This is a genomic window from Maricaulis virginensis (assembly GCF_027922185.1).
GTDB classification, from domain to species: domain Bacteria; phylum Pseudomonadota; class Alphaproteobacteria; order Caulobacterales; family Maricaulaceae; genus Maricaulis; species Maricaulis virginensis.
Genome location: NZ_BSFE01000011.1, coordinates 1 through 57,671 on the forward strand (window position 1 = coordinate 1; position 57,671 = coordinate 57,671).

The 57,671-nt window shown below is 58.2% G+C and carries 51 protein-coding genes and 1 pseudogene (1 of these 52 running past the window's edge); 12 read left to right on the top strand and 40 right to left on the bottom strand.

What is annotated here, in order from left to right; all coding sequences use genetic code 11:
- Positions 1–93: 93 nt before the first annotated feature.
- The 12 genes from PKE71_RS15000 to PKE71_RS17655 form a co-directional block, all read right to left on the bottom strand.
- Complete coding sequence (locus PKE71_RS15000) at positions 94–441, bottom strand: hypothetical protein (RefSeq protein ID WP_271187810.1); 348 nt, start codon at positions 439–441, stop codon at positions 94–96.
- A 40-nt stretch (positions 442–481) separates the two neighbouring features.
- On the bottom strand, positions 482–1,264 hold the full coding sequence (locus PKE71_RS15005; RefSeq protein ID WP_271187811.1) for a copper resistance protein B: 783 nt from the start codon (positions 1,262–1,264) through the stop codon (positions 482–484).
- Positions 1,261–3,165 (bottom strand): copper resistance system multicopper oxidase, encoded by a 1,905-nt coding sequence (locus PKE71_RS15010; protein ID WP_370372754.1) that lies wholly within the window; start codon positions 3,163–3,165, stop codon positions 1,261–1,263. The genes PKE71_RS15005 and PKE71_RS15010 overlap by 4 nt, the downstream gene beginning before the upstream one ends.
- Positions 3,166–3,334: 169 nt before the next feature.
- The gene (locus tag PKE71_RS15015) at positions 3,335–3,883 is read right to left on the bottom strand and encodes an RNA polymerase sigma factor (protein ID WP_271187813.1); all 549 of its coding nucleotides are present in this window, start codon (positions 3,881–3,883) and stop codon (positions 3,335–3,337) included.
- A 1-nt stretch (position 3,884) separates the two neighbouring features.
- Positions 3,885–4,319 carry a periplasmic heavy metal sensor gene (locus tag PKE71_RS15020; RefSeq protein WP_271187814.1) on the bottom strand — a complete coding sequence of 145 codons (435 nt, stop codon included), beginning with the start codon at positions 4,317–4,319 and terminating at the stop codon, positions 3,885–3,887.
- Positions 4,319–4,639, bottom strand: coding sequence for a hypothetical protein (locus PKE71_RS15025; protein WP_271187815.1), 321 nt, complete (start codon positions 4,637–4,639; stop codon positions 4,319–4,321). Before PKE71_RS15025 ends, PKE71_RS15020 begins: the two co-directional genes overlap by 1 nt.
- Before the next feature lie 20 nt (positions 4,640–4,659).
- On the bottom strand, positions 4,660–5,109 hold the full coding sequence (locus PKE71_RS15030; protein WP_271187816.1) for a nuclear transport factor 2 family protein: 450 nt from the start codon (positions 5,107–5,109) through the stop codon (positions 4,660–4,662).
- Entirely contained in the window at positions 5,106–6,221 is a 1,116-nt protein-coding gene (locus PKE71_RS15035) for an acyltransferase family protein (RefSeq protein ID WP_271187817.1), read from the bottom strand. The genes PKE71_RS15030 and PKE71_RS15035 overlap by 4 nt, the downstream gene beginning before the upstream one ends.
- A 3-nt stretch (positions 6,222–6,224) precedes the next feature.
- The gene (locus PKE71_RS15040; RefSeq protein WP_271187818.1) at positions 6,225–7,064 is read right to left on the bottom strand and encodes a DUF2231 domain-containing protein; all 840 of its coding nucleotides are present in this window, start codon (positions 7,062–7,064) and stop codon (positions 6,225–6,227) included.
- A gap of 62 nt (positions 7,065–7,126) precedes the next feature.
- Positions 7,127–7,834 carry a formyltransferase family protein gene (locus PKE71_RS15045; protein ID WP_271187819.1) on the bottom strand — a complete coding sequence of 236 codons (708 nt, stop codon included), beginning with the start codon at positions 7,832–7,834 and terminating at the stop codon, positions 7,127–7,129.
- Complete coding sequence (locus PKE71_RS15050; protein ID WP_271187820.1) at positions 7,831–8,475, bottom strand: methyltransferase family protein; 645 nt, start codon at positions 8,473–8,475, stop codon at positions 7,831–7,833. Before PKE71_RS15050 ends, PKE71_RS15045 begins: the two co-directional genes overlap by 4 nt.
- A gap of 16 nt (positions 8,476–8,491) precedes the next feature.
- Positions 8,492–8,680, bottom strand: a complete 189-nt coding sequence (locus PKE71_RS17655; RefSeq protein ID WP_370372758.1) for a DUF2933 domain-containing protein — start codon at positions 8,678–8,680, stop codon at positions 8,492–8,494.
- A gap of 150 nt (positions 8,681–8,830) precedes the next feature.
- On the opposite strand from PKE71_RS17655, the gene ftsH reads away from it, so the two are divergent.
- From ftsH to PKE71_RS15075, 5 genes are read left to right on the top strand one after another with little or no spacing between them, the layout of a single operon-like run.
- Complete coding sequence (gene ftsH / locus PKE71_RS15055) at positions 8,831–10,648, top strand: ATP-dependent zinc metalloprotease FtsH (protein ID WP_271187821.1); 1,818 nt, start codon at positions 8,831–8,833, stop codon at positions 10,646–10,648.
- Positions 10,645–12,006 (top strand): MBL fold metallo-hydrolase RNA specificity domain-containing protein, encoded by a 1,362-nt coding sequence (locus PKE71_RS15060; RefSeq protein ID WP_373878823.1) that lies wholly within the window; start codon positions 10,645–10,647, stop codon positions 12,004–12,006. The genes ftsH and PKE71_RS15060 overlap by 4 nt, the downstream gene beginning before the upstream one ends.
- A complete protein-coding gene (locus PKE71_RS15065; protein WP_271187823.1) occupies positions 12,003–13,556 on the top strand; it encodes a thymidine phosphorylase family protein in 1,554 nt (517 codons plus the stop codon). The genes PKE71_RS15060 and PKE71_RS15065 overlap by 4 nt, the downstream gene beginning before the upstream one ends.
- Positions 13,553–14,470, top strand: coding sequence for a ribose-phosphate pyrophosphokinase (locus PKE71_RS15070; RefSeq protein WP_271187824.1), 918 nt, complete (start codon positions 13,553–13,555; stop codon positions 14,468–14,470). Before PKE71_RS15065 ends, PKE71_RS15070 begins: the two co-directional genes overlap by 4 nt.
- Positions 14,470–15,651, top strand: coding sequence for an acetate/propionate family kinase (locus PKE71_RS15075; RefSeq protein WP_271187825.1), 1,182 nt, complete (start codon positions 14,470–14,472; stop codon positions 15,649–15,651). The genes PKE71_RS15070 and PKE71_RS15075 overlap by 1 nt, the downstream gene beginning before the upstream one ends.
- Before the next feature lie 39 nt (positions 15,652–15,690).
- Here the strand turns inward: PKE71_RS15075 and PKE71_RS15080 are convergent, their stop codons facing one another.
- The 15 genes from PKE71_RS15080 to PKE71_RS15150 all read right to left on the bottom strand — a co-directional run bounded on the left by PKE71_RS15080 (position 15,691) and on the right by PKE71_RS15150 (position 34,051).
- The gene (locus tag PKE71_RS15080; protein WP_271187826.1) at positions 15,691–16,890 is read right to left on the bottom strand and encodes an SAM-dependent methyltransferase; all 1,200 of its coding nucleotides are present in this window, start codon (positions 16,888–16,890) and stop codon (positions 15,691–15,693) included.
- Between the two features lie 124 nt (positions 16,891–17,014).
- Entirely contained in the window at positions 17,015–17,323 is a 309-nt protein-coding gene (locus tag PKE71_RS15085) for a P-II family nitrogen regulator (RefSeq protein WP_271187827.1), read from the bottom strand.
- Positions 17,324–17,371: 48 nt separating this feature from the next.
- Complete coding sequence (locus PKE71_RS15090; RefSeq protein WP_271187828.1) at positions 17,372–19,822, bottom strand: phosphoketolase family protein; 2,451 nt, start codon at positions 19,820–19,822, stop codon at positions 17,372–17,374.
- A gap of 24 nt (positions 19,823–19,846) precedes the next feature.
- Positions 19,847–20,617 carry a polyphosphate kinase 2 gene (ppk2, locus tag PKE71_RS15095; RefSeq protein WP_271187829.1) on the bottom strand — a complete coding sequence of 257 codons (771 nt, stop codon included), beginning with the start codon at positions 20,615–20,617 and terminating at the stop codon, positions 19,847–19,849.
- 3 nt (positions 20,618–20,620) lie between these two features.
- Positions 20,621–21,148, bottom strand: a complete 528-nt coding sequence (gene petA, locus PKE71_RS15100; RefSeq protein WP_271187830.1) for a ubiquinol-cytochrome c reductase iron-sulfur subunit — start codon at positions 21,146–21,148, stop codon at positions 20,621–20,623.
- A 93-nt stretch (positions 21,149–21,241) separates the two neighbouring features.
- A complete protein-coding gene (locus PKE71_RS15105; protein WP_271187831.1) occupies positions 21,242–21,904 on the bottom strand; it encodes a c-type cytochrome in 663 nt (220 codons plus the stop codon).
- 18 nt (positions 21,905–21,922) lie between these two features.
- A complete protein-coding gene (locus PKE71_RS15110; RefSeq protein WP_271187832.1) occupies positions 21,923–22,411 on the bottom strand; it encodes a porin in 489 nt (162 codons plus the stop codon).
- A 62-nt stretch (positions 22,412–22,473) separates the two neighbouring features.
- Positions 22,474–23,217, bottom strand: coding sequence for a hypothetical protein (locus tag PKE71_RS15115; RefSeq protein ID WP_271187833.1), 744 nt, complete (start codon positions 23,215–23,217; stop codon positions 22,474–22,476).
- A gap of 61 nt (positions 23,218–23,278) precedes the next feature.
- On the bottom strand, positions 23,279–23,731 hold the full coding sequence (locus PKE71_RS15120; RefSeq protein WP_271187834.1) for a pseudoazurin: 453 nt from the start codon (positions 23,729–23,731) through the stop codon (positions 23,279–23,281).
- Between the two features lie 147 nt (positions 23,732–23,878).
- Complete coding sequence (locus PKE71_RS15125) at positions 23,879–25,204, bottom strand: APC family permease (RefSeq protein WP_271187835.1); 1,326 nt, start codon at positions 25,202–25,204, stop codon at positions 23,879–23,881.
- Between the two features lie 17 nt (positions 25,205–25,221).
- Positions 25,222–27,630: a heavy metal translocating P-type ATPase gene (locus PKE71_RS15130; RefSeq protein ID WP_271187836.1), complete on the bottom strand. Its 2,409-nt coding sequence runs from the start codon at positions 27,628–27,630 to the stop codon at positions 25,222–25,224.
- 70 nt (positions 27,631–27,700) lie between these two features.
- Positions 27,701–28,111, bottom strand: a complete 411-nt coding sequence (cueR, locus tag PKE71_RS15135) for a Cu(I)-responsive transcriptional regulator (RefSeq protein WP_271187837.1) — start codon at positions 28,109–28,111, stop codon at positions 27,701–27,703.
- Positions 28,108–31,278: an efflux RND transporter permease subunit gene (locus PKE71_RS15140; RefSeq protein ID WP_271187838.1), complete on the bottom strand. Its 3,171-nt coding sequence runs from the start codon at positions 31,276–31,278 to the stop codon at positions 28,108–28,110. Before PKE71_RS15140 ends, cueR begins: the two co-directional genes overlap by 4 nt.
- Before the next feature lie 2 nt (positions 31,279–31,280).
- Positions 31,281–32,810, bottom strand: a complete 1,530-nt coding sequence (locus tag PKE71_RS15145) for an efflux RND transporter periplasmic adaptor subunit (RefSeq protein WP_271187839.1) — start codon at positions 32,808–32,810, stop codon at positions 31,281–31,283.
- On the bottom strand, positions 32,807–34,051 hold the full coding sequence (locus PKE71_RS15150; RefSeq protein WP_271187840.1) for a TolC family protein: 1,245 nt from the start codon (positions 34,049–34,051) through the stop codon (positions 32,807–32,809). The genes PKE71_RS15145 and PKE71_RS15150 overlap by 4 nt, the downstream gene beginning before the upstream one ends.
- 629 nt (positions 34,052–34,680) lie before the next feature.
- On the opposite strand from PKE71_RS15150, the gene PKE71_RS15155 reads away from it, so the two are divergent.
- Genes PKE71_RS15155 through PKE71_RS15175 form a run of 5 tightly spaced genes read left to right on the top strand, consistent with a single transcriptional unit; the run spans position 34,681 to position 40,269 of the window.
- A complete protein-coding gene (locus PKE71_RS15155) occupies positions 34,681–35,319 on the top strand; it encodes a TetR/AcrR family transcriptional regulator (RefSeq protein ID WP_271187841.1) in 639 nt (212 codons plus the stop codon).
- Entirely contained in the window at positions 35,309–36,304 is a 996-nt protein-coding gene (locus PKE71_RS15160) for an HlyD family efflux transporter periplasmic adaptor subunit (RefSeq protein WP_271187842.1), read from the top strand. Before PKE71_RS15155 ends, PKE71_RS15160 begins: the two co-directional genes overlap by 11 nt.
- Entirely contained in the window at positions 36,276–38,021 is a 1,746-nt protein-coding gene (locus PKE71_RS15165) for an ATP-binding cassette domain-containing protein (RefSeq protein WP_271187843.1), read from the top strand. Before PKE71_RS15160 ends, PKE71_RS15165 begins: the two co-directional genes overlap by 29 nt.
- Positions 38,018–39,160 (top strand): ABC transporter permease, encoded by a 1,143-nt coding sequence (locus PKE71_RS15170; protein WP_271187844.1) that lies wholly within the window; start codon positions 38,018–38,020, stop codon positions 39,158–39,160. Before PKE71_RS15165 ends, PKE71_RS15170 begins: the two co-directional genes overlap by 4 nt.
- 2 nt (positions 39,161–39,162) lie before the next feature.
- Positions 39,163–40,269 carry an ABC transporter permease gene (locus PKE71_RS15175; protein ID WP_271187845.1) on the top strand — a complete coding sequence of 369 codons (1,107 nt, stop codon included), beginning with the start codon at positions 39,163–39,165 and terminating at the stop codon, positions 40,267–40,269.
- Here the strand turns inward: PKE71_RS15175 and PKE71_RS15180 are convergent, their stop codons facing one another.
- From PKE71_RS15180 to PKE71_RS15195, 4 genes are read right to left on the bottom strand one after another with little or no spacing between them, the layout of a single operon-like run.
- A complete protein-coding gene (locus PKE71_RS15180; protein ID WP_271187846.1) occupies positions 40,270–40,791 on the bottom strand; it encodes a c-type cytochrome in 522 nt (173 codons plus the stop codon).
- Positions 40,775–41,662 carry a DMT family transporter gene (locus PKE71_RS15185; protein ID WP_271187847.1) on the bottom strand — a complete coding sequence of 296 codons (888 nt, stop codon included), beginning with the start codon at positions 41,660–41,662 and terminating at the stop codon, positions 40,775–40,777. The genes PKE71_RS15180 and PKE71_RS15185 overlap by 17 nt, the downstream gene beginning before the upstream one ends.
- Positions 41,659–42,858, bottom strand: a complete 1,200-nt coding sequence (nhaA, locus tag PKE71_RS15190) for a Na+/H+ antiporter NhaA (RefSeq protein WP_271187848.1) — start codon at positions 42,856–42,858, stop codon at positions 41,659–41,661. Before nhaA ends, PKE71_RS15185 begins: the two co-directional genes overlap by 4 nt.
- Positions 42,859–43,971 (bottom strand): cation diffusion facilitator family transporter, encoded by a 1,113-nt coding sequence (locus tag PKE71_RS15195; RefSeq protein WP_271187849.1) that lies wholly within the window; start codon positions 43,969–43,971, stop codon positions 42,859–42,861.
- On the opposite strand from PKE71_RS15195, the gene PKE71_RS15200 reads away from it, so the two are divergent.
- On the top strand, positions 43,958–44,401 hold the full coding sequence (locus PKE71_RS15200; RefSeq protein ID WP_271187850.1) for an ion channel: 444 nt from the start codon (positions 43,958–43,960) through the stop codon (positions 44,399–44,401). The genes PKE71_RS15195 and PKE71_RS15200 overlap by 14 nt on opposite strands.
- Before the next feature lie 213 nt (positions 44,402–44,614).
- On the opposite strand, the pseudogene PKE71_RS15205 reads toward PKE71_RS15200, so the two are convergent.
- The 7 genes and pseudogenes from PKE71_RS15205 to PKE71_RS15235 all read right to left on the bottom strand — a co-directional run.
- A pseudogene (locus tag PKE71_RS15205) lies at positions 44,615–45,021 on the bottom strand (IS3 family transposase); the annotation flags it as partial.
- A 380-nt stretch (positions 45,022–45,401) separates the two neighbouring features.
- On the bottom strand, positions 45,402–45,782 hold the full coding sequence (locus PKE71_RS15210) for an adenine nucleotide alpha hydrolase family protein (protein ID WP_271187851.1): 381 nt from the start codon (positions 45,780–45,782) through the stop codon (positions 45,402–45,404).
- Positions 45,783–45,880: 98 nt separating this feature from the next.
- On the bottom strand, positions 45,881–46,696 hold the full coding sequence (locus tag PKE71_RS15215) for a hypothetical protein (protein WP_271187852.1): 816 nt from the start codon (positions 46,694–46,696) through the stop codon (positions 45,881–45,883).
- Complete coding sequence (locus PKE71_RS15220) at positions 46,689–48,368, bottom strand: hypothetical protein (RefSeq protein ID WP_271187853.1); 1,680 nt, start codon at positions 48,366–48,368, stop codon at positions 46,689–46,691. Before PKE71_RS15220 ends, PKE71_RS15215 begins: the two co-directional genes overlap by 8 nt.
- Positions 48,365–51,319, bottom strand: coding sequence for a MobF family relaxase (gene mobF, locus PKE71_RS15225; RefSeq protein WP_271187854.1), 2,955 nt, complete (start codon positions 51,317–51,319; stop codon positions 48,365–48,367). The genes PKE71_RS15220 and mobF overlap by 4 nt, the downstream gene beginning before the upstream one ends.
- A gap of 4 nt (positions 51,320–51,323) precedes the next feature.
- Positions 51,324–53,537 (bottom strand): type IV secretion system DNA-binding domain-containing protein, encoded by a 2,214-nt coding sequence (locus tag PKE71_RS15230; RefSeq protein ID WP_271187855.1) that lies wholly within the window; start codon positions 53,535–53,537, stop codon positions 51,324–51,326.
- Entirely contained in the window at positions 53,534–53,920 is a 387-nt protein-coding gene (locus tag PKE71_RS15235) for a hypothetical protein (RefSeq protein WP_271187856.1), read from the bottom strand. Before PKE71_RS15235 ends, PKE71_RS15230 begins: the two co-directional genes overlap by 4 nt.
- A 708-nt stretch (positions 53,921–54,628) precedes the next feature.
- Here PKE71_RS15235 and PKE71_RS15240 point away from each other — a divergent pair.
- Positions 54,629–54,844 (top strand): hypothetical protein, encoded by a 216-nt coding sequence (locus tag PKE71_RS15240; protein WP_271187857.1) that lies wholly within the window; start codon positions 54,629–54,631, stop codon positions 54,842–54,844.
- Positions 54,845–55,290: 446 nt separating this feature from the next.
- On the opposite strand, the gene PKE71_RS15245 is transcribed toward PKE71_RS15240, so the two are convergent.
- Together PKE71_RS15245 and PKE71_RS15250 are read right to left on the bottom strand one after the other, a co-directional pair.
- Entirely contained in the window at positions 55,291–56,190 is a 900-nt protein-coding gene (locus tag PKE71_RS15245; RefSeq protein WP_271187858.1) for a DUF2493 domain-containing protein, read from the bottom strand.
- Between the two features lie 215 nt (positions 56,191–56,405).
- A protein-coding gene (locus PKE71_RS15250; protein ID WP_271187859.1) for a strawberry notch-like NTP hydrolase domain-containing protein crosses the window boundary here: on the bottom strand, positions 56,406–57,671 show its final stretch. The gene runs 2,913 nt beyond the window's last position; the window shows 1,266 of its 4,179 coding nt (coding positions 2,914–4,179); the start codon falls outside the window, past its right edge; its stop codon occupies positions 56,406–56,408.

The following is a 57,671-nucleotide window of genomic DNA, read 5'->3' on the forward strand; positions in this document are numbered from 1 at the left end:
CGCAACGCGCTACGAAAAACACGCCGATAACTACCTTGCCCTCGTCAAACTCGCCGCTATCCAGATATGGCTCAGAAATTATGAGTCTGTGTCCTAGTGGCGGTGTCCGCCGTTGTCGTTGTGATGGCCGTGTTCCTGCGCGGACGCGTCATCATGATGCCCGTCACCATGCATGGATTGCATCATGTCGTGGCATTGCTGCATGCGGGTGCGAGCCTGCTCGTCCATGTTTTCCATCATGGCCTGACGAGCGGCCGCATCGTGATGTTCAACGCCCTCGCTCATCATTTCCTCATGCATGGCCCGGCATTCCTCCATCGTGGGCGCCTCGGACGCTGCACCATGGTCGTGACCGGAATGGTTATGGTCCTGCGCGAATACCGGCCCTGCCGACATTACCAGGCCCGCTGCGCTCAAACCGGCAAGCATCATCTTCTTCATCTTACTCTCCCTGGGTCACCCGTTCTGTGGTGAGCCTCTATCAAAACCAGATGCGGATCCCGGCGACCACCGCCGTATCCTGAGTTCGGGCGCCGGCTGCGCGGGCGTAGTCTTCCGTGCCCCCGAAAGTCCGGGACCATTCTACCCCCACATAGGGCGCAAACTCGCGCAAAATCTCGTAGCGCAAGCGCAATCCGAGTGCTGTCGAAGTCAACCCGCTGCCCGTTTCAAGTTCTGGAATGTCTTCGGCGGACCAAGTCAGCTCGGCTCTTGGCTGCAGGATGAGGCGCTGAGTGAGCAGGAGCTCATACTCGGCTTCGAACTGCCCGGTCAGCTCCCCTTGGTCACTGAGGAAAAACGCTCCATCCACTTCGAACCAATAGGGGGCCAAGCCCTGAACTCCGATTACCGCATACGTCCGCATCGGATTCGGCTCGAAATCCTGTCGCACCCCCGCCTGCAGATCGAAATAGGGTGTTATCGCGCGGCTGTAGAGCAGTTGGAGGTTGGCTTCCTCGAACGCACCTGCTTCCAGCTCGAACTCCGCTTCGCTTTTCACCCAGAGGCGATTCACACGACCGCCATACCAGGCATTTACATCCCAAAGGGCCAGCTCCTCATCATCACGACGGGCCTGATATTCAAAACGATCCGCCTGGAAGAAAAAGAGCTTCTGGCCGCCAGCGCCTTCCCGCAGCGCCTCTCTCGCGGCCTCCATTTCTTCTGGTGGGTAGTATGCGTCTGCCTGATCTTGCGCCGATGCTGCTGTCGCTGCCGCGATCATGAGACCACCAGCGATCGCCACTGAGAAGAGATTTCTCATTGATGGTCTCCGTGTTGGCGATGCGCGCCATGCTGTTCGTGTCGTCCGCCCGCCTCTCGCGACCCGTCAGGTTGATTGTGGTCTTGATGACGATGCATCTGATGATGCGCCTCACCGGGCATGACCGACACGACTTGGAACATTCCGGCGTGCATGTGGTAGAGAAGGTGACAATGAAAGGCCCAATCACCCACATCTTCCGGTGTGACGTCCACTGAAAGCTTTTCGCCGGGCTTTACCGTGATTGTGTGCTTGCGGGGTTTGTGGTCGCTTTCGCCATTCACGACATCAAAGAACATGCCGTGCAGGTGAATGGGGTGAGGCATCATCGTGTCGTTGACCATAGTCAGCCGCACGCGCTCCCCCTGGCGGAACTGGATCGGATCAACGACCTCGCTCCAGCGACGCCCGTCAAAGGACCACATGTAGCGCTCCATGTTCGATGTGAGGTGCACCTCCACCTCTCGACCGGGCGGCCGAGTATCCGGGTTTCGATCGAGACTCTTGAGATCCGTGTAGACCAGAACCCGGTGGCCGACATCCGCCAGGCCGGCGCCGGGCTCGTGGAGGCGGGATGTCGGTTGCATCGCCATGTTTGCCACCCCGGGCCCACCCGGGTGATCGTGCCGTTGCGGACCGCCCGTTTCGGGCGAATTCATCATCGTGTGCCCTTCATTGCCCGCAGAATTGTGGCCACCATGCTCACCGTGAGCAGACGGGCTGGCTTGCGATGCCATCGGGGCATGACCCATGGCCGAATGATCCATGGATTGGGAGGTATGCCCCGCATGCCCCATCGCTCCATGGTCCATTCCCATGTCCTGCATGGTCAGGGTGGGACGAGGGCGCAGAGGCGGCACCGGTGCGGTCATTCCAATACGCGGTGACAAGGTTGCTCGGGCGAAGCCGCTGCGATCGATGGATTCGCACATCATCGTGTACGCGCGACCCTCTCGCGGCTGAACAATGACGTCATAGGTTTCGGCGACACCGATCTGGAACTCATCCGTCTCAACGGGTTGGACGTTCAGACCATCCGATTGAACAATCGTCATCGGCAAATCCGGAAACCGGACATTGAAGATCGTCATTGCCGAGGCATTGATAAACCGCAATCGCACCCGTTCTCCCGGTGAAAACAGGCCAGTCCAATTGTCCTGCGGACCGTGGCCGTTCACGAGATATTCCAAGGTCGCGGCGGTAACGTCGGAGATATCCGTCGGGCTCATCCGCATTTGACCCCACATCGATCGGTCACGCAAAGCGGCGAGCAGCCCGTTTTGCCGCGAGGCCTCGACAAAGTCTGACAGGGTTCTTTGCTGGAAATTATATGTATCGCTCACTTTCATGAGCTTCTCGAAGACCCTGTGCGGGCCCTCGAATGTGTAGTCGGAAAGCACCACGACGTATTCACGATCATAGGCGACCGGATCGGCCCCGGCCGGCTCGATGATGATCGGCCCGTAATGACCCATCTGCTCCTGCAGGCCAGAGTGGCTGTGGTACCAGTACGTACCCGCCTGCCGGATCGGAAAACGGTAGGTGAATGTCTCGCCAGGTCGAATTCCAGGAAAGGTCACGCCCGGCACGCCATCCATCTGGAACGGCAAAAGCAGTCCATGCCAGTGAATGGACGTATCCTCGTCCAGCGTGTTGTGAACACGCAGGGTGACCTCGTCGCCCTCGCGCCAGCGAAGCAGCGGCGCGGGTAGCTGATCGTTGATGGTAATCGCGCCACCCACTTGCCCATCAATCACGGCGGTCGACCTACCGATGGTCAGGTCGAAAACGTCCCCGGAAAGGGGGCGAATGCCGTTCAGATTTGTTGCGCCTGCGGACTGCGCCCAAGCTGGCAGAAGTCCGGCACTCGCCGCCCCACCAAGCGCGGCCGACGCCGCCATGAATGATCGCCTTGAAATCAAAGAACTACTCCTTGGCCGATTGATATGCGACCGGCGTTTGCGCCGAGGCAGAGTTGGGCTGAATCAGCCTGTGGCGGGGACAAGTCGCACGCTCTCCACGGCGCAAACCTCTGTGTCGATGTGATTACGCGATCGACGCAGACATCCCTCATTCCGAATACTGTTCTTTCAGAAATTTCCGCGCGCGATATATGCGAACCTCCACCGCTTTGGCGGAGAGCCCCATTATGTCACCGATTTGTACCAATGAGAGATCGTCAGTCACCGACAGCAGGAGCGGCGTTCTCAGGCCTTCCGGCAAGGCCTCTAGAAGACCCTGGGCACGTTCGAGATTGCTTGCGCTCGACGCAATCTCCTCCGGGTTGGGCGCGTCCGAGACAAAGTCGTCTCGTTCTCCGTCCAGACCCACCCACCTCAGGGCCTTGCGACGGCGATGATGATCGCGGGCCTTGTTCCGGGCGATCACAAAAACCCAGGCGAGGAGCGGTCGCTGCGGATCGTATCGGTCGAGATTTCTGAACACCGCCACAAAAGTATCCTGCGCGATATCATACGCCTGATCGATGTCCTGCACATGCCCGGAGAGATATCGCATAACCGCCGGATAGTGCTTGTCCATCAGCCTGTTGAATGCCGACTGACTACCATTGCGGGCGTCAATCGCGAGCAGCGAGTCTTCCTTCTCACTCTCGGACAATCTACTGGCTCGCGGCATCAAATTCCTGCGCCAACCTCAAATCGAACGCGCGCGCCTGTTCCGGGTCCAGTTCGGCACGCATTGCGAGAATGTGATTAAGCGTTTCAAGCTGCAGCCCTCCCATGGCGGCATGAAACTCCTGAGCCGCCGTCGAGACATCTGCAGATAGCTCATGATCTCTGAGGAGAGCCGTTCCGATGCGTTGCCGTGCCGCCTCCATATCGGCTTCATAGTCGGCGCGCACAGTGGCAAATTCGGATTCCAGCTGCGCTATCGCGTCTTCCTGTTCATCAGACAGACGAAGCTCATCATGGACAATCGAGTGGAGGTTGGTGGAAGAAGCATGCTCGCCCTCGAACACGAATATTCCGAGCCACACACCCAAAAACCCGCCGAGCACGCCGAGCACCGACGCGAAAATTCCGGGTCGAAGCATCAATGCGTCTCCTTCTCGGACGCCACAAGGCTCAACATCGCATACACGGATCCGACATCAAAAACCGCCAGGTCATCCTGCTCTGTCGACTGCGCCATCGCAGCTCCGGAAAGCCCGCCGATTACGAGTGACAGCGCCGCTGGTGCCGCGCGAAATGACAGAGCGGGCAAGAATGGTCGCAAGGCTTCGCGACAGCGATCCGGCCAGCTCTGCTGGCGTTCGATCTTTGCCCACACGGCATCCCGAAAATCCCGCGTGTCCTTCAGCGGACGCGACTTCAATACTGATGCAATCAGTGCATCCAGCTCTTTATCTTCCATCATATTTCTCCTTCACCCCCTTACGATGTGTGCAGGTGCCGAATTTTCCACCCGTTCTCCGTATGCACCAAAATCGCCGTACCGTGCGCGTCTCGCTCGCGCGCTTCGCCCCGCACTTCATACTCCATGCGAATGTCAAATGTTGCGAACGCAAGCCCTTGATCCACCTCGACGGTATAGTTGGACCAGTCATAGACGTGGAACGTCACATGCTCGGCTGCGAACTCGGGGGCAAGGTGATGGTCTCGATAATTCGCCCACCCGATATCCTTTCCCGATCCCTCGAATATCGTGAAATCATCGCCGTCCTGAAGCACGAAGGTCTCGGCGACGGATACGTTTTCCTCAGCTAATCCACCCGAATAACCCTCGAGCACGTCAGTAATCGAGGCTTCTTCGTTCGAAAAAGCCGGGCCTGTCAGAATCAAGCTCGTCGTAATTGCGAGACCGGCTGCAAAAGTGGGTTTCATCGATCAGTTTCCTTTACGCGGGTGTTTTGTAGGGATTGAAGAAGCCTGTCGCCCATTTTTCGAATGCCCGATCGGGACGGCTTCTCCAACATTTCGTAGGTCAGACAGGATGCTCCGATCATCAGAACGAGCAGGAGCAGAAACAATCCGGAGCTCATCGATTCGTCGATCACTCCGGCAACGTCCTGAAGGAAGTTGAAGGCGACCATGAAGAAGGGAACATGGATCATGTAGATCGCGTAGGAGACATCACCCAGGTAGACAAACAGGCCATTGTGCTCCCGCTTCGCGGAATGGCGATCGGTCTCAGCGAGCAAAAAGATAAGCGGTGCCCCCATAAGAGCGAGCAAGCGATCGTCGACCGCAAGGTGAGCAAACAGCAAGTAGGCCGCCAAAGTCGCGCCAAACGCGATCTGGGCAGCTCGCCTTGGCAGGCAATAGACTTGCCCCAATCGATACAGTGCTACGCCGATCAGGAATTCCGGGATAATGCGAAGCACACCAAAACGCTCGGTGGCCATCGGCAGGGTTTCCCCGAACAAGCGCGCATGGACGAGGTCCAGCGCGAAGAAAAGCGCCGTAGCGATAGCGAGCAATGCCAAAGGGCGATGCCTCAATGCAATCGCCGCCATCATGTACGCGGGAAAGGCGAGATAGGCGAACCATTCCGCGCTGATTGACCAGGAGGGCCCATTCCATCCGAAATTCGGCGCGAACCCCCATGCATGAATCATCAGGAGATGCGCAGGCAGATCCTGGAGCGGAAAACGATCGGGCTCGAACGGCACGCCCAGTTGCACAGCGCCAAAGCCGATCACGCCGAGGAGCGCGATGGTCGCTATGTGCAGTGGATAGATTCGGGCGAAGCGCGCGATGATGAACCGCCCGAATTGAAAACGCCCTTGCTCGCGCGCCGCAATGTAGACATGCGTGAGCACGAAGCCGGAAAGAATGAAAAACAGATCGACACCGAACCGTCCCATGGCGAGAAGCAGGGAGGCCGCATCAAAATCGACACTCCACGGCTCCCGCCAGTGGTAAAACACCACCCACAACGCCGCGAAGAACCGCAGGCGAGTCAAGCTGGGCAGGTTTTGAGGGTAGGCCTTCACTGCTTAGCCCCCGAACAAATGGCGCATCCCGCCATGGGCGAGGGAGCCGCCTAGAAACCCGTTCAGGGCGATGAGGGCAGCGGCACCAAACAGGCTGACATTGAGCGTTGTCGCGGATAGTGCGCCCGGGTTTCGGCGTCGCCACTCCTCGGCTGCAACCACCAGCCACAAGCCGAACGTCAAACCCGTACCTAGCCAGCGGTGAGTGAGCATGACCCCGGCCTCGGCGCTCGCCATCGGCCCGGCATGAGCCCAACCAAAGAATCCGGCCGCCACGCCGCCGAGAGCTCCGGTCCAGACCAGGAAACGCACGATATCCGCGTAGGCATCCTTGCCCCGGATAAGGTTCAATACCTGCGCCAGCGCCGCCGCGAGGATCAGCGCAATCGGAAAGTGAACCGCCACGGCATGAAAGACGCCAAGCGCCGCCAAGGCGCGTTCGAAAGCGTTCCTCGGGCCATGATCGCCCCAATGCGCATGGCCGCCGGACGCCCCCTCCGGGCCCGCGTGATGATCATCACCACCTCCGCACGGATCAACTGCACCGCCCTGGTGAGCGTGATCGTGAGCGGGAGATGTTTCGTCGGCCTGCGATGTCGGGCGCTCGCCCTCAACCGTCTGGTGGTGGTCGTGCCCCCCAGCGTCCGCACTGCTAGAAGGCAATGCGGAATCGTCATGATCATGCGGTAGCGCGCCAGGCTCATCATGATGGTCGCGCGCGGTACTCGTGGCCGTCGGCGATTCGGTGGATTGCGCTTCGGTTTCAGGCTCGTGTTCTTGAGGTGGGTGAGCCAGCCCCTCGGCACTGCCCAGGCCCATAATGACCAATACGGTCAATAACATAAAAGCGTTTCGAACTAGCACGCGACGAACTCCCGGCAAGATTTATGTGGAGGTTTTACGCGTCAAACCGCCGCACCCCTCAGAATAATGTATGGATTGGCCCGCGAAGGCCCAAGGTTCCGCTCACCGATGTCGCACAACGCTGGCGGTTCGTAGTCGGCTCCACAAGCCCGCTGAAGACACCGGTAATCTGCTGGCAATAACCCGGCAGGCGGCCGGCACAATCTCGAGAAGTCGGCTTTCGTTCGCTTGCTGCCCGTCCAGTCGATGTTCACCCTTGGCAGGTCCGCATCACTGCTCGCGCAATGCGCCCCGATGCGCGCAAACAAATTCACCGCGTGTTGATAGGTGAGATCTGCAAGCTCACTGCGCCGAGCCTCCTCCGGGATATCGAATCGATCAACATGAACGATCGGCCCCTCATCGACGCGGGTCGTCATCTCATGCGCGGTGACGCCATAGGTTCTCTCTCCATTCCAAAGAGCAAAACTCTCCGGGTGAGAGCCGGGATATCCGGGAGGGCCCGGGTGGATGTTGTAGGGGGTTTTCGCCAGCTTCCCGAGCAACCAACCGGGGACAATCAAGTCCGTCAGGAAGGCAAGAATTCTGACCGCCCCGTTCCGCCGAAGAACAGCCGCTTCCAATTGCTCCAGCGACTCGCAGAAAGTGACGATAATCTCTGGGTTTTGTCGTTTGAGGAAGAGATGAAAATGCGGCCGCTCGCGCTCGCCGGTGAGCACGACCAGGTATCGCCTGCCTTCCGGATTCATGTCCGAGTTGCCCTTCCTGCCATGAAGGGCAAGAACCGTGGCACTTGGGCCGAATAATCGTCGAACCGCGGCCCAAACATCTCGCGTGCCTCGCGCTCCTCAACCAGTGCGAGGCGGACGTACATCACAATCAGGATCGGATACATGACCAGAGTCAGCAAGGTTGGCCACTGGAAGAGGAACCCTGTCAGTATCAGGATGAAGCCGACGTATTGCGGATGACGAATTCTGGCATAAGGTCCGCTTACGGCGAGCTGACCGGATGATTGAGCCGCGTACAGGACACGCCAAGAGGCCGCCACCAGCCAGAACCCGCCACCGATCAAGAGTGCGCTGAGAATATGGAAGGGGCCGAAGTGTGGATTTCCCTGCCAGCCAAACAGCATCTCGAGCAGATGCCCCGAGTCGTGGCTGAACCAATCAATGTCCGGATAGCGGGTCTGCAGCCAGCCGGAAAGAAGGTAAAGTGTCAGCGGAAATCCGTACATCTCCGTGAACAGGGCAACCAGGAACGCACTGAACGCACCGAATGACCGCCAGTCTCTCCAGGAACGCGGGCGCGAGAAACTCGCGGCAAACAAGATGAACACGACCGAGTTCAATACGACCAGCGTCCAAAGACCATAATCGGCAGGCTGCATGACTGGGCTCCGCTCTTCAGTGTCGATGCTGGCCGTGCATGAGTCCGTGCCCGAACACACAAGCGAGGAGCAATCCGATCACGAACCAGTCCCCCGTGAGGTGGGCGCGATGCTCCAGCAAGAGCAAACCGCCCGCGATCACAGCGAACAAGCCGAAAACAGTCCAAAACAAGCGGTGAGATGCATCAGGGGGTCGAACGGTCATTCAGCAACCTCGAGACTCGATGGATTTGCCTTGATTACGCTCGGTGGCGTTCCATCCCTCACAGCCCCGTCGACCAAGTCCGGCTTTGCTCGCTGAACCGTCGCGAGGGATGGCGCAGGTTCGCGCGTAAGCAGATTGCAGGAGAGACGAATGGACCGACGCATATCCTTTCACACCTGGTATGTGGTGTTCGCTATTTTCACCGTCCTGATGCTCCAGACCTGGATCTCGCAGTCCAGTCATCAGCAGGCCGTCCCCTACAGCGAGTTCATCGCAGCGCTTGAGTCTGGAGAATTATCCGACGTCGAGATCAGCGGACAAACCATCCGGGGCACGCGTGCTGGCTCTTCGGGCGATGCCCCTCAACACATCGTGGCTACAGTTGTCGATCCGGCACTGGCGGAAACGCTTTCACAGTATGATGTCACCTATTCCGCCCGAGCGCAGAACGGTCTCGCCGCCGCCCTGCTCTCCTGGTTTTTGCCTATGATTCTGTTTCTGGCCGTATGGATGTTTTTCATCCGACGCATGGCCAATCAGGGTGGGATTGGCGGAAATGCCCTGTCGATCGGACAGTCCAATGCAAAAGTGTATGTCGAGACTGATACACGGGTTACGTTTGCGGATGTCGCGGGCGTTGAAGAAGCCAAGGCAGAACTAAAGGAAATCGTAGATTTCCTCAAAGACCCCCAAGGCTATGGCCGGCTGGGCGCGCGCATGCCCAAGGGAATCCTGTTGGTCGGTCCACCCGGCACCGGAAAAACCCTGTTCGCCAGGGCGATGGCTGGTGAGGCGGATGTACCGTTCTTCTCGATCAATGGCTCCGAGTTCGTGGAGATGTTCGTCGGGGTCGGGGCAGCTCGCGTGCGCGATCTCTTCGAGAAGGCGCGCGAGAAGGCGCCTGCGATCATTTTTATCGATGAGTTGGATGCGCTTGGTCGAGCGCGTGGTGCGTACCCCGGATTCGGAGGTCACGACGAGAAGGAGCAAACGCTCAATCAATTGTTGTCGGAACTCGATGGTTTCGACCCCAGCCACGGCCTGGTACTGCTGGCCGCGACAAACCGACCCGAAGTCCTCGATCCGGCATTATTGCGGGCCGGTCGATTTGATCGTCAGGTCCTCGTGGACCGCCCCGACAAGACGGGCCGCGTCGCGATCCTTCACGTTCATGCCCGGCGGATCCACGTCGAAGCGGACACCGACCTCGAGGAAATAGCTGCTCTGACTCCAGGTTTTAGTGGGGCTGACCTCGCAAACCTCGTCAACGAGGCGGCGTTGCTCGCCACTCGGCGGAACGCCTCGGCAGTCAGCCTCATCGACTTCGTGGCCGCGATCGAGCGGATCATTGCAGGGCTCGAAAAAAAGAACCGCCTGCTCAACCCCGCTGAGCGCCGTACGGTCGCCTACCACGAATTGGGTCATGCCTTCGTCGCGATGGCTCTGGAAAACGCCGATCCCGTACAGAAGGTCTCTATCATCCCTCGAGGCATAGGAGCGCTCGGCTATACGATCCAAAGGCCCATAGAAGACCGTTTTTTGATGTCCCGCGCAGAACTTGAAACCAAAATGGCCGTTCTCCTCGGCGGTCGGGCAGCTGAACAGCTTGTTTTCGACGAAGTATCGACAGGAGCCGCTGACGATCTGCAGAAGGCAACCCAGATCGCGCGCGGCATGGCTACTCGTTATGGCATGATAGCCGATCTGGGCCAGGTGGCGCTGGAATCCGACGATCAGCTCTTCCTGGGGCCACGTGCGGAATCTGCCTCGCACATGTACAGCGAGGCGACCGCCGAAAAGATCGACAATGCCGTGGCAACACAGATCGACAGGGCCTTTCAACAGGCCACGCAAATCCTCACTTCTCACCGAAAAACGCTGGATGAGGTCGCCGACATCCTGCTTGAGAAGGAAACCTTGTCCGGCACTGAACTGGTCAGGGCAGCTGGAGCGCACAAATGGACATGACTCTTCGATTCCTCGGAGCCGCCGGAACTGTCACAGGCTCCAAATTTCTGCTGAACACCGGGCCAAGTTCCTGGTTGGTCGATTGCGGATTGTTCCAGGGCCTGAAAGCCATGAGAGAAAAGAACTGGTCCGGATTGGAATTCGACGTGGCCGATCTCACGGGCGTGTTGCTTACCCATGCTCATATCGATCACTCCGGTTATATTCCCGTACTCGCCAAGAGTGGTTATCGAGGGCCGGTCTACGCCACCGACGCGACCGTCGACTTGTGTAAAATCCTGCTCCCCGACAGCGGCTATCTACAAGAAAAAGACGCCGATTTCGCAAACCGCCACGGTTTTTCGCGGCACAGCCCCGCCGAACCCCTATACACGCGAAAGGATGCGGTAGACGCGCTCAAGCTCTTCCGGAGTATCTCCTTCGCCAAACAAACAACCCTTGAAACCGGGCTCACAGCCCGCTTCCTGCCGGCCGGCCACATTCTCGGCGCATCAATCATCGAGCTCGGCTTGCCGAACAAGCAGCGCATCGTCTTCTCAGGCGATCTCGGTCGGCTTCAAAGTGACACGATGCTATCGCCGACCTTGATCGATCATGCTGACTACCTGATAATCGAATCCACCTACGGTGACCGCAAACATCAGCACGTCGACATCGAAGTCGAGCTGGCCGCGGTCATCTGCGAAACCGCGGCGCGTGGCGGAACCATCATCGTGCCCGCATTTGCAGTCGGTCGCACGCAATCACTGTTACATCATATTGAAAAGTTGAAACGCCGCGGCGCCATTCCGGATCTGCCCATATTCCTGGACAGCCCGATGGCGATCAATGCCAGTGAACTCTTCTGCAAACATCTCGACGCGCACCGTTTGAGTGACAGAGAATGCCGGGACGCATGCGGGATTGCTACCTATGTGAGAACAACCGAGGATTCAAAGGCCCTCACAACAAACCGCGTGCCGAAAATCATCATCTCGGCGAGCGGCATGGCAACCGGAGGACGGGTCGTTCACCACATCAAGAACTTTGCGTCCGACCCTCGCAACGCAATCTTGTTCACTGGCTTTCAGGCAGCTGGCACGCGCGGCCGATCAATCGTGGACGGTGCAATTAGCGTCAAGATTCACGGACAGAATGTCCCTATCCGCGCCAGCGTTCACAACATCGACGCCCTTTCTGCTCACGCGGATGCGGACGAGATACTTGCCTGGCTTCGCAACTTTCGCGCGCCGCCACGAAGAACCTTCATCGTCCATGGTGAGCCGAATGCGAGCGCTGCCTTGCAGGCTCGCCTCTCGACCGAATTGGGCTGGAATTGCGTCATTCCCAGCCTAGGAGAGGAAGTGAGCCTAACGTGACGCAGCGGCCCAACACGTCGACCCCAGACAGTTCATCATTCCCGAGCCAGAGCACGCTTCGAGCGCGGCGACTGGGGATCGATACTCTCGATCATGCAATCATCTACATGCGGTCAGATTGCCATATCTGCCGAGCCGAAGGCTTCACAAGCCATGCCCGGATCAAAGTGACCGCGCCCGGAAACAAGGTCCTTATCGCCACGCTTAATCTGGTCACATCGGACCTGCTGGCGCCCGGCGATATCGGATTGTCCGAAACAGCTTGGTTAAAACTGGGCCTCCAGGACGGCGCACAGGTAGAGCTCGCCCACCCGGCGCCTCTGAATTCACTCAGCGCCGTCAGGTCGAAAATATACGGAAAAGTCCTCGACCAGAAGGCCCTGGACTCGATCATCAGCGACGTCTCGCTTGGCAAATTCTCCGACATCCATCTATCTGCCTTCCTGACCGCATCAGCGGCTCACAGTCAGGACGCGAGCGAAGTCCTCGCGCTCACACGGGCCATGGTGAAAATCGGTAAAAGCCTCGACTGGAGCCGCACGCCGATTATCGACAAGCACTGCGTGGGTGGCCTGCCCGGAAACCGGACCACGCCAATTGTTGTGGCGATCTGCGTTGCAGCCGGCCTTACCATGCCCAAAACATCTTCCCGGGCAATCACCTCGCCGGCCGGCACGGCAGACACCATGGAAACACTCGCGCCGGTTGAACTGAGCCTCGCCGCGATGCGGCGCGTCGTAGAGAGCGTGGGGGGGTGCATCGTCTGGGGCGGCGCTGTCGCACTGAGCCCTGTGGATGATGTTTTAATCCGTATCGAACGCGCGCTCGACATCGACAGCGATGGGCAACTCGTCGCCTCCGTTCTCTCCAAGAAAGTAGCAGCTGGTTCGTCGCACCTCGTTATCGATATGCCAGTTGGCACAACAGCGAAAGTGCGGTCGAAGGTTGCTGCAGACCGGCTCGGGAGTCTCTTCAAACAGGTCAGCAACGAGCTGGGTCTAAACCTCCGGGTCATACAAACCGACGGGTCACAGCCGGTGGGACGCGGAATCGGTCCCGCCCTCGAGGCTCGTGATGTGCTTGCCGTTCTGACGGGCTCATCCGACAGGGCGTCAGATCTCGAGACCCGAGCGATCCGCCTCGCAGGCGAACTGCTCGAATTGGGCAACGCCGCACGGGCCGGAGAGGGAGTCGGAATGGCCGCCGACATCATAGCCTCCGGCCTGGCCTGGCGCGCATTTCAGTCAATCTGCGACGCCCAGGGCGGTATGCGCGTGCCGCCGATAGCCGCACATCAACATCCGGTGGAGACCCATCGCTCGGGCAGGGTCGCGAGCATTGATAACAGGCGACTGGCGAAGGCTGCCAAGCTGGCAGGAGCGCCGGCATCCAAAGCCGCCGGAATCGATCTGCATGTTTCACTGGGCAGCGTTGTCGAAGCCAACGCCCCCTTGTTCACCGTCCACGCCCAGACTCATGGCGAATTGTCCTATGCCCTTGAGTACATACAGAACGAGGCGGCAATCATATCCGTGGAGGAAGCACCATGAAACCGCTCCTGTTCGCCCTCGAAGGCAGCGCCCCGATGACGCGACGTCTTGCCGAGAGCATGCAAGCCGAGTGCGGGGCGCTTTTCTCGAAATCCTTTCCGGATGGCGAGACCTATCTCCGGTTTGACACTCCCGTCGCTGGTCGGATTGTTCTCCTCGTATGCAGCCTCGATCGACCGGACCAGAAGTTCCTTCGGCTGGTCTTTGCTGCCGCAACGGCAAAGGAGCTTGGAGCGAAGCGCGTCATTCTCGTTGCGCCTTACCTGGCTTACATGCGTCAGGACAACCGCTTCCAGCCGGGGGAAGCGGTATCATCCATTTATTTTTCCCAATGTCTCGGCCGATGGTTTGACGGGCTTGTAACGGTCGACCCTCACCTGCATCGCTACCATGACCTGAGTGAAGTCTACGATATTCCAAATCGTGTTCTGCATGCAGCAGACACGATAGCTGCCTGGATAGCCGACCACGTTCCCGGCGGATTGATCATCGGTCCGGACAGCGAAAGCGAACAATGGGTGAAAGCTGTAGCCCAATCGGCCGGAGTGCCGTTCACGGTCTTGAAAAAAGTACGGCATGGCGACAGGGACGTAGACGTGTCTGCACCTGAGGTCGAAGCGTGGCAAGATCGGGTGCCGATTTTGGTCGATGACATAATATCCACAGCTCGCACGATGATCGAAACAGTTGGTCACCTAAAAAAAGCAGGGTTGCCGTCCCCGATCTGCATCGGCGTTCACGCCATTTTCGCAGATGACGCGTTCATCGCGCTTCACGAAGCCGGTGCCCGACACATCATCACGTGCGATACAATTCGCCACCCGACGAATGAAATAGTCGTGGCCCCGCTGATTGCAGCCGGATGCGATGATTTGATTGCGGAATTGTCCCGGTGCCCGGACGAGCGTGCCTGATGCGCATCTTGTCAATCAATTGCGGATCATCAAGCGTTCGGATTGCCGTGCATGATGCCGAACGTGGCTCACTCTCCGAACACGCCAAGGTGAGTTGCAGCAATGTCGGCAAGCCAGCCGGGCGCGTGCGACTTCGTGTCTCCCCCTCGAACCAGGCGGAGAACTGGACCTACAAACTCGAAACGCACTCGCAGGCTGTACACCACCTGCTATATCTTCTGGACCGTGAGCATTGCCTTGAGGGCGTGCAGGCAGTTGGCCACAGATTCGTCCATGATGGCGGATTGTTCGACGGCCCCGTACATATCGGTCCGGAACAGCGTTCGAAACTCGAGGGCGTTGCCAACCTGGCTCCCCTACATATGCCGGCGAGCCTCGTCGCTCTTGAGGCGGCAAATATTCGCCTGCGCCAAATTCCCCATTACGCGGTCTTCGATACTCATTTCCACAAAGGCATGCCACGCGTCGCGCAGAATACCGGTCTGCCAGCCGCATTCCTCTCGCCGCAAGTGAGGCGCTTCGGATTTCACGGATTATCTTGCGAATATTCCGTGCATTGGCTGCGCTCCAATTTCGCCGATCGATTCCCTTCGCGCCTGATTGTCATCCATCTCGGCTCCGGTGCTTCGGCAACGGCAGTTCTGGATGGTGACAGCGTGGAGACCACGATGGGATTCACTCCGATATCGGGCATTCCGATGGCGACCAGGTCCGGCGATATCGACTTTGGCGCCGCGCTTCATCTGGCAGATCAGGCCGGCATGACCGTCGCTGAACTCCAATCCATGCTGAGCGAACGGTCCGGGCTTTGCGGGCTATCTGGCTCGTCGGGTGATATGGCTGATTTGCTCGTGCAGGCGCCCGATGATCCTGTTGCACAGTCAGCGATAGAATATTTTTGCTATCGCGCCGCGCTGAAGATTGCGGGGTTGACCGCATCGATGCGGGGCCTCGACGCGATCGTTTTCACCGGCGGAATCGGCGAAGGCAGCGCGACAATAAGACAAAGTATTTGCCGACAGCTCGATCACCTGGGTGTCGAGCTGTCCGATACAGCTCACGAGCCTCTGATATCGTCGACAAATTCACGGATCGGTGTCTATGTCGTGCGCTGCGACGAAAACAGCATCATTGCTCGCCACGTAATGAAATCGCAGGCTGAATTTGCGAATCCCGCTTAAATTCTGGGTCACATACCGTTCCAGGCCCGTACAGCTGTATCACCGGTACATATAATCGCGCGTCAGTGGAATAGCGTCCTGCCTGTGGCCGACCAGGATTTGGTAGACGTTGTGAAACCCATGCCGAAAGGATGCCTCACTACTGGCGAGATAGAAGTCCCACATCCGCACGAAGCGATCATCATACAGTGACCGTGCCTCGTCCGCCCTGCTCAAGAACCTTTCGCGCCACGCCTTCAGCGTTTCTGCATAATGCAGACGCAGCACTTCGATATCCAGCAAGACCAGGCCAGACTTTTCAATTGCAGGCAGGATCTCCGATAGAGCAGGAATGTACCCGCCTGGGAAAATGTGCCGGGCGATCCAGGGGTTTGTCGCCCCGGGACCAGGCCTTCGGCCAATAGTGTGTACGAGCGCCGAGCCGGTTTCTGCGAGGTGGCCCGCTATCCAATCAAAATACTCTTGATAATGCGGTACGCCGACGTGTTCGAACATGCCAACAGAGACTATCTTGTCGAAAGTCCCGTCCAGGTTACGGTAATCCTCCAACCTGAATGTCACGCGCTTGTCGAGGCCCGCCGCCCTTGCTCGCTCCTGAGCGAGGCCAAACTGTTCGCGGGAAAGAGTCACTCCGAGAACGTCGATGTCTGCCGTTTTGGCCAGATGCAGAGCAAGCCCTCCCCAACCACATCCCAAGTCCAACACCTTCTCCCCTGATTTGAGACAAAGCTTCCTGGCGATGTGGTCTTTTTTCAGCCGCTGAGCATCCTCCAGCGACGTGTCCGCATCCGGGAAGTATGCGCAGGAATATTGCATGTCCTCGTCCAGAAACAGCCGGTACAGGTCGTTTCCGATGTCATAATGATGCGCAACATTGCGGGCTGCCCTCTCTTGTAGATTGAACTGAGCGACAGTTCTGGAGAGCTTTCGAAGGACAGACCATGGTGACCCTCCCTCACCGGTCGCGTCGAGGACATTCGTCCAGAGAAGATCCAGCAGGTCATAGAGATCGCCCGTCTCCTGCACCAATCCCTCGTCGACATACGCCTCACCGAACTGCAGGTCGGGATCGAACAGGATACGGCGGAGCCAGCCGCTCGTTTTCAGGGATACGCGAAGGGCATTATCGCGATCCGGTCCCAAGAAAACGTTTTCACCGCCCGGAAGAACGATTTCGAGTCCGCCTTCACGAATAGTGTCCCGGAGTCTGCTCTCGATAACTCTTTTCCAGAAGCCCATGACGTGCTCTCCACTGATTCCGCGGGGCGCCGTCCAGCGTCTGGCGCGATGCGACTGACGACGCCCGAGGCATTGCTCCCCTGCCAGGATCGTCAACTTCCAGCCGACGAACAGAGTCCGTCAGTCAAGCGATCGAACTGGACAGATTGTGAAATTCCTCGACCGGTGAGACCGCAAGTATTCCCCCATCCTCTGCAGCTGGGCCCAGCACCTCGCGGATAGCCGACACGACTTCGGCCACTCGGTCTTCGGAGAGAAAGAGCTGGAGCCGGGCATGGGTCGTCATGAGGTCGCGCTGATAGAAATTCTTGTACGCACCGTATCCCTTGGTGTGGGTGACGCTGACCCCCGGGACATTCAGTCGGCGGAGGCGTTCTTCTACCGGCTCAACCATTTCGGGGCTGATAATGGCGGTCAGGTTTTTCATGGCCATCGCTGTTCTCCTGCTTGCCCCTCCCCGATGATTACGCCTCAAGGACCTCTACCCCTCGAAGCTCGCCCAGAATCCGGCGTCCGGCGCTTTTTCGCCCCCCAGAACAGCCATCTCCGACGATGTCAGAATCGTGTCTGGCCGCTTGCCCGAGGCCCGGCAGGCCTGCTCGACAATGTGGGCCCAACTCTGCTTGTTCGCATACAACATGCCTCGCACATCGAGCGTTCCACCCCTGTTCCTGAAGCCAAGATAAATTGTCTGTTGTGGACCGGTGTCCAAGGGCCGAAGACAACCGGCTATCGGCTCAGCCCGGCCGTGCGTTACAAAAACCCGAGCCCTCGCGTTGGAAGGGAAAAGGTCTTCAACCAGCTGGCGCTGAGCCAAATGCCGGGCCTCCAGACCATCTCTTGGCGCTCTGAAACGACCCGGCTCTGCCATATAGATCAGGCTGTTCGAGAGGCCCGACTCCTCGAGACGCGCTGACGCCAGGCAGGCCTGTTCAAGCTGGTAGCCGCCAATCGCCGTAAGTACCAGAGCCTCATCGCCATTGCCACGCAACCTGACCGCTCCGTCCTCGGCCAGGCGCCGAGCATCTCGCGGCGTGAAAAATGACCTCATATTTCGTTTCGGGCAAATGATGTTCCAGATCTCACCCCGGCTTTTGTAAGCCTGCTCGATTACGCCCGCTGCACTGTTTGCGTCAGCTGGAAAGACGACCCTGCACATGTCGGACATCTCCCCGAGCAGTGCTTCGCACAATGTCGGATCCTGATGCGAAAGTTCGTTTTTCCCATTCTCCCACACATGAGAGGTGGAAATGATAGGTAGACTTGTCCAATGCAAAGGCTTGCCGGACTCCTTCAGGTGGCGCGAAAAGATCAAATCCTGCCGGATTGCGCCAAGCATTTTCACGGCGAACGCTTCGTAGGAAACGACCAAGGCCAATCCGGCCTTGTTTGCGAGCGCCGCACAAACGACGGCCTCCTCGTTAAGCGCCGTGATCACCCGGCCATCAACCGCTTCAGCGATACCTTCCTCGGGAGAACACACTCGATGCTTTAGCAGATCGAGCGTCTCATTCATTCGGTTCGAGCGCATTTCGTCGGGGTTTCCGACCCGAATTCGCACGTCTTCATTCTGCCTGAACAGCGCAGCAACATAACGGTCGATGGCGGCCATCGGGGACCCGGCCTCCTCCTCGGCCAACCACTCCGGCTCAGGGTGCGCCAGGTCGCAAGGGTCGCGGGCAATCATGGGGTGATCACGCTCCTTGGGCCGGATGGTCGCAGCGTGGTTGTTCATGGTCATCACGCTGCGCCGCAGAAGATCGGCAGGGACAAATAACTTCTCTGCACCGGACTGAAAGAGTGCGCGCATGGACTCATCCTCGGCAGGGCTGCCCTCGAGCGGCAGATTGTGTGCCCGATTGGTGCCGGCCCCTGGAAATCCAAAGCCCTTGACCGTTTCGGCGATTCCGTAGTGCAGCCTCACCGGGTATTGCATCTCTCCGCGCTGAATCGCGGCAGAACAGGCCTTAAGTCTGGCCTCGATCTGCAAGATGCCCCATGCAATGGAAGCGGGATCCGTGCCATCCAGGTCAATCGGATCAAAACCGTTCAGCGCGAGATGTCTGCGAAACCAGTCTACACCGCCGTCCTGCGCCATACTTGAACGCTGGTCGATCCGGCGACCATTGGCGATCATAATCGGCGACACGAGGCCGGTATCCTCCGCGCGCCACCACCGAGGCGCCCAATCCGAACCTCTCTGCTCTTCGAAGGCCCCGTCGCTCAGGAAGGCGACCAGCTTCTCCTCGGGAAGCGGCATATGGGGATACATCAACTCTGCGAAACCCAGATAGCCGCCCTCGATCATTCCGCCCGCGGTGGTGGCATTCACATGGCTGCCTAATGGGGAGACAGGGCGCCCTTCGGCATCGATCTGGCATGAATAAAAATCCGACACAAAGCGCGAGAGCCTGTCCCGATCCCAGCCGTAGCGCTCTGCCTGACGCTCCGAGAGGTTCTCAACGATCAGGTTCAGCGCATCTATAGCGGCCACACAATGCCCCTGCCCCATCAGCCAGGAGCGAGTCTCTCCTGACAAGGCATTCGCGAGCAGATATCCCGTATACGCTGGCACCATGTTCAACGCGCCGCCTGTGTGGCCTTCGGGGTTGTCCTTGAAGTCGGATGGCTGCAAAGGCTGCCCGTCCGGCCGCACGGACTTCGCATACGTCATGTGAACGACAAGCCACATTCCGGCACTCGCAACCCGGTCTGCTGCGATGAACAGATCGAGTACAGCAGAGCGATCCGGCAGCTGACCGAGCGATACCAACTCGTTGGCTAGTTCGTACACGCGGCACTGAGTCAATGGGTCATGCGAGATGACTCCATATCCTTCAGCCCACTCCGCAAATCGCTTGTCATGCGCTCGGTATTCGCCGGCCTTCGCTCGAACGAGACTTTGCTCATGGCCCAACAATTCTGTGCTCATCGTCTGCACGTCCTTTTTGCCGACTCACGCGTGCAAGTCGGAATTGCTGAAAATTTCGCCATCAAACTTCAACGTCCGGGACGGGTCGCGCGGATATTGATGCTGATCGACAAGCGGGCACGGGATTTCGGAAAGAATCAGCCTGATTGCCTCAAGTCTGGCAAAGCGCTTGTCATCGGCGTTGATGACAAGCCAGGGCGAGGCAATACTCGATGTGCGTTCGAGCATATCGTTTCGCGCCTCCGTATAGTCCTGCCATTTTTCCAATGCGACCGCGTCAATCGGACTCGATTTCCAGGCTTTCAAGGGATCGGATTCACGGCGAGCAAGCCGCTTGGCCTGCTCTTCCCGGGAGATATCGAGATAGATCTTGAGGATCGCGAATCCCGCATCAATCAGCAGATTCTCGAAGGTCATCACATCTCGAAAGAAGCTTTCCACGTCTTCGGCCGACGCGAATCCCATGACGCGCTCCACACCCGCCCGAGTGTACCAGGAGCGGTTGAAGAGAACGATCTGGCCGTCTTGCGGCAAGTGCGCGACATAGCGCTGGAAATACCAGCTCGCTTGGTCAGCATCGCCCGGCTTTCCCAGCGCGACGACCCGGAGATCGCGCGGGCTGAGATGCTCGCTTACACGCTTGATCGTACCATCCTTCCCCGAGGCATCCCGGCCTTCGAATAGCACAAGCACTTTGTGCCCGTGAGCGATTACGTGGCGCTGGACCTTCACGAGCTCGATCTGAAGGTCATTCAGTGCCTTGCGATACGCCTTGCGCGCGAGCGTAGCCTCCACGGGTTAATCTCCGATCCGAATCCGAGCGTCCGAGAGAAAGCGGTACGGCGGTATCTCCAGGTTCTTGGGCGCCGGTCCTCGCCGAACACGTCCGGAAACGTCGTATACCGAGCCATGGCACGGACAATACCATCCGCCGAACCGCCCTCTGTTGTCATTGCTGGATTGCCCGAGGGGTACGCATCCCAGATGCGTACACACGCCGATAACCACCAGCCATTCCGGATCAAGCACGCGATCCGCGTCGATTTGCGGGTCAATCAGATCCGGATTGTCGTCGTCGGCCCGTGCGAGCTCCAGCGATTCGGACGTTCGCCTCTCGATAAAAACGGGCCGCTCTCGCCACGCAACAGTCAGCCTCTGGCCGGGTTCAAGCGCTGACACGTCAACTTCAGTCGTGCCCGCCGCAAGCGTGTCCGCCGCAGGATTGAAACTGTCGATAAACGGCCAGGCAACCGCGCCCAGACCTATGACCCCCGCTCCGGAAGCAGCGACATAAATGAAATCACGACGAGATACCTTCTCTGACATCGCTGCCTCCAGGCCGGGGTTCACGCGAAAAGCTCCCAATGATCGGGCTCGCGCCACAAAGGCTGTCAGCCCTTCGGTTGCCCGGCAACCACGTTAATCGCCTCCATCGGGCTCCGGGACCGCCAACAGGGTCCGGAGGTATGCCAGGGTATCCGCCATATCCTGTGCCTCCAGGTCAGGATTCCCTCCGAGCGCTGGCATCGCCATGATTGATCCCTCGCCTTGGAACCCGTTGACCATGTGGTCAAGCAACAGGGAGTCAGATTGCATCAAACGCCCCTGGGGCCCGCCGAGCACCGGCATGCCCTCGAAGGCGCCCTGACCGCTATCGCCGTGGCAGGCGATGCAGGTTTGCTCGTAGATCGACCGACCATTGTCCAGGTTGGCCGATGTCAAATCGAAACGTGGCCGCTCCTCGACTTCGGGCCTGGGCGATGACTCGCCACGACTGGCGGAGCTCGACATCAGGAAAGCTCGAATATCCTCCGCGACATCTCCAGGGATATTGGCCCGGACACGCATGTGCGTGACCGATACATCCCAGAGTTCCGGGGTGAGTTCACCCGGCGAACGGATATTGTGGCACCGGCCACAATTGTCGGCCCACGCTTGCGCGCCGCGACCAACCTGATCAGCGGAAAAGTCGTAACGACCATCCGCTTGAGGCGGCGGCGCTTGCGCCGTGTCCTCCTGAGCGACGACAGCAGCGGTCACTAAGACCGCTGCGACGCCGAGCAAAAATCCCGCTCGTACCATTTAAAAATCCCTCCTTGATTAGAAGCCATACGAGAATTGAAGCAGTACGCGTGTCTCCTCCTGTACGTCGTCATCGTGTCTGGCAGTGAATTCGCGCTGTTGGAGAACGCCGCGCGTGACGATGGATGGCGCCAGCCAGAAATTCACTCCAACGTCCCAGCGTTGTTCCGCAGCTTCTTCGGCCAGTCCGTCCAGACCGCTAACTTCATACTCGCCGTAGCGCATGGTCGGTTCGACGCGTCCCAGCCAGGGGCGTTCGGCGGTACCGGACAGCCGGTAGGCCGCCTGGACATACCAAGCTGTGCTCTCAAGCTTCGGCAACGCCACGATACCTGCCGCGCCTTGGTATCCGGAATTGATGGGATCCCGAGTCGAATTCAGATATTCAGCCCGAACATCCCACGGCCCGCCGGTATAGGCGGCGTCAATTCCCCACAAAAAAACGTCCGCATCAGACAGTTCGGGGCCGTGTGCATCGTCACCTGTCTCGCTGCCCGACCCGACCAAAGGCCGGGCTTCGGCATGCCCCCCGGCGTCCACTTCGGCAGGCGCACCCGATACCGAAGCCCTCAGGAAAGATGCTCCGATTTCGAGATCGGGGACCGGCAGAAAACCAAAGCGGCCGGAAAGCGCCTTGTCGCTATTGTCATCGCCGTTGAATGCCTCCAGCGCGAGCCCGCCTTCATGGCTGACCGCGGCCCGTTGCCGAGTGCGATTGCATAGGTGAGCAGACCAGGTTCAAGATTGAATCCGCCACGCACCATGACACCCATGTCGGATCCCGGCTGTACGCCGTCATGCCCAAAACCGGCTGGCGCATCCGCCATTCGATTGATCCATGACGGGTGAAGTCGTTCCTTGAACTGACCGACCGGGCTTAGAAACTGCCCGATGACCACAACCGCGTTCGGGTGGGCAAGGATATTTGCCTGCGCATATTCCAGCGTAACTTCCGTGCCCGCATCTGTATTCTCGATTTCTGCTTCCGCTTCCAGAAGCACCAGGTCCTGATACTGAAAATGGAAGGCCGGGTTGAATCGAACCCGCGTGAACTGCGAAGAGGTATTTCCGACATCGGGGTCCGAAAACACCAACGATGCGTCCGCATAGCCAGCAAGGTGCCAGGAAGTTTGCGCTGAACGATCCACACCGGACAGACCGGGAAGATAGCCTCGGCCACTCGATGTGCGTTCCGCGGCAGACGCGTCCTGCGCCGAGGCCATGCCAACAGCACTGACGAGGAGAAAGCTCGCGACGCCGAGTTTCAACACCCGGCGTACGAATTGATGCTTGGGTGTATGATTGTATGTCATTTGTCCCTCATTCGTCGCCGAAGGGGCCGAAGCCGTTTCCGGCGACCTTTTCTGGTGGCCGTCATTCAGCGTCGAGCTGGTCGAAGAGCGCGCCCATGCGGCGCCGGGCAAGCCCTGGATGCCTTGCGGACCGAGCCTCTTCGCCATTGACCGCGTCGCCGTCGCCCACATTGATCAGGACAACCATTCCGGCTGCATAGTGGGGAGCGCACTTGATGCCGTAGAGGCCTTCCTCGCTGAACGTCACTGTCACGGAATCATTCAATTCACCTCGAAACGGCTCCGCCCCTTCAGGCATCATACTGGCGATGGATTCTGCGTTGTGGCTCGGATTAGTTGGCAGAAAAGTCACCGTGTCGCCGGGCTGGAGCTCGAGCAGAGCGGGCTCGAATACCATGGCACCTTCGGTGCCACGATTGAGCATGTGGACCTCATAGTCCTCGGCCAAAGCTGAAGCGGGCGTCGTCAATCCGATCAGACTTGCCACAGCTGCAGCATAAGCAATTTGTCTCATATCTAACTCCTGTATTAACCACAAACAAATTGCGGCCTATACTGGAATTACGAGCGAAGCCGCCTTACCCCTCAGTCCCGTGGCGCGGCAGGTTGACGCATCGGGCGGACAACTGTGAGGTCATTCCGACCCCGCGAATTCAACCAATTAGTGACTGTGCTGAGCATGATCGTCTGGATCGTCAAAATCGCGGCGACGAAGGAAAACTCTTTCAAGGACAAACACGCCGACCATGATCGCCACGGCAACCATCACGATGATGGGGTCGTGCTGGAGCTTGGTGGCGACCAGCCCCGCTAGGACCGCTAAATCGATGACTAGAGCAGTGAGAACAACCGGCAAGCTGGCCTGAACACCCGTTCGCAGATGTCTCAGCACCCCCCAGTGAACGGCCAGGTCCATCACGAGGTACAACATGGCACCCAACGCGGCGATCCGCGACAGATCGAAGAGGATAGTCATGACCGCCGCCAGGGTAATCGTGTAGACCAGCATGTGGGTTTGAATCCGCCCCGGCATGCCAAAATGCCGATGCGGTATTAGTTGCATGTCAGTCAACATGCCCAGCATGCGGGAGACAGCAAAAACGCTTGCAACCAGACCCGAGGCCGTCGCCAGCATGGCCAGAAGGATCGTGACCAGGCGTCCTGTATCGCCAAAGGTTGGCCGCGCGGCCTCGGCGAGAGCAAAGTCCTTGGCGTCCACGATGGCATCGATCGGCAAACTTGCGCCGACAGCCAAGGCCACGAAGATATAGACGACGACGCAAGCCAAAATCGCGAGAATGATCGCCCGACCGACATTGCGATGCGGGTCCTTGATCTCGCCGCCACTATTGGTGATGGTCGTAAAACCCTTGAAGGCCAGAACACCGAGCGCGAGCGCGGCCAGAAAGCCTAGAACGCTTGGCTCGTACGGGGTTCTGCTCGGCTCGACCGTCAAGCCCTGAGCCGCCCAGAACCCCGCAAAGGCAAGCGCTGCGATTCCGATCACCTTGACCAATGCCAGGAAGACGGAAAAGAAGCTGACGACACGATTGCCGAGCAGGTTGACGGCAAACGCCGCGAGGATCAGTCCGACTCCGAGGGCTGGGATGATTATCGGACTGGCCTGCCAGCCGAATAATTGCGCTGTGTACGTGCCAAACGTGCGGGCGACCAAGCTTTCATTGATCACCATGGAAAAGGCCATCAGCAAGCCGGCGCTCGCCGTAATGGCGGTGCGACCATAGGCTTTTTCCAGGAACATGGCGATACCGCCGGCCGACGGAAAGGCATTGGCCAGTTTCACGTAGGAATAGGCACTGAAGCCTGTCGCGACGGCCGCCGCCACGAATACCCAGACGAAGGCGTTGCCGGCCAGTTCGGCGATCTGACCGGTGAGGGCGAAAATACCCGCCCCGATCATAACGCCCGTGCCCATCGCTATAGCCCCGAACAGGCTGAGTGAGTTCGTCTTATAGGCCTTGTCCATCTTCGCCTCGCTACAGATCAGAGTTTGACGGAACGCAATCGCAGAGAATTCGAGATCACCGAAACCGAGGACAGGCTCATCGCCGCCGCGGCGAAGATCGGTGAAATCAAAATGCCCAGGAACGGGTACAGCACGCCGGCCGCGATGGGCACGCCCGCAGCATTGTAAACCAGCGCAAAGAAAAGGTTCTGCTTGATGTTGCGCATGGTAGCGCTGGCCAGGCGCCTAGCTCGGACAATCCCGTTCAGATCCCCCTTGATGAGAGTGAAGCCTGCGCTCTCGATCGCGACATCTGCGCCTGTTCCCATGGCGATACCAACATCCGCCTGCGCCAGCGCGGGCGCGTCGTTTACACCATCTCCTGCCATCGCGACACGTCGCCCTTCGGACTGCAAATTCTGAATGATCCGTGCCTTGTCTTCGGGAAGGACGTCAGCGCGAATTTCGTCAATGCCGAGCCGCGCGGCGACTGCGCGAGCGGTTTTTTCATTGTCGCCTGTCGCCATGACAATCTTGAAGCCAAGACCATGCAGCGCTTCCAGGGCTTCTGGCGTCGTCTCCTTGACCGGGTCCGCAACGCAGACCAAGCCGGCGACCGCACCGTCGATCGCGACGAACATGACGGTTTCGCCTTGCTCGCGACGATTATCCGCCGTCTCCGCCAGATCGGTTGCTGCGAGACCCAGCTCTTCAAGCAAGCGAGCATTGCCAAGCGACACAGCCCGACCATCAACCCGACCGATCACGCCCTTGCCCGTGATCGCTTCAAAGTCTTGCGTTTGGGCAAGTTCCAGTCCTTTTTCCAGCGCGCCCTCGACAATAGCCTCTGCCAACGGGTGTTCGGATCCTCGCTCCAGACTAGCGGCCAGTCGAAGTAGCTCATCGTCCGTGTGTTCATCACGGGTGATGACTGCCACGAGCTTTGGCTTGCCCTCGGTAAGCGTACCGGTCTTGTCCACAATCAGAGTATCGACTTTGGCGAAACGCTCGAGCGCCTCGGCGTTCTTGATCAAAACACCCGCCTGCGCACCCCGCCCTGTTGCCGTCATAATCGACATTGGCGTGGCAAGACCGAGCGCACACGGACAGGCGATAATCAACACCGCTACCGCGGATACCAGGGCATAAGCCATAGCGGGAGGCGGCCCCCAAATGGACCATGACACAAAGGAAATGACAGCGATCAGGATGACGGCGGGAACAAAACGGCCCGAGATGACGTCAGCAAGCTTTTGAATCGGGGCTCGGCTACGCTGGGCATTAGCCACCATCTCGACGATCTGGCTGAGCATCGTGTCGGCACCGACACGTTTGGCTTCGATGATCAAGCTGCCAGTGCCGTTGATCGTCGCACCCGTTACCGCGTCACCAGTCGTTTTTTCGACCGGTACAGGCTCCCCGGATATCATGGATTCATCGATGGACGATCGACCATCAACGACCTCGCCGTCCACGGGAATTTTTTCTCCAGGTCGAACACGTACGCGGTCTCCCACCTCAACATCCTCGAGTGGGATTTCTTCCTCACTCCCGTCCGGCCTGATTACTCGAGCCGTCTTGGCGGCTAGGTCAAGCAGGGCCCGGATGGCAGACCCCGTCCGCTCGCGCGCGCCAAGCTCCATGACCTGGCCCAGCAAAACGAGAACAACGATCACGGCGCCGGCTTCGAAATAGACGCCCACATGGCCGTCCGCGCCGCGAAACCCCTCTGGGAAAATGTCGGGCACTATCACCGCGGCGACGGAGAAGATGTAAGCGGCTCCAACGCCCATCCCGATCAGGGTGAACATATTGAGGTTTCGCGTGATGACCGACTTTGCCCCACGCTCGAAGAACGGCCAGCCGGACCACAGGATGACAGGTGTTGCCAAAATAAGCTCAGCCCAACCAGCAATGCCTTCGCCAATCGCTTCGCGGACAAATCCCAGTCCGACATATGGCCCCATGGATAAGACGAGCAAGGGCAGTGTCAAAACAGCCCCGATCCAAAACCGGCGGCGAAAATCCACCAATTCAGGGTTCGGTCCCTCGTCCCCAGTCGGTACCCCCATCGGCTCCAGGGCCATGCCGCAAATCGGGCAGTCGCCGGGGTGGTCCTGTATGATTTCCGGGTGCATGGGGCAGGTATATTCAGTGCCCGCCGGCATGTCGTCGTAGACCTGCTTGTGTGCACCGGAGAGATAATGCTCAGGATCTGCGACGAACTTGTCATGGCAGGACGAGGAGCAGAAATGAAAAGTCGCTCCGTCATGGGACGCCTGGGGTTTGCCGGCATCTGGATCAACATCCATTCCGCAGACTGGATCGGTCACTCGTTCACTGCCGTGGCCATGATGAGTATGGTCTTGAGCGCCATCACCACAACACGCGTGCGTCGGTGCCTCGCCTTTACAGCAAGAACCAGAGTCTTTGTCTGATGTTGTCATACAGGTCTCCATATCCGATATTGCGACGTATGATCCGGCTTCCAGTCACTGGAAGGTCAACAGGCGTTGATCACCCTACCTCCGGTATCGTCGTAATGCGCTGAGCCAAGCCTTCCACGATCGGGCAATCGGGCCGATCATCGCCATTGCAGCTGCTGATCAGGCGGCGTAATTCACGCCGCATCGCTAAAAGCTCTTTGTGTTTGACGTCCAATATATTGAGCTGTGCCTGGGCAGTTGATTTTACCTGGCCGCTCGAGCGTGTCGGGTCTTCGTATAGCGAAAGAAGGCGTCGGCATTCCTCCAATGAGAAGCCGAGGGAGCGTCCATTGGCGATGAAAGCGAGCTTTTGAACATCACGGGCATCATAGACGCGATATCCATTCGCGGCCCGGGCAGGCGAAACTAAACCAACCTCCTCGTAGTAGCGGAGGGTCTTGGACGGAAGGCCGGTTAGTTTCGCTGCCTGGTTTACGTTCATTCCGCAGGCGCTCCCTCAATCTGCTTGTCATCCTGTTTGGGTTTGCGGCCTTTCAGGACGGCTCGTTGCCACAGCAAGAAGGCCGCAGGAATAACCAACAAAGTCAGGATGGTCGCACTTGTCATGCCGCCCACCATTGGCGCCGCAATGCGCCGCATGACTTCTGATCCGGTGCCGGTACCAAACATAATCGGCAAGAGGCCGGCCACAATCACCGCAACCGTCATCATGATCGGTCGAACACGCATGAGCGCGCCCTCCACGATCGCTTCTCTCAAATCGGCCGCTGTCATGTCTCGACCTTCATCGCGCGCGAGCGCCTTTCTTCGAGCCAGGGCCTGTTCGAGATAAACGATCATCAACACGCCAATTTCGACAGCCACGCCAGCGAGCGCAATGAAGCCCACACCGACAGCGACAGACATGTTGTAACCGAGCAAATCGAGCAGCCACAAACCGCCCACCAATGACAGCGGCAGTGTGACCATGATCAACAGGACCGGGATCAGCCGACCAAAGTTGAGGAACAAGAGGAGCACGATGATCACAATCGTAACCGGAACCACAATGCTCAACTTGGCTTTGGCCCGCTCCATATACTCGTATTGACCGGACCAGCTGATCGAGTAACCGGCCGGCAAGTCGATATACTCTTCCACGGCGGCCTGTGCGTCAGCGACATAGCTACCGATATCAACATCAGCGATATCGATATAAATCCAGCCATTCAGGCGGGCATTTTCACTGCGAATAACGCCAGGTCCGTCCGACACGCCGATTTCAGCAATGCGCGACAGCGGGATTTGAGCACCTGACGGGGTAACGATCGGCAGGGCGCGAAGCTCGTCGATCGAGCCTCGATAATCACGCGGGTAGCGTAGATTTACCGGATATCGTTCCAGACCTTCGACACTCTCCGTGATCGTCATGCCTCCAATTGCCGTACGTACGACGTCGTGAACGTCAGCCACATTGAGACCGAAGCGTGCCGCCTCGAGTCGGTCAACATCGATATCGACGAAACGACCACCTGTTACGCGTTCGGCATAAACCGAAGCCGTACCCGGCACGGTCTCGATGACATCTTCGATTTGTTGGCCTATCTCCGCGATCACTTCGAGATCAGGTCCTGCGACTTTCACGCCCACAGGGGTTTTGATGCCGGTTGCCAACATATCGATGCGGTTGCGGATCGGCATGATCCAAACATCTGTCAAGGAAGGAACATCAACCAAACGGTCAAGTTCTGCGCGGATGTCATCCATCGTCACGCCGGGGCGCCACTCTTCGCGCGGCCGCAACTGAATCGTCGTTTCGATCATCGTGAGCGGGGCCGGGTCAGTGGCCGTGTCGGCTCGGCCAGCCTTGCCATAGACGGTCAGGACCTCCGGCACCGTCGCGATAAGCCGGTTCGTTTGCTGGACAACCTCTGCAATCTTGCCCGCGGAGACGGCCGGATAGGCGCTTGGCATGTACAGTAAATCGCCTTCATCCAGATCGGGCATGAACTCGCTGCCCATTCTCGACAGCGGCACCGCCGCACTGGCCATGACCAAAACCGCCAGGCCGACCATCACCCATGGGCGAGCCATTACGACGCTTATGAAGGGGCGATACGCTGCGATCAAAATGCGGTTGATCGGGTTTTTGTGTTCAGGCGTGATTTTTCCGCGAATAAAGAATCCCATCAGCACTGGAACAAGCGTTACCGAGAGCCCCGCAGCAGCAGCCATCGCATAGGTTTTGGTGAAAGCCAGAGGGTGGAAGAGGCGACCTTCCTGTGCCTCCAGAGCGAAGATCGGCACGAAACTGAAGGTTATGATCAGGAGCGAGAAGAACAGCGCCGGGCCAACCTCGACAGCTGCATCAGCGACAATCCGCCATCTGTTCTCGGGTGTTATCTCTTCCTTCTCGATATGCTTGTGCAAGTTCTCGATCATCACGATAGCGGCGTCGACCATGGCGCCAATCGCAATCGCGATCCCGCCCAGTGACATGATGTTTGCGTTGATCCCCTGCGCGTTCATGATGATGAAAGCCGCCAGCACGCCAAGCGGCAGGCTGAGAACAATCACTAGCGACGAACGCAGGTGGAAAAGGAAGATCGCGCAAATCAGGGCAACGACGAGAAATTCCTCGATAAGCTTTTCCTGAAGGGAGTGTACGGCGCGTTCAATCAGCCCAGCACGATTGTAGGTGGTGACAATCTCAACACCGTCAGGAAGTGACTCTTCAAGCTCGTGAATGCGTTCTTCAACGCGCTCGATCGTTGCCAACGCGTTTTCGCCGTAGCGCATGATGATGACACCGCCGACGGCTTCGCCCTCACCGTTAAGCTCGCCAATGCCGCGCCTGAGCTCCGGTCCGATCTGGATGTCAGCAACATCGGAAAGCAAAATCGGCGTGCCGTTTTCAGTCACACTTACCGGGATAGCCTCCAGATCCTCTATGCCTTGTATGTAGCCGGACGCACGGACCATGTATTCCGCTTCGGCCATTTCGATCACGCGACCGCCCGACTCCTGATTGCCGCGCTGGATCGCCATACGAAGATGAGAAAGCGGGATATTGTAGGCGCGTAGACGGTCCGGATCGGCAACGACTTGGTACTGTCGCACCATACCGCCGATCGTCGCGACCTCGGAAACGCCCTCAATGGTTTGAAGCTCATATTTGAGGAACCAGTCTTGTAAGGATCGCAGCTCGGAGAGGTCGTGCTGGCCGGTGCGGTCTATGAGCGCATACTGATAAATCCACCCGACACCCGTCGCGTCTGGGCCCAGGGCTGGCGATGCTCCTTCTGGCAAGGTCGGGGCAACTTGGGAGAGGTATTCCAGGACCCGTGATCGAGCCCAGTAGAGGTCCGTCCCATCTTCGAAAATGATGTAAACGTAGCTGTCGTTGAAAAAGGAATAGCCTCGGACCGTGACGGCGCCCGGCACCGCCAACATGGCTGTCGTCAGCGGATAGGTGACTTGATCTTCAACGACCTGAGGGGCTTGTCCGGGATAGGTCGTCTTGATGATGACCTGAACATCAGAGAGGTCGGGAATGGCGTCGAGCGGGGTGCGGCTAAGCGAGAAGGCCCCAAATACAGCCAACAAGACGGCCATGATAAGGACAATCAGACGGTTGCCGATTGACCAGCGAATGATGGAAGCAATCATGATCAGTGCCCTCCATGCCCGGCGTGATCGCCGTGACCCGGCTCATCTGTGGCCGTGGGCACATCCATGTCCTGGGCCATGATCGCAGAGATCCGCCACTCGCCGTCTTCATTGCGCTGCAGATCGAACATGACGCTTTGCCCAACGGCGAATTCACTCAGGTCAACGCCGTCGAGTGTCAGAAATGACATAGACATTGCGGGCCACCCGAGCGCTTCGATCGGCTCGTGTTCGAGATCGATCATGCCATGGCCGGCCATCAGGCTGACGATGACACCTCGTCCTTCTGCTTGTTGGACTTGAGTGCCTTCGGCTTCATCGATTGCACCGGGCGGGCTCATCCGCAAAGCAGCACCTTGAAGGCTGGCTTCAGAATCGATCAGGAACTGGCTGGAAACGACAATGCGTTCGCCCTCGAGCAGGCCAGAGAGAATCTCAATGCGGCCATCAGATTCCATCCCCGTATCGATGCGCGCTGGTCGATATCGCCCCTCACCTTCAGCGACAATGACCCGATCTGATTGCCCGGACCGGATGACTGCTTCGCGCGGGATAGTCAAAGCCTGCACGTGAGGTTCTGTGTCGATGGTTACGTTGACGTAGGTTTCTGGGCGTAGCGCGCCATCTTCGTTCGCCGAGCGGATACGCACCGGCACACTTCGACTTTGCGGATCGACCGTTGGGTAGACGTATTCGACCACGCCGTGCCAGGTGCGGCTCGGATCCGCCGTCGATCGGATGTGGACGTCTTGACCTGGCGAGACCATGAGGGCGTCATCTTCAAAAACATCCACGAGGATCCATACCGAAGATAGGTCGGAAATCGTCATGAGCTGTGCGCCCGGCCGCACATATGATCCCTCGCGCACCTCAAGAGCGATCACAACGCCATCCTGGCTGGCCCGCACTTCCACGAGTTCATCGGCATTGCCCGTTCGGGCTATACGGTTGATCTGATCGCGCGTGACACCGAGAGCAACCAAACGGGACCGTGCCGCGGAGATCAGGACGTCCCGACCAATCCGGCGTGCCTGAATGTATTCTGCCTGGGCTGTTGCGATTTCCGGCGAGTACATGCGGAAAAGCAGATCACCGGCACTGACGACATCTCCCACCGCAGCAACAGGGAGATCCTCGATCCAACCCTCAGCGCGCACGTCAACCACGGAGGTCTGATCCTCATCGGGCCGAACATACCCAACAGATGATACAGCGTGAAAAAAATCTGCGCGCGCGACCTGAGCGGTCCGAACACCGATATTGTTCTCGACTGCGGGCGAGATCAATATCGCGCCATCCGGATCAGCCTCCTCACCCTCATAGACCGGAATGAGGTCCATACCCATTGGCGATTTACCGGGAGAGTCGCTTCGAAAACTCGGGTCCATTGGAGCTTGCCAATACAAAACCCGACGCTCAGCACTGTCGCTACCGCTGGAATTCTCTCCGCCTAGAATGTTTGCCGAGATAAAGCCGATGGTGAGGCCGGCGCTAACCAAGGCTGCGCCAAGCAAATAGGATTTGAGTGTCATTGGACATCTCCTACAAGGTAGAGGATGCGAGCCTGGCTCTGCAGCGCATCAATGTTTAGTCGAACAAAAGCGAGTTCTGCGTCCAGAAGGGCGAGCTCAGCGCGAACCAATTCAGCAAAATCAGCCTGCTCATTCTCGTAGGCAATGAGAACAGCTCGAGCCGTTTCGCGTGCTCTTTCAAGAACGTCACCCTCGAAAAGGACGCGCTCTTCGCTAAGCCGGAGGTAGCGCGAGAATTCCCGCTCCAACTGCCGGTTCATCTCCAGCAAGGTCGCCTGTCGATTGAGTTGATCCGCTGCCTCTTCCTGGCGTGCTGCGGCAACGCCTTCGTCTTGTCGGCGGCGACTGAAGAGCGGAACCTCAACCGTTACGGCGACGCTCGCCGCATCGGAACGCGAGTCCCGCAATCCGTAACCGGCTTCAACGGCCCAGCCCGGTCGATATTGCTGAAGTGCCAAGTCAACTTCACGGCCCCGCGCAGTAACTTGAGCATCCAGCATGCGTACCATTGGGTGGCTTACGAGCCTTGATTGTGCGGATTGAATGTCCGGCGGCGTTGCTGGCAGGATCGGCAGCTGTGGTGTAAGGGGCCGACGAGCGACGTCAGAGGCAACAAAGCGCTCCAAATTGGCCTGCGCCAATTCTCGCTGGCTTTCGATCTGGATGAGGCGCGTGTCCAGTATCGAGGTTTCCAACTCGATCCGAATTACGTCGTGACTGTTTCGGCGGCCGGTCGCAAAGCTAGCGGTCGCGATTTCGCCAAGCTGTCTGATCGACATCTGGCTTTGACGTGTTAGCGCGTCGGCTTGCTGCCAATAATAGGCCTCGAGCCACGCCTCGCGCACCGACACTCGGATGCGGGCCTGTTCAAGCTCGCCACCTTCTCGCGCGCCGGTTGCCTGAGCCTGGCGGCGTAGCCGATTTAATTCGCGGGTCTCGCCACGCGGAAACATCTGCCGAACGCCAATTTGGGCCTGCGTCATAGCTTCGCGGTTCAAATCGAAATCACTCAGCGGAACGTTTGCCAGCCCGACACGGACCATGGGATCCGGCAAGGCATTCTCGGACTCGCCGCGATGCTCCAGCGCTTGCGCACGAGCCTGCCAGACTTGTACGGATGCATCGTCAGCTTGTTCAGCGGTCAAGACGGCTTCCGCCAAGCTTAGCGGTGGTTGTTCTGCCGCGTCTTGTGACAGCGCTACCAGCGAAATCGCGAGCGCTGCGCCTATAATTCCAGTCATAATCTATCTCCAGTCATCGTCCTTTGAGGTCGTCTTGCCCAAACGCGGGCTACAAAGCCTCAATGGCGTGGTGGCTGTCTGGGAACGGGATGCGTGGTCGCGCGAAAACGATCATGTTCCGTTTGCACATGAATCTGAGCATCGAACTGGCGGACGTCGTGACCGTCGGCCCGATTGATCGAAGTAGGTGAGAAAGTGTGGTGTCCCGTGCAGCGGGCATTGTCGCAGATCTCGCAGGCACCGGTTTCGCTGACGGGCGACTCTAGGGTTTCACCGCAGCATGTTGAGCTAGTAGCAACGTGACAGGCGCTGGCAGTTTGTCCGCCGAACGGCGCCATCGCGTCTGAGGCGCCCGCAAAGGTCAGGGCCAGTAATATCGCTGCGAGCGCCAAAAAGCTGGGTAATTGCCGAGTCATTTTGTCCCTGGTCGAAATGCTCCGATGTGAGCGTGTTCGAACCAATTACGCCGCTCGTCTATGTACCCCTCACCGCTCCTCGAAATTCGGGCGCGCCAAATTGCCGCGGTCATAACCAAGGGAGGCCCCGGTGTTGTGCTTGCATTTCGAAGCCTAATCCGATATCACTGACTGACACGTCAGTCAGTGATATCGGATTAGGTGTAGCGCTCCATGTCGGCTGAAGTTTCCAAAGATACAGGGATGAAGCGACGGCTGCTGGACGCCGCCGAAATCGTTATCAACGACAAGGGGTATCAAGGCGCGCGCGTGTCCGACATTGTCGGCCAGGCTGGCGTGGCTCAAGGCAGTTTTTATCTTCATTTCGACAACAAGAAAGCTGTCTATCTAGAGCTTATTGACGGGTTCTTCTCCCATCTCCTGGACGCAACACTTGGTCAGCATCCAGTCGCTCAGATGAAACAGCCAGCCGACATGCGCGCACAGATTCACGCCATATGGTCAACGCTGGTCCTGTTTTGCCGCTCGCACCCCATGCTGACGCGGCTGGTATTAGAAGCTCAATCAGCACTTCCACTGGAAGATCGCGAACGGCTCAATCAACATTTTGAAAGCATTGCGGAAACTCTCTCACACTATATGCGCGCCACAAGCGCTGCCGGGCTGACAAAACCGCTCGACGCCGATCTCATGGGTTGGGTCGTGTTGGGCATGATCGAACGGGCACTCTATTTCGCGGTCTTTGTTGCTCCCGACGCCAGGGCTGAAGATTTGGCCAACGACCTTACCGCGTTTGAACTTTCCGGGCTCCTGGCACCAATGGCTGAAAGCGAGGAAGGCCGTGCTCCATAATCTGCGATGGGGGCTTGGCCTCGCCTTGGCTTTATCTGTGGTGATCCTGCTTTGGTGGCTTAATCGCCCTGAACCGGATCACCCAGCCTACCTGGAACTTTATGGCAATGTTGACGTGCGCCAGGTGGATCTGAGCTTCAGGGTCGCAGGCCGGCTCGAAGCTGTGTCTGCTGACGAAGGTGATCGCGTTGATCCCGGGGATACAATCGCGTCCCTTGAGCGAGAAGACTTTGTTGACGCAGTTTCCTTGGCGGAAGCCGAGCTTAGCGCGCAACAAGCGCTTCTCGATGCTTTGGAAGCGGGGAATCGACCGGAAGAAATTGGACAGGCTGAAGCTCAAGTCGAACAAAGTCGCGCAGCATTGGTTTTCGCTGAGGCAACGTTGGAGCGACAGGAGACCTTGGCCGAGCGCAACATCGCCTCGCACCAGCTTCACGACGAGGCGCAAATGCAAGTCGACCTTGCTGTCGCCAGACTACGGGCAGCGGAGGAGACACTTGCGCTATTGAGACAAGGGCCGCGGGAGGAGGACAAGCGCGCGGCCCGTGCGCATCGTGACGCCCTTTTGGTTTCTCTCCAATTGGCGCGGCGAAGACTGGAGGACGCTAGCCTGACCGCGCCCAATCAAGGCATCGTCCTCACACGCATTCGCGAGCCAGGCGCGGTTATCTCTGCCGGCGAGCCCATATACACGATTTCTCTCAGTGAGCCGATCTGGGTTCGGACCTATCTTGATGAGCCCGATCTTGGCCATATCCACCCCGGGATGAATGTGACGGTATCGACCGATTCCGGCGGACGCTATACGGGCCAGATCGGATTCATCTCACCGGTTGCAGAATTCACACCTAGAAGCGTGCAGACGCGCGAACTCAGGACCAGCTTGGTATACCGCGTTCGGGTTGTCGTTTCAGAGGCCGACAACGGGCTACGGCAAGGTATGCCGGTGACCGTTCATGTCGATTTGGCCGCTAATGACGAATGACCCGTTGATATCGGTTGCTAACCTCACAAAAAGGTTCGGCCGCGGCAATGAAACGGCGCTGAACAACCTATCCTTTGACCTTCTTGTTGGGGGAGTTACGGGACTGGTCGGGCCGGACGGCGCTGGCAAGACAACCCTGTTGCGCGTGCTCGCCGGCTTGTTGACGCGCACAAAGGGCGAGCTGCGCGTCTGCGGCTTTGACCCACAGAAAAATGGCGCACAATTGCATGCCCAATTGTCGTACATGCCACAAAAGTTTGGCCTCTATGAAGACCTGACCGTCCTGGAAAATCTCAATCTGTATGCAGACCTAAGGGAGCTCGGTACGGAGCGACGGCAGGATCGTTTCGATGCGCTCCTTGAATTCACAGGTCTGGCCACATTCACAGACCGCTTGGCGGGTGCACTTTCTGGCGGCATGAAGCAAAAACTCGGCCTGGCCTGCTCTCTGGTCAGGAAGCCCAGACTCCTTTTGCTCGATGAGCCAAGCGTAGGCGTTGATCCGATCTCTCGCCGGGAGTTGTGGCGCATGGTCAAGAACCTTGTTGATGACGGGATCGGCGTGGTGTGGAGTACCGCTTATCTGGACGAAGCTGAGTTGTGTGATCGCGTTATTGTGTTGAGTGAAGGCCGCTCGATCTTCGACGGCTCGCCGGCGAAGATGACCGAGCCGTTGGCTGACAGAACCTTTCATTTGGTGGGACTGAACCACAGCAGACGCCGAGTTCTGGAAGATTTGCTGACCCGCCAGGAAATCGTGGATGGTGTTATCGAGGGTCAAAACCTGCGACTTGTATTGAGTGACCGAGCCGCATCACGATCGCTCGCTGAAGAATTTCCCGGCGCCAAACTGTCTTCCACTCGTCCTCGTTTCGAGGACGCTTTCATGGATCGACTGGGTGGTGCCAAGCAATCACGCTCACCGTTTCGAAAGCTCTCGAAAATCCTCCGGCCAGAAAACGGCGTCGTCATCCGCTCTAACGCTCTGACCAAGAAATTTGGTAGCTTCGCGGCCGCACAAGATATCAGCTTCGAAATAGAGCGGGGCGAAATTTACGGATTGATTGGACCCAATGGGGCCGGGAAGTCCACGACGTTTAAGATGATGTGCGGACTCCTGGAGCCAACCTCAGGTAACGCCTCGATTGCAGGGTATGACTTGGGCCAATCACCCAGCCAGGCTCGCGGGCGCTTGGGATACATGGCCCAGAAGTTTTCGCTCTACGCCGATCTGAGTGTTCACCAAAACCTTGAATTCTTTGCCGGTGTCTACGGCCTGACAGGGCAGTCTCGACGGAACGCTATCGATGAGATGGTCGCAACCTTCGATCTGACATCGATCAAAGAAAAAAATGCCGGGATAATCCCGCTGGGTCACAAACAACGGCTCGCTCTGGCGTGCGCCTTGATGCATCGACCGGATGTGCTTTTCCTGGACGAGCCGACCTCCGGAGTCGATCCTCGCACCCGTCGTGAGTTTTGGTCTCACATCAATGCGCTGTCCGATAACGGAACGACCGTTGTGGTCACCACTCACTTTATGGAAGAAGCCGAATACTGCGACCGCGTCGGGTTGATCTTCGCGGGCCATATGATTGCTGAAGGAAGCCCGGCAGAGCTCAAGCTACACGCCGGCAATTCGGAAATGACGCTTGAAGAGGCTTTCGTAGAGCTGGTGACGACCTCGTCGAACTTGCCTGAAGCCACCGCATCATGACCCAGTCGACGCGGCGGACTTTCAGCGCAAGACGCATTGCCGGTCTCATCCGCAAGGAAGGGCGCCAGGTACTGCGAGATCCCAGCAATTTTGTGGTGGCGATCATTCTGCCCGCACTTTTGCTCTTCCTGTTCGGCTATGGCGTATCCTTTGATCCTCGTCACTACGACGTCGGTCTTGTCATCGAACAGCCGACACCGGAAACCGGGAGCTTCGCAGCCTCCCTAAACAATTCCCCCTTCTTCGATGTTGAAACCACCCATGATCGGCGCTTTCTAGAACGCAAACTCGTTTCCGGCGACTTACATGCGATCGTCGTGCTCCCGGCGAACTTCGCCGAAGAAGCTTACCGTCGCCACAGCGCGCCTCTTCAGTTGATCGTAGATGGTGCCGACCCCAATACCGCAAATCTGGTGGAAGGATACATCGAATTCCTGTGGATCAATTGGATTGAGCAAGAGCGCATCAGTCGCGGCGACACGATCGCAAGTCTGCCTATATCGGTCGAGCACCGGGTCTGGTTCAATGCTGAATTGGCGAGCCGAAACTACCTTGTTCCCGGGTCGATCGCGATAATCCTGACGCTGATCGGGTCCCTCCTGACAGCGCTGGTCATCGCGCGGGAATGGGAACGCGGCACGATGGAGGCTCTACTCGCAACGCCGATCAATGTTGCCGAACTGCTGATCGGAAAACTGACGCCGTATTTCTTCCTGGGCATGGGTTCGATGGGGCTATCAAGCCTGCTCGCTGTCATAGTCTTTGATGTACCACTTCGCGGATCCCTCATCGTGCTGATCGCGATTTCGGCCATTTTTATGCTGACATCCCTCGGCCAAGGTTTGTTGATCTCCACATTGACACGCAATCAGTTGGTTGCCGCACAGATCTCGATCCTCTCCTCCTTTCTGCCAGCGTTTTACTTTTCGAATTTTGTGTTCGAGCTGGAAAGCATGCCAATGGCTTTGCAGTGGATCAGTTATGCGGTGCCCGCTCGATACTTCGTCGCCTCATTGCAAAGCGTGTTTCTGGCAGGTGATGTCCCGTCAATCGTGCTCTTCAACGCTGCTGCCTTGGCAGCCATCGCAGCCACGTTTTTCACGATTACCCTTCTAAGAACGCGCACTCGACTGGACTAGTTATGCTGACCCGTCTGCTTGCATTGATAAGAAAAGAACTGCTGGCGAGCGTGCGGGACCGACAAACCCGATTCATCGTTCTCATCGCCCCACCGTTTTTGCTTCTAATCTACGTATTCGCCATCACACAGGATGTGTCGAACATCGCCATCGGCATGGTCAATCAAGACCGCGGGCGCTTTTCGCGGGAGGTTGTCGACCGCATCGTCGGGAGCCCGCGTTTTCGGACTGTGATCTACTTTGAAACGGTAGAAGATTTGGGCGAGGCCATCGACGCGCAACACGTTCTTGTGGGAGTGTATTTTCAGGAAGATTTTTCGCGCCGCGTGCTGAGGCGACAAACGGCGAATGTACAATTGCTTCTGGATGGCCGCCGATCGAATGCCGCGCAAATTGTCTCCGGCTATCTCTATCGCATCGTCACAAGCTACAATCTTGAACTGATCGACGCTGCTGGCGTTGTCGCTCCGACAACCATCGTTTCGCGAACCTGGTTTAATGCCAACGCCACCCCACTCTGGTCCGCCACGCCCGCTTTGTTCGCCGTGCTCGCATCGATCGTCGGGTTCATGGTGTCAGCTCTGTCCGTCGCCAGGGAACGAGAATTGGGAACCTTCGAGCAATTGCTCGTTTCGCCGCTTACGCCGTTGGAAATCCTGATCGGCAAGACATTGCCTGCATTGATGATTGCTGTAGGCAGTTCAATCGTCATGCTGATCTTCAGCGTGTTCCTAATCGGAGTGCCAATGCGGGGCGATCTTCCAGCCCTCTTCGGATCAATGATCGTCTTCTTGCTGTCGATCATTGGTATCGGCCTGTTTATCTCGTCTCTGGTCAGAACCCAGCAACAAGCCGTCATCGGATTGTTCATCTACATGATACCGGCTGTTCTCCTGTCCGGCTATGCGACACCCGTGGCAAATATGCCAATAGGACTACAATGGCTGACCCAGACCAATCCGATCACGCATTTCATCATTATCTGTAAAGCGGTTTTTCTAAAAGATGCCCCGCTTTCGGATATCTGGGCTCACACTTGGCCGCTCATTTTAATCGCAATTGTGACCTTGTCCTGCGGCACCTGGCTCTTCAATCGACGCCTCGGCTGACTAACGTTGAGCTGCCTCATTCATCTGACGATGGCGCTGTCGGATATGGTCGGGCCAGGTCGATTTGATATAGGCGATGACGGCTCGAATCTCCTCATCGGACAGGATGTTTTCGTATCCGCCCATATCCGTTTCATACCCTTCCGGCAGCAAGGCCGCCGTCCCATATTTCGTGATCTCGAACAGCATGTTGTCTGGATGATGCCAGGTGTGACCGGACTCATCGTGCGGCGGTGCCGGGAGCCGTCCATTCGCCAATCGACGGCGCCAGTCCGGTTGACCCTCCAGATTGGCCCCATGGCAGGATGCACAATGGGCCTGATAAAGTGGCGCGCCTATCGACACCAAGCGCTCGTCGCGTTCGTCGATGATCAATGCGCCCGATGCGGTCATCGTGGGTGAGCCCGCGCCCAGATGCGGTCTGACCATAAACCAATACCCAGAGCCAATCATCGAAGCTGTCAAGAAAGCCCCCAAACCAAACAGGACAAGCTTTCGTGCAAGGCTAGTGTGTCGGGGCATGTTCTTCCTCCTGGCTTGGCCAATTCGCAGCCGCCAACCCGCCGATCACGATCAGCGCGCCAAGAAGCGTCAGGGGGCTGAGCGTCTCGTTGTAAAATGTCCAGCCGAGAGCGAGACCGATCACCGGCACCAAAAAACTAAAGGCGTTGGCGCGACTGAGCTCCATCCTGCGCAGAACGTCGGTCCATAACCAATAAACAAGTGCGGTGCCGGGAAGCGCTAGAAGAACGAGAGACAGTCCGAACGCTCCGGTGAATTCGATCGCTCTATTGGCCTCAAGGAACGGACTGGCTAATCCCAACGGAATGGCGCCAAACACGAGCTGAAGGCCCATCATCACCAACGGATCGATGGACGTCACAGCGTGCTTAATCATCACATTGCTGATTGAGATTCCCAACATGCTTATCGCCAGAAAACCAAAGCCGACGGCCGGACCATCAGGCCCGTTTTGGCCAAAGCTGGGCAGAGCTATGAGAACGATTCCCACAAAACCGCCAACGAGCCCGCAGAGCGTCTTCAGGCTCAGCGTTTCTTTAAGAAAAACCGCAGCCAAGCCCGCTGCCGCAAGGGGCTGAATGTTCGCGACCACCGTGGCCAATCCCGGCGAAACCCAACGCGCAGCCTCGAACATGCCCCAAAAGCCCAAACTGGTCGCTCCTAATCCAATCGCGCCAATCTGGACCCATGCACGCACGGATGTCGGCCAAGGTCGCTTCAGGGCCGATGCGATTACAAGAAGAGTCAGGCCGGCCAGAAGGGCCCTAAATGTAGCAAATAGGAGCGGTGGAACGGACGCCTGGCCCAGTTCGATCAACGGAAAGCATAACGCCCACAAGAAGAATACAAGAAGTAACTTGAACACGTTCATCGTGGCTCGCCCGGCGATCTCGAGCGGGTGAGTTCCGCAGATTTTCTGAGCACGGCGAAACCAAGCAGGGCCGAAACCAATGAGGCTGCAAGGATCGACAATTTCGACGTCGTGACCAGGTGATGGTCGATAAAGGCTATGGATGCGATAAAGATGCTCATCGTAAAGCCGACGCCAGCGAGCATGCTCGTGCCAACAAGCTGTCCCCATCCCAAGCCCTCTTGCCGGACGGGCATGCCCAATCGATCCAATATCCACAGGCTGCCCAAGATCCCCGCCGGCTTGCCGACAACAAGCGCGACGAATACTCCCACTGCCACCGGGTCCAGAATATCGACGATACGAAGCGCCGTAATATCGATCCCGGTATTGAAGAGCGCGAACACCGGTATCACCGCCCAAAAAACCCAGGGCCTCAGCCCGGACTGCACCCGGTTCAATGAGCGTGTGTTGTCTGGGCGCTCACGTTCAAAGGGAATGAGAATGCCGATCAGAACCCCAGCTATCGCTCCTTCGATACCCGCCTCCAGAATCGCTCCCCAAAGAACTACGCCAAGCAGGGCAAGCACGGTCCAGCTGAAGCGCCAGAACCGTGCCACTACATGGGCGAGTATCAATGCTGTTATCGCGACAGCCAGAGGAGGAAATGAGAACCCGTGACCGTAAAACAAGCCGATGATCAGAACAGCGCCGATATCGTCGAACATAGCGAGCGCAGTCAAAAAAACCTTGACGGTTATCGATACGCGGTCGCCCAGGAAAGCTAACAAACCGAGAACGAGAACGATATCCGTCGCTGTGGGAATCGCCCATCCAGCTCGCTGCACCGGGTCTGCGCCTGCCACGACGAGATAGATAGCTGCTGGAAAAATCATTCCGGCGAGCGCAGCCACGGCCGGCACTGTGACCAGGCGCCATGACGATAGGCGTCCAGACAAGACCTCTCGCTTGATTTCCAGACCGACCAGCAGGAAGAACGGGACCATCAGGCCTTCATTGATCCACCACACCAACGGCCGATCAAGCCCGAATGGTCCGAACCGGATGTGAACTGGCAGGTGATGAATGGATTGGTACATTTCTCGCCAGGGCGAATTGGCCCATACCAACCCGACCATCATTGACGCGATCAGGATGGACCCTGTCGTTTTGGCCGTATCGAGATGCGCGCTTGGCATTGCGTTCAGGCCCACCACCTACGTTTCTGGCTTGGCTGCACCCCCGTCCCGCGAGTGACGCGGGTCGGCGAAATCAATTTCCGGCGCATCATGATAATTCGGACACCCCGCCTCGACTTGCAGCGTGGAAAAATAGAATCCGAACCGCTCCCTGAGCTCTGTGTGTGCCTTGTGAAGCACGGCCTCGGTATCTGCCGACTTGTCCACCAGGACATGGGCCGAAAACAATGTCTTTCCGGAGGTCAGGGCCCACGCATGGACATGGTGGATCTCCTGCACCCCGGGAATAGTTGTGAGCGCATCCTCGACCATCTCGACATCGACGTCACCAGGCACCGTTTCCATGAGTACGTTGATGGCGTCACGAGTGATACTCCACGACGCCCAGAACAGGACGAGACCGAACGCAATGCCCAGGATGGGATCAATCGCTACGAAACCGGTGAAATATACGACCACCGCTGCGACAATAATGATGAGACTGCCCACGAAGGTCTGCATCACGTGCCAGAACGCGCCCTTCATGTTCAAATTTCCCCTTTGACCCTTGAACAGCAATCGCAAGGAAATGACTTCCGTGATCAGTCCTCCGGCCGCCGCGAGCAGCATCAATCCGTATTCGACCTCAACCGGATTCATGAGCCGGACCACGCCCATGTAGAGAATGAAGGCCGCCATGGCGAAGAGAAATAATCCATTCAACAGGGCGCCGATGATCTCAGCACGAACAGATCCGAATGTACGGTAACGATCAGCCGCTTTTGCGGCGATCCTGCCGGCGACCAGGGCAAGCAAAACCCCTCCCACAGCGGAAAACGTGTGAAACGCATCCGAAAGCACGGCCACGGACCCGCTCAGATAGCCAAGGCCCAGTTCAATGAAGAAGTAAATACCCGTCAGCCAGGAGCTGATCTTGAGCGCGCGCTCATTGGCTGCGAGCATGGCGGACATGTCGTGCCCGGCGCTTGCTCCCGGCGATGCATTCGCGTGAGTGTGCGAAGTTGTCATGGCGTAATTGTCCCGGTTCTGGTCTTGTTGACAATTACGCAGCGCGGCTCGCTCGCCCTCATTTTTCGGCGCACGGCCGAGCCGCGAGCCCGGAGGAGCAATTCGGAAAATGTTGATTGCCATCGTATCGGGCTTCGCACTGGTCGGCTTGACCTCGTTCATGCATTTTCATGCACTGCATGCTCTATCCAGGCTTGGTCCCGAAACGGAGCTCCGTACCGACCGACGCGTCCTCTATTGTGTGCTGGCCCTGTTCGGCGTGCATGCCATGCAGGTTTCGTTGTACGCTTGCGCCCTGTGGCTGGCATCTGACGTGCTGTCGATCGGCTCCTTCTCCGGTGTTCACAGTGGGTCCGCTCTGGATTTCTTCTACATTTCGATTGTCAGCTACACCTCTCTCGGTATCGGCGATATCATCCCTACCGGCCATACCAGACTGCTTGTCGGCCTCGAGGCCCTGAACGGCCTGTTGCTGATCACTTGGTCCGCTTCATTTCTATATATGGTCATGGAGCGTCAATGGCGCGCCCGGAATAATCGGGACCCTCTTTAGAATTACCTGAAACATCGGTTGATTTCCGGGCCAGATTAGAGAGCAGTCCAACTCGCGCAAGGCTCACGCGATGCCCGCTCGGGCGCCAAAGCAGATCTAGTAGGCGCGAGCCCGCCACCGCAACAGGTCATTGAATTCGCGCGCCGAATATTCTTGTTGTACTGAGAACATTACGCGAACTTTGTGCTTGACCCGACCCCTCCTCACCGAGGTCGAGCGTGTCCCGCTATCCTTGGGAAGCTGGCGCCGGCGAGGCCGAGCCCGCAGGGCCTGTTCCCGCATCAGTCGCTCGATACGATGCAGGCCGCGCGAGATGCCCTCTGCCAGCACGTCGCGCCAGACGCGGCGAGCGCCATAGGTCCGGGCTGACAACAAGAAGCTGACCCGGACGCGGGCACCGAGAGCTTCATCGCTCTTGGCTCGCGCTCTGGGCGGTCGGGTCAGCCAGGCATGGAAGCCACTTCGAGAGACACCGAGCGCCCCACACATCCAACTGACCGGCCATATCCCCCGGTGCTTCGCGATGAACCCGAACATTACAGCGGGTCCCTGGCGAAGTAGGCCGCGGCTTTTTTTAGAATGTCCCGCTCGGCCTTCAGCCGTGCGACCTCCCGCTTGAGCAATAAGAGACTCTCGTGCGTTCTCAAACCGAGTGCGGTTGGCTGGGCGTGCTACCTCTCTCCCGCGAAAATTTTTCAGGTCACGCCATATCGTTCGACGCGATAGGTCAAATTTCTCAGTACCGACCAAGAGTAGCTCTTCCTTAGAGCCATGCTGAGCCTCAGCCAGATCCGACAAAAACCTGATGTAATCTGCGTTCTGAAGTCTCGTTTTCACCATGGCGGCGCCCTCACTGCGTACATCGGCAGAATGGCGTTAGACAAATCCGCCACCAAAGCGGTGCGTCCACAATGTTTACATAGCTTTACAGCTAATTGGCGTATTCGAATTCTCACGCATTCTGGCACAATTGGGCAAATCCGCCAGTTTTAAATGGATTTTATACGTGGTAGCACGGGTTCGCCTTTAGGAATCGTCGGATTTCACGCTCGATCGGCCCGCGCTTGAGATCACTGGTGCATTGGCGCTGGCCCGCGCTGGGCCATTTGCCGCGTCGCCGGACCATGTCGAAAAAAGTCTTGCGCTCATTTCGGCAAACGATGAGAGGCAGTCCGTCGATTGTCTCGCGGATATGTTGGCCGTTACCCGGCCACTCGACCTCGCCCAAATCGGCATGGATAACGAGGAGCTGGCGACGAGGAACTAATTTGGCCAGGCAGATCGCCATGGCCTGACTGTCTTTACCCGCGCTGTGATTGACGACGAACAATGCGCCGGCATCGATTTCGCGATGGATGAGGCTGGGAATGTCGCTGAGCATCTTTTCCTCCTGAAACACTCAGGAGGAACGCCCCTCACTCTTCTTCACGTGGCAGCATCAGCCAGCCGAGATGCGGGGCCCCACGCGATAAAGGGTTTCTACGGCTTCCTGATCGGCGCCAGACTGGTGAAGTTCGCGATCGCTGGCCGACGCTCGGGTTCGCTGTCTGTCGATGGAGCGCTGTTTGGCGGGCTGTCAGGGCCGGCCGGATGTTCGGAATGCACCGGCGGCTCGGGATGGCTTGGCGGCTCTTCCGCCGGCCTCTCAATTGGAACCGGCATTTGCTTCTGCGTCGACATGGCGGCCGGTCGTTTTCGTTTTTTGCCGGTATCGACAAGTCCAATCCGCATCGATGCCAGCGCCTCTTTGACATTCGCTAGAGTGATTTTGTCGAGCACGACGTAGGGAAGGCGCAGCGCTTCGAAAGCCCCCATGGGGATCTCGTTGTTGTGCGAAGCATTCAGCAACGCGGCAACCGGGACACCCGTCTTAGCGTCGAGGATCGCCAACGCAGCACGGTGGCTGCGCAGACGGGTTTCCATGGCAACACCGCGCTGATCGCCTTCAAAGCGCTTGTCTACGCTAAGGAAATCCGACAGGCGGGGCGCGACGAGATAGATGTAGGCCTTGTGATCCAGAAGGCCAGCGACATGGCGGGCCAAAGGTTGAACGTCATTTGTCCAATAAGCACCGGTGTTGAGGGTCCAATGCCCGCGCTCAAGCGGTCTGGCCCGCTGATCTGGGGCCGGCGAACTGGCATTGGGAAGGGTACCGATATGGTCGGCAGCCGGAGCGTGTTTCCTAAAAACACTCTGCCAGAGGAGATTTGCAAGCATGGCCACACCGATTCCAGCCAAGATTAGCAAAACAAGGTCGCGAACCGGCTCAAAAAGCGTGAGGAGACCGCTATCCACGAGACATCTCCGTCAGTAGTTCGACACGTGCATCAAGGTCCGCAGCGTCGCCAGGATGAACGTGTTCAGCATGCCGGAAGAACGTCTGCGTGTCTTCCGTCACCAGAGTGACATCCGAAAGCCGGCCGCGTTCGACCATTCGCGCTGCAGTGTAGGCGGCTCCCGGTGTGAAGGATCCCAGCGCCGTACAGTCATGAATCCGCGCGGCAACTATTGACGCCGGCGACGCTGGGCAAACACGCGAGGAAGCGTATTCAAGCCGGACGTCTTTGAAGGCATTGTCGTTGTCCGAGACCTGCAGGTGCCCTTCCCCAGCAATTGAAAAGGCGATGCTGGATTTCGAGACGAGCGCAACGCGTCCTCGGCTTCGTCCGCGGCCCGGCAAGGTGAGCGAGATGGGCTCGCCCTCGCGCAACCTCAGCCTGGTCGATCGGTGTAGAGTCAGCCTTACGCCGCGGTCGTGAAGGTCGGTAAGGTTGAGGCGCCGATATCGGTTGTTCTCGTTCTTGGCGATCGCCAGGTTTTCGAGCGGGCGGATGTTCATGACCGAGAAGCGGGAATTTGCAACTAGATCGGTTGAGCCTGGATCATCCACACGCAAGGTATCTCCGTCACGAATGCCGGCGCCGGTCCGGACGGAGTAGATGTCAGGATGAACGGGCTCAAGGCTGTCGAGCTCGATGAAGTTCGGTTGATGGGCTGGATCATACGCCAGAGACCAGCACGCCAGGTTCAGATCCCGGATCATCTGGGAGTCGTGTGCGACTAGTGATGCTTCGGATTTGGACATGAAATATCGAGCTGCGGCCAGCGACACATTGTCGTGTCGTGCTTCCACGAAGCGGTCACGCACCGGTTCTATGGCTGCCGCCAGAGAGACCGGACGATCGATGAGACTGAACCTTGCCGGTGCACTGTAATCGCTCGCCACGCCGGCGCGGACGGCAGCATGGACAGACATGAGATCTAGCGCATCGGTGCGGTGGGGCTCTACTATCACAATGACCTTGCCCGCACCGAGCTCGCGGCTGGCGGCCGCGATGAGATAGGCATCGCGTGCCGTGCGCAGGGCCGTATCCGAGACTATGACGATGCTGCTGGGAGTATATCCGACGCCGGCGGGCGTTACGGATTTCTTCGCATGTCCGGCCAGTCCCGCGTAAGCGTTGGTCGACACCATGCGAGGCGTGTTGATGGGAAACCGGGCGATGTCGGCCGGGTCGTTTCCATGGACGTGATTGGCAATATCTACATGATCGGCGAGACCCAGGCGGCCCAGGACGTCGCCGGCGCCCTCGCCTGATCGTGCAGCAACAATTGTGAAGCGCTGAGCCTGCGCGAGCGGGTGCGAGCGGTCCCGGTCTATCTCGCGGCTTTCGGACCAGGTCACGCGCGGATTTGTGTGTTGGGGATCCGCCATGAGTTGCGCGGCGTCAGCCATCGAGACAATCGCTCGGTCCGTAACGTAGTATCCTGGGTGATTGACGGGCTCGAGGAGGAAGCGTTGCTCGACAAGTGTATCGATGCCGCGCTGGATGTCTCCGGCCGGCCGCGCCAGCTGCAGATCATCATGGGCCGTTTTCGCAAGCGCATGCTCTGAAATAAGCGTACGCCGGCTGGACAGCCGATCGGCAGATCGAAAGAGCGCCGCCAGAACGGCAATATCGGTCATCGCATGCGATCCGGCTCCCGCTGGATGGGGTCGCGGGTCGGTGACTTGTCTTCTGGAGTGGATCGCGAGCCCCCAGAATCGCGATCCATTTCGGCCGAACGCCGTTCGTATTGTGCATCCGAACGGCCCTTTGGCGCAATCGCCTTGCCTGCAATGGTGTCTTTGAAGTTCTCACTAACGGCGTGGAGCGTGGCGGCGTCGGGTTTTGACCATGCCCCTTTAAGCCGCGAGATCAGGCCGTCTTTGTCGTTCGTGATGATCTGCAGACGTTCCCACGGATCTTCTCCGCGAGCGCCCACCCGCGAAAGAAGGACATAGAGCGATTGGTGAGTGCCGGATTTTCGATCCTCCGCGCCAACACCACCGATCACGGTCGCATTCGTCTTACCCTGAGCCGCATAGGAGGTGGCAGCATAGGCGTAGTCTATGTGGCGCAGCTGTGGGTCGGACTTGGCAAGTCGAAGCTCCTTATTGTCGCCGGTCTGGATGACGACGTGGTCCGCCTCAACGGATTTGATCTGGAAACCGGTGCCTGCATGGAAACCACGTTCCTTGTCAGTGCGGGTCCAACGCATGCGATCCTTCTCTCGGATCTCGATGCGATCGGGGCGATAGACCCGAAAATGCGCGTGTTGATGCTTATGACCTGGAAACTTGTAGGTGACCGTGGAGCCGTCGTCCTTCTTCAGCTTGGCCGTCTTGCCGCTTTTATCGACTGATACGATCGAAGCAGCGTCATTCTTTTCCACTCCAATGCCCCGCAGGTTCCGGGTGAAGATCACTCTGTCGCCGGCGGCCATGCCCATGCCCGAGTTGATGCGGGCATCTGTCAGATGCACGGTTTGCAGCTGCTCGGCGTCAAACGCCTTGTCTCCAAGCCGCTCGGCGTGCGGGAGGGATTTATCATGAATGAGTGCGTCGCGAATGAGCTCCACCGCCTTGGCCCTTCGTGCATTGTTCGAGAGGACCACCAGGGCGTCTTGTCGTTTTGCGCTTGGCAGCGCCCGCCATGACTTGAATACGGCCTCCTCGATGGTGTCCTCGCGCACTTGTTTCAATGCTGGTCCAAGCACATCGAGAGCTCGGCCGACAAAGCCCTGCGAAGCCAGCCGAGCCGCTGTTTTGTGCACCGGAACGGTTTGCCGCGCGATCGACGTCATTCTCACGTCCGCGCGAGCCATTTTGAGCACCAGTGGCAGGGGCGCACCGGCCTCGATCGCACCATGCTGTTTGGGATCGCCCAGAAGGACAACACGGCCGTAGCCGGCGGCCTCCGCGATCCGGGTCAGTTTGTCCATGTCCTTGTTGGCGATCTGGCCGGCTTCATCGACGGCCAGGATCCGATCGGACCGATTGACGGGCTGAGCTCCGTCCTTGAGCAAGTGCTGATGTGCGTGGACGAAGCTCGATACTGTTCGCGCGTCCAGGCCGGAGGCTTTCAGGTCGGTGACTTGCTCGTTGAGCGGTGCCAAAACTTCAAGCTTCAACGTATCGGTGTGCGATTCCAGCGCGGCCGCGACGGCTCGCAGGGTATACGTCTTGCCGGCGCCGGCGACGCCTTCGACCGCCTTGTAGCGATCGGATCCGTTGAGAGCGGCATCGAACAGTCGTCGTTGATCGCGGGTAAGCCCTCGGCTTTTGGCGATGGCGTCAGTCTGCATCCCGTCGCTACCGCGCCAGACCGGGTCTGCGTTCGAGATCCGAGTTATGAGAGCCTTTTCCAGATCGAGCGCAGAGCGTGTAGTCAAGTGACCAGGCTCACTGTTTTCGGCAAGTACCAGGGCGCCTTTCCGTCGATGCTCGTCGATGAGTTTGATGACGTCCGCAGGATGCGCATATTCGGCTTGCGGCGTTTGGAGCGCGGCCGACACCAGGTCGGCTTCGTGAAAGACGGCAGATTGTGTTGTCATGTCCCGCAGGGCGGTGTGAACGGCCTGCCTGGCGGCACTCTCTCGCCGCGAACCGACAATCGTCTGACGCGATGGTGTCTGCAATGCGTCAGTTATCGCCGGCGACGAGGAGGGCAACGAGCTGAAGGCCTTCGCAATGTGGGCCTGAGCGCGCGACAAAAACGCGCCGGTTCGGCTGACAGTGGCGTCAAGGCCGCGAAGATGCTCTGCAGCCTCCTTGCGCCAGGCATCCGTTTTCGCCGAACCTTTAAGGGAAAAATCTTTCGTGCCCCGAGTCATCAGCGCCACACGTTCGCGCACAGCCCGGGTCGTCGTCTGGACTGTATCTTTGAGGGCTTCGACAATGGTGGCGCGTCGCTTAGAGAATCGGTCACTCAGGTCCTGACTGACGCCAGTCAGCTGGAAATTGCCGTTCGCATCGATGCCGGAAACTGCATACCCAAGTTCCTTCGCCTGATGGCGCAGAACCGACGAGTAGATCCGGCCTGCCGTCTCCTTAACCCCATAGATCGATCGACTGTCGAGCGCGTGCCACGATTTCGTAGAGGCGCTCCAGGTTCGGTTCATGATGTACATGTGATCGTGCAGAGCTGGATCGCCAGCCCTGGACGTATCATGCGTGAACCGGCCGACGACAAGATTGCCAGTTCGCTCCCGCCTCACTTCCTTACCTTCGCGGATCCGCGTAGCGGCGTGACGTTCTACATAGGCCATGGCCGACTGACTGGCATATCGGTGAGCTTCGATCAGCCGTTGGTCGCGGCCGACCAGGGCGGCGACAGAAACTGACTTTGGTGCGGAGAATGTGAAATCCCAACCGGGAACACGATTCTCCTTCGCTGCAGCCGCTGAGCCGTCGGGAAGGCGTCCGTCGCGGGCTTCGTTGAATTTGTCCGCATCAATCGCTCCGGCCAGGTGGGCGCGACGCGCGCCCTCACCCAGCCACTGGCTATCAGCGGGATTGTCGCCGGCAGAGTAGTAGTTGTCGGCGGCGTAGTATTCGGCGGTATTGCCGCCGGCATCCTTGCTGGCTGATAGCATGGTGTCACCGATCTTCGATCTCTAGCCCTGGCGCATCGAAGCCGGACAGCGTGTTGTCGAATTGAGTGAAAGAACCGGCTGCCGTTTCGTCCTGCTCTAACCCGTCAGCTTCAGGATCGGCAGTGAAGTCAGGATGGTCTGTCGATTGACCAGCACCGATCTCTTCATAGCCGGGCGCTTCTTCCCGGGCCGGTCCGTCCAGACCGCCGTCGTCGCTCGACGGATCGTCCGGGAGGTCATCTTCAGGCACACCGGTTGCATCGTCTTCTAGGGCTGCAAACAGTCCGAGCTCGGCCGAGGCTCGCTGGGCAAAGGCGCTGTCAACGGGCGTATCGCTCAGCGGTCCGGATGGGGACTGAAAGGCGCTCGTAGATGGGCTAGACGGTTTGTCGGGTGGCGTCTCGGCGCCGCTCATGGCGTGCCAATCGATGTCATCGAAATCATTGTCACGCTCGATGAAACCGGGCGTACGGCCTTCCAGCTTCCGATAGGCGAAAGTGACCTCTCCGGTCGGATAAGTGGCGGCCGGGACCAGGTATCCTGTGAGGTCGGGGAGCCGTTGTAGCTGTTCGGGCAGGACGAGATGATCGAACTTGTCTTGCAGCGTGTAGTTCACGCCGTCGCGAACGTCACTCGCACCAAAGCCGATGCCGCGCTGGGCGCGCTGGATCTCGGCTCGGCCGATGTACCTGGCGGCAGTTTCAGCCGTGTCCGGGTCAGCCAGATTGAGGATCAGTTTGGTTCGACACAGACCAGTAATGGTGTGCGCAACATCGCGGCCATAGATGGACTGCAGCTGTGAGAGCGTTTGAATGCCCAGGACGTAGGCGGCGCCGAATTGGCGGCCTTCTGCGAGTCCCTTTTCCAATGATGGAAGTTTGTTCAGTGACGGGAGCTCGTCGGCAAAGATCCAGATTGTTCGATCCGGATCTCGCTCCTGTGACATGATCGCATTGAGCGCCATCTCAAGCCAGACGGTAATTAGACCGCGCAGCGATTGGTGCTTGTCGGACCTCGATGTCAAAAACAGGCATGACCTATCGTCGTGATTTTTGACCCAGTCATAGATGGAAAAAGGATCGCGATCCGGAGCGGCCTGCTCCATCGATTGGAGGGCCGCCAGTCCAGTAACCAGCGTGGCGCGCACGGATTGGGCAGTCTTGGGGCTGTCGGGCGAAACGGAGGCAGACGCAATGGTCCCCTGCAGGAAGGCTGCCAATTGCTTGAGAGGCGCACGGAGCAAAATATACAAGAGATCGTCGGTCGAGCGCCGGCCCATTCGATGGAGTTTGGCCGCTGCGACTGCAAAGACGACGCGAGCGCTATCGACCCAGAACGGGTCAGCCGAGCCCGCTGGATCGGGCATCATGGCGGTGGCCATTTGCAGGAAGTCCTCGTAGGTCCGCGCGTCTGAAAATGGGGTCCAGCGCGCGCACCGTGAGTCGAGCGGATTGAGGATACGATCACCTGCGTCTTCATCGTAAAACACGGGCAGGAAGGAGCGCATTTTATCGTAGAAAATAGCGCGATCGCCGCGGCGCCGGACCTCTTCGATCAGCGTTGCCATCGCCTGGGTTTTGCCAGACCCGGTCGTTCCGGCGAGCAGAGTGTGAGAGGTTTCCATGCGAAACGGGTACTCGATCCCGACCAGCGAATACGGACGATAGGTCTTCAGCTTCCGCTTGCGCTTCATGACACGATTGTCGGCGTGAATGCGCAGCGCGAGCTCCTTGCCCGGTATCACCTGTGCGCCACGCAGATGCTGATCCGAACCGAGCTTGCGGCCGTGCGACGTGAACCACCAGAACATGAAAAGAAGGGCCAGGATGCCCGACAACCCGGCGATGGTCAGGCACCGCAGAAGGACACGCTGAAAGGTGTCGGAGTGGTAGACAACATACTCGTTGTTGACGACGTCACGCGCTTCGAAATGATGGATTTCATTGTCGCGATCGATGACGTTCATCTCGCGATCGCCGCGGCCAGTGCTGGTGTAGTATCGCGCCATCATGCGCGAGCCGAACAAGCGGGCGTCCGACGACTCGGTGATGGAAAACGTGATCAACACGGCGATGGTTGTGGTGAGAAATATGCACACCATGAACAGCCGCGATATGAGCTGCCAGTACATGCGCGCATTGTGAAAGAATATCTGGCCGCCACGCAGAAATGTGGACTGAACGGAGTTCGTTCCGATAGCGGTGTCGTGCCGTTTCATTCTGCCGCCCTCGCCTCTAGAGGACGGTCGAGCTGCATCATTTCGATGAAAGTTTTTGCGAGCGGAAAACCGGATTCTGCGCCAGCTTCTGCGATTGAGCAGATATGATCGCGTTCGCCCTCGGTCATGACGCGCGACACTAAGATGAGCGAGATAAACAAGCTGATCGATTGATTGTGGCTTAGGGCATCCAGTTCTTCTGAACTGCCACTTGTCAGGGACAGCGGACGCTGTTCGAAAAGCATCGACAGCGCGCTATCAATCAAATCCGTTCGAGACCGGTACTCACCGGCTGCGACGCGTTGGCGGATGGACTCGAGATGGTCGTTGGAAACCCTGACGCGGATATGGGTCCGGTCCGCATCGTCTGAATTTTGGGTCATTGCATACCCCTCTAAGGAGCGGCATGCAGGACTCGGCACCTCCGAATTATGCTGATGAGTGCCATTGGGCGCAAGACCAGACGACAAGAGCGCTGATATTGTGCCGGAACAGTCGGGAACACGATTGGTACAGAGTGGAACACGGCGGAACACCGAGGAACACCGCTAACGCACTGTTTTACAGCCATCTTTTCTAGAATGGCGGAATAGTGTACCGGTATGTACCTCATTCGTGCTAGGACCAAAGCGGGCATTTCTCGAGTAAAAACAATATCTTCCGCGGCGGGGGCCGCAGCGGGCACAGAGTGCATCTTGTGTGATGCAAAAACCGCTGATGCGGTTTGACGGGAAGTGGGGAGCAAAGCTCTCCCCCGATATCCTGGGACACAACGTTGTCCCAGGCCTGAATTGGATCGAACACGCCAGATGGTTGTCGTTGGTCAGGAAAACAGGTCAGCGCTCTGGCCATCAGCCAGAGCGCTAGTCAACGTCCAAGCGTAAGCGATGGACGGGCTCCGCCGGCCCGACCCTCACCGCAGGTGAAAGGGGGGCAGCAACGTGTCAACGTGCATGGGAACCGGCACGCAGGAACTGCGTCGCCGGGCGGAAATACCGTCGGAAAAAAGAGGGCAAAAAGGTTGGCCCGAGATCGGGCGCTTAGTCTTGCTCCAACCGTGCCGAGCGAGGCCGTCCCTTAAGGGGGATTTCGTGGGATCGGAAGTGCGTTTCAATGAAAACGCCAACATCAGTATCGCTGGATTTGAGCGACCGGCGAAGACGGACGTAGACGGCATCGCGAATGAGCGGGTCGCTTATAAAACTGTCGATGGCGTTGAAGCCGAAACAGGCCAAAGGAACGTCGGCGTTCTCACGGATTTCGTTCGCAACGACACGATCAATCTCGACGAAAATGACATCGGATGAGTTTCCGTGATGCCAGTAGCGCGCGGGTGGATCTTGAAGGTACTCGGCAAGCAGCGCGGTATAGAACCTGCGTTTGGCGACGCGGCCGAAAGCGTCAGCCAGAGAAACTTCCAGCGCCTGGAAGACGGGTCCGAGCCCTTTAGGCGCTCGGATACGTGTCGTGTTCCCAGATCTCGGCACTGTGCCCCCGCAAGTCGAATCCAATCATCTCTCCTAGGGCTGGCGGGACATCTATTCAAGAAATCTGTGATCGTGGTCGCAGCACGGGCACAGCCCGACAGCAAACCACCGGCTTCGCGGAGCCGTAAGGCGTAGCGAAGCCGGTGAGCGGTCCACAGGCAGTATCAAAGGGTGTCGGACCGGTAGGTCCATCCGCAATGCCGACAAAAAGAAAGGCCGGGCACTTGGCCCGGCCGAGGAGGATGCAGGAATGACAAGAGCGCCTGTTAGACGCTCTGGAGATAGCGGCGGGTGCTGATGCCAGCCTCGTTCGCTTTCTGAAGGAGATTGCTGGCGACGCCATGGCGATCTTCGGGATGTATGAAGACCAGGACACCCTTCGGACGGAGTTCATTGACGATCTTGTCATTGCGCATGAAGGCTGCTCGGCTCTTTCCGTGCGTTTTGAAATCAGGTGCGCATTTCACCATGTCGACCTTGCGCATCGTCGCCCAGTTGACGGCGATCTTGTCGATCCCCTGGCTATGACCACCGTGTACGAGAACCATGTCGGGATGTTTTTCCAGGCAGCTGTCGAAGATCTTGTAGGCTCGATTGACGTCGTTGAAGTTTACCGTTCCGGCGACTGCGATGAGGAACCCCTGGGGCGCCTTCCGGACGGCATCGGCTTTCTCCTTGGCATCGAGGTAGTCGCGCGCATCCAGCATGGCGCTGGTGGTTGCGCCGCGAGATTTCTTCGAACCGGACTGCGGGGTCCAGGGATTTCCGGTCATCATCTGGTGCGCTGATGCCATGGTGTCGCGCATGATTTCGAGCGCTTCGATGACTTCGTCGGCGGACTGAACTGAGGCTTGTAGCTCCTCCAGCTTGTTGGACTGGATTTCGGACCCGTCCTGGCACGTGGTCAGCTGTTTGAGCTCTTGGGCCTGTTCGTCGCGTGTGCGTTCGTGGAACCCGATCAGAGAGTGCAGCTGGGATGTCCAGCGGGTGGATACTTGTTCGAGGACTTTCTCCAGGCCCGTGTTGAGCATCAGGTCGCCGAGTTCGTTGGCGATGGCAGAGAAGGTCTGTTCGAGTGCGTCTGCCTCCGGAAGGTCGTCATTCGTGAATTGGGTGGTTGAAAAGCCGTCGGTGTTGAATTCGTGATTTTCCATCTTGTCCTCCATCTGCGCGTTCCCATTTGCGCGATGGAAATTTTTTAGGTGGGGCGATTGAGGGGGTTGGTCACCGAGCGAAGCGAGGGGAACCCCGAACGGGGTTGACCGGCCCCCGCGCCCCGCCAATTTCCATTCTTCGCGCTTTGGGATACGCGCCGGCGGACAAGGTGACGGATAAAGCGCAACGCCGACGACAGGCGATTCAATGAAACCCTCCGAGGGTATCAGACCTGGAAGCTCAGACCCGGACAGGCGTCCTGAAGCCCGGCAATGAACTTTGCTGCTTCTGACCACGGGACCAGGAGTTTCGGCGAATAGTTGTGGATCACCACGTCCCCGCCAAGATCGGTATAGAGTTTCGCGGACGCGCGATCGAACCTGTGGATCTGAAGATGCGGACGGTTCATGTGCAGGGTTCGTGTCATGTACGTCCCATCGGAGACCTGGATGCCAATCAGTCCCGCCGCGGCAATGGCCGACACGATCACATCCACCGACGCCTTCGTTCGGATCTCGACCAGTTGATGTGCCTGGGCCGGCTGGAGCAGTCTTCCGATAATCGTGGCGCCATCCTGCTGCTGAATTCGGCGCACTTTGACGCCTGACGAGGAGAGGGATCGCCACAGGTGCAGACAGGCTCCATGGAGCACGTAGACGAGCTGGACACTCGGCGCTTCAGGCTCTGCCTCTGCGGCCTTCCATAGCGCTTTGAACTTTTCGGCGTCGTCACACGGTCGATACTGCCCGGGACGATCCAGGACGGCCAGGCTACGATGATAGGTGCTGGTCGGAGTGATGCAGGTGACCAAGGTATACGGTGAGCCGTCAACGCTTGCTGCCAGACGCGGGCGGGTCGCCAGAACGGGCTTGCCGGTGGCCGTGTGGACATACCGACCGGCAATTTCGTCGTCCCGCACATTCAGCGCATCATAGGCTGTCGTGTTGGCAAAAGTTGTCGCCTCGTAGACCGAGACGAACGCAGGCAGGAACCCTTCTTCATCGGCGGGCAATTCGTGCCGCTCCTTGAGCACGATCTTGTCGGCCTTCAGCGTGTGGATTTCGCGATCCAGATCGCCGTGTTCGGCTGCGGCATCATAGGCCGCTTCCAGGAGAGAGAAAAATTCCTCGAAGATGGAATTCTGCAATGCTACCGGCAGCGCCAGCAGCCGGTTGAGCCAGCGTGTGATCTTGCAGCGATCGGCGAGTAGCTGCCCGTCATCGGAGACGACGGCCAGGCCGGTGCGGGACTGGAAGTCGTCGAGCGAGATGCCGGCTTTGCCGGCGGCGAGCATGTAGCACCAGGAGTGGTATGCTTGCTGGGCAATTTCGCCCTCCAGGTTATCCAGCGGTGAGAAGAGCTGTTCACCGGCCGACCGGCGGTCGGCCTTGGTGAAGGCGCCGAGCGTTTCGAGGCGTTGGGAAATTGTTGACACGAACCGCTTCTGGCCAGCCAGGTCGGTACACAGGACCCGGAAGCGCGGCGCGCTGGC

What these genes read in the sequence shown, in the direction of transcription:
- PKE71_RS15000 (WP_271187810.1), bottom strand. Translation starts at nt 441, where the DNA reads ATGAAGAAGATGATGCTTGCCGGTTTGAGCGCAGCGGGCCTGGTAATG.
- PKE71_RS15005 (WP_271187811.1), bottom strand. Translation starts at nt 1,264, where the DNA reads ATGAGAAATCTCTTCTCAGTGGCGATCGCTGGTGGTCTCATGATCGCG.
- PKE71_RS15010 (WP_370372754.1), bottom strand. Translation starts at nt 3,165, where the DNA reads ATGGCGGCGTCGGCCGCGCTTGGTGGGGCGGCGAGTGCCGGACTTCTG.
- PKE71_RS15020 (WP_271187814.1), bottom strand. Translation starts at nt 4,319, where the DNA reads ATGCTTCGACCCGGAATTTTCGCGTCGGTGCTCGGCGTGCTCGGCGGG.
- PKE71_RS15025 (WP_271187815.1), bottom strand. Translation starts at nt 4,639, where the DNA reads ATGGAAGATAAAGAGCTGGATGCACTGATTGCATCAGTATTGAAGTCG.
- PKE71_RS15030 (WP_271187816.1), bottom strand. Translation starts at nt 5,109, where the DNA reads ATGAAACCCACTTTTGCAGCCGGTCTCGCAATTACGACGAGCTTGATT.
- PKE71_RS15040 (WP_271187818.1), bottom strand. Translation starts at nt 7,064, where the DNA reads ATGTTATTGACCGTATTGGTCATTATGGGCCTGGGCAGTGCCGAGGGG.
- PKE71_RS15045 (WP_271187819.1), bottom strand. Translation starts at nt 7,834, where the DNA reads ATGAATCCGGAAGGCAGGCGATACCTGGTCGTGCTCACCGGCGAGCGC.
- PKE71_RS15050 (WP_271187820.1), bottom strand. Translation starts at nt 8,475, where the DNA reads ATGCAGCCTGCCGATTATGGTCTTTGGACGCTGGTCGTATTGAACTCG.
- PKE71_RS17655 (WP_370372758.1), bottom strand. Translation starts at nt 8,680, where the DNA reads ATGACCGTTCGACCCCCTGATGCATCTCACCGCTTGTTTTGGACTGTT.
- ftsH (WP_271187821.1), top strand. Translation starts at nt 8,831, where the DNA reads ATGGACCGACGCATATCCTTTCACACCTGGTATGTGGTGTTCGCTATT.
- PKE71_RS15060 (WP_373878823.1), top strand. Translation starts at nt 10,645, where the DNA reads ATGACTCTTCGATTCCTCGGAGCCGCCGGAACTGTCACAGGCTCCAAA.
- PKE71_RS15070 (WP_271187824.1), top strand. Translation starts at nt 13,553, where the DNA reads ATGAAACCGCTCCTGTTCGCCCTCGAAGGCAGCGCCCCGATGACGCGA.
- PKE71_RS15075 (WP_271187825.1), top strand. Translation starts at nt 14,470, where the DNA reads ATGCGCATCTTGTCAATCAATTGCGGATCATCAAGCGTTCGGATTGCC.
- PKE71_RS15080 (WP_271187826.1), bottom strand. Translation starts at nt 16,890, where the DNA reads ATGGGCTTCTGGAAAAGAGTTATCGAGAGCAGACTCCGGGACACTATT.
- PKE71_RS15085 (WP_271187827.1), bottom strand. Translation starts at nt 17,323, where the DNA reads ATGGCCATGAAAAACCTGACCGCCATTATCAGCCCCGAAATGGTTGAG.
- PKE71_RS15090 (WP_271187828.1), bottom strand. Translation starts at nt 19,822, where the DNA reads ATGAGCACAGAATTGTTGGGCCATGAGCAAAGTCTCGTTCGAGCGAAG.
- petA (WP_271187830.1), bottom strand. Translation starts at nt 21,148, where the DNA reads ATGTCAGAGAAGGTATCTCGTCGTGATTTCATTTATGTCGCTGCTTCC.
- PKE71_RS15105 (WP_271187831.1), bottom strand. Translation starts at nt 21,904, where the DNA reads ATGGTACGAGCGGGATTTTTGCTCGGCGTCGCAGCGGTCTTAGTGACC.
- PKE71_RS15115 (WP_271187833.1), bottom strand. Translation starts at nt 23,217, where the DNA reads ATGACATACAATCATACACCCAAGCATCAATTCGTACGCCGGGTGTTG.
- PKE71_RS15120 (WP_271187834.1), bottom strand. Translation starts at nt 23,731, where the DNA reads ATGAGACAAATTGCTTATGCTGCAGCTGTGGCAAGTCTGATCGGATTG.
- PKE71_RS15125 (WP_271187835.1), bottom strand. Translation starts at nt 25,204, where the DNA reads ATGGACAAGGCCTATAAGACGAACTCACTCAGCCTGTTCGGGGCTATA.
- PKE71_RS15130 (WP_271187836.1), bottom strand. Translation starts at nt 27,630, where the DNA reads ATGACAACATCAGACAAAGACTCTGGTTCTTGCTGTAAAGGCGAGGCA.
- cueR (WP_271187837.1), bottom strand. Translation starts at nt 28,111, where the DNA reads ATGAACGTAAACCAGGCAGCGAAACTAACCGGCCTTCCGTCCAAGACC.
- PKE71_RS15140 (WP_271187838.1), bottom strand. Translation starts at nt 31,278, where the DNA reads ATGATTGCTTCCATCATTCGCTGGTCAATCGGCAACCGTCTGATTGTC.
- PKE71_RS15145 (WP_271187839.1), bottom strand. Translation starts at nt 32,810, where the DNA reads ATGACACTCAAATCCTATTTGCTTGGCGCAGCCTTGGTTAGCGCCGGC.
- PKE71_RS15150 (WP_271187840.1), bottom strand. Translation starts at nt 34,051, where the DNA reads ATGACTGGAATTATAGGCGCAGCGCTCGCGATTTCGCTGGTAGCGCTG.
- PKE71_RS15155 (WP_271187841.1), top strand. Translation starts at nt 34,681, where the DNA reads ATGTCGGCTGAAGTTTCCAAAGATACAGGGATGAAGCGACGGCTGCTG.
- PKE71_RS15165 (WP_271187843.1), top strand. Translation starts at nt 36,276, where the DNA reads ATGTCGATTTGGCCGCTAATGACGAATGACCCGTTGATATCGGTTGCT.
- PKE71_RS15170 (WP_271187844.1), top strand. Translation starts at nt 38,018, where the DNA reads ATGACCCAGTCGACGCGGCGGACTTTCAGCGCAAGACGCATTGCCGGT.
- PKE71_RS15175 (WP_271187845.1), top strand. Translation starts at nt 39,163, where the DNA reads ATGCTGACCCGTCTGCTTGCATTGATAAGAAAAGAACTGCTGGCGAGC.
- PKE71_RS15180 (WP_271187846.1), bottom strand. Translation starts at nt 40,791, where the DNA reads ATGCCCCGACACACTAGCCTTGCACGAAAGCTTGTCCTGTTTGGTTTG.
- PKE71_RS15185 (WP_271187847.1), bottom strand. Translation starts at nt 41,662, where the DNA reads ATGAACGTGTTCAAGTTACTTCTTGTATTCTTCTTGTGGGCGTTATGC.
- PKE71_RS15200 (WP_271187850.1), top strand. Translation starts at nt 43,958, where the DNA reads ATGTTGATTGCCATCGTATCGGGCTTCGCACTGGTCGGCTTGACCTCG.
- PKE71_RS15195 (WP_271187849.1), bottom strand. Translation starts at nt 43,971, where the DNA reads ATGGCAATCAACATTTTCCGAATTGCTCCTCCGGGCTCGCGGCTCGGC.
- PKE71_RS15210 (WP_271187851.1), bottom strand. Translation starts at nt 45,782, where the DNA reads ATGCTCAGCGACATTCCCAGCCTCATCCATCGCGAAATCGATGCCGGC.
- PKE71_RS15220 (WP_271187853.1), bottom strand. Translation starts at nt 48,368, where the DNA reads ATGACCGATATTGCCGTTCTGGCGGCGCTCTTTCGATCTGCCGATCGG.
- mobF (WP_271187854.1), bottom strand. Translation starts at nt 51,319, where the DNA reads ATGCTATCAGCCAGCAAGGATGCCGGCGGCAATACCGCCGAATACTAC.
- PKE71_RS15230 (WP_271187855.1), bottom strand. Translation starts at nt 53,537, where the DNA reads ATGAAACGGCACGACACCGCTATCGGAACGAACTCCGTTCAGTCCACA.
- PKE71_RS15235 (WP_271187856.1), bottom strand. Translation starts at nt 53,920, where the DNA reads ATGACCCAAAATTCAGACGATGCGGACCGGACCCATATCCGCGTCAGG.
- PKE71_RS15245 (WP_271187858.1), bottom strand. Translation starts at nt 56,190, where the DNA reads ATGGAGGACAAGATGGAAAATCACGAATTCAACACCGACGGCTTTTCA.